At 35.1% G+C, this 57,671-nt stretch carries 60 protein-coding genes (1 of these 60 running past the window's edge); 47 read left to right on the top strand and 13 right to left on the bottom strand.

The features are described 5' to 3' along the window. The 17 genes from RMR19_RS04465 to RMR19_RS04385 form a co-directional block, all read left to right on the top strand. Positions 1–210: the 3' portion of a hypothetical protein gene (locus RMR19_RS04465; RefSeq protein ID WP_310602295.1), read on the top strand. Its footprint begins 870 nt before the window's first position; the window shows 210 of its 1,080 coding nt (coding positions 871–1,080); its start codon lies beyond the left edge, outside the window; its stop codon occupies positions 208–210. 44 nt (positions 211–254) lie between these two features. After that, positions 255–995 carry a LytR/AlgR family response regulator transcription factor gene (locus tag RMR19_RS04460; RefSeq protein ID WP_310602294.1) on the top strand — a complete coding sequence of 247 codons (741 nt, stop codon included), beginning with the start codon at positions 255–257 and terminating at the stop codon, positions 993–995. Next, positions 950–2,557: a GHKL domain-containing protein gene (locus tag RMR19_RS04455; RefSeq protein ID WP_310602293.1), complete on the top strand. Its 1,608-nt coding sequence runs from the start codon at positions 950–952 to the stop codon at positions 2,555–2,557. Before RMR19_RS04460 ends, RMR19_RS04455 begins: the two co-directional genes overlap by 46 nt. A 206-nt stretch (positions 2,558–2,763) precedes the next feature. Further along, positions 2,764–4,317, top strand: a complete 1,554-nt coding sequence (locus RMR19_RS04450) for a VanZ family protein (protein ID WP_310602292.1) — start codon at positions 2,764–2,766, stop codon at positions 4,315–4,317. Positions 4,318–4,614: 297 nt separating this feature from the next. After that, on the top strand, positions 4,615–7,212 hold the full coding sequence (locus tag RMR19_RS04445) for a cation-translocating P-type ATPase (protein WP_310602291.1): 2,598 nt from the start codon (positions 4,615–4,617) through the stop codon (positions 7,210–7,212). A 658-nt stretch (positions 7,213–7,870) separates the two neighbouring features. Further along, on the top strand, positions 7,871–8,062 hold the full coding sequence (locus tag RMR19_RS04440; protein WP_310602290.1) for a spore coat associated protein CotJA: 192 nt from the start codon (positions 7,871–7,873) through the stop codon (positions 8,060–8,062). Further along, positions 8,049–8,306: a spore coat protein CotJB gene (locus RMR19_RS04435; RefSeq protein WP_310602289.1), complete on the top strand. Its 258-nt coding sequence runs from the start codon at positions 8,049–8,051 to the stop codon at positions 8,304–8,306. The genes RMR19_RS04440 and RMR19_RS04435 overlap by 14 nt, the downstream gene beginning before the upstream one ends. A 2-nt stretch (positions 8,307–8,308) precedes the next feature. Then, a complete protein-coding gene (locus RMR19_RS04430; protein WP_310602288.1) occupies positions 8,309–8,539 on the top strand; it encodes a manganese catalase family protein in 231 nt (76 codons plus the stop codon). Between the two features lie 230 nt (positions 8,540–8,769). Continuing rightward, the gene (locus RMR19_RS04425) at positions 8,770–9,912 is read left to right on the top strand and encodes a BMP family lipoprotein (protein ID WP_310602287.1); all 1,143 of its coding nucleotides are present in this window, start codon (positions 8,770–8,772) and stop codon (positions 9,910–9,912) included. 360 nt (positions 9,913–10,272) lie between these two features. After that, positions 10,273–11,811, top strand: coding sequence for a YjjI family glycine radical enzyme (locus RMR19_RS04420; RefSeq protein ID WP_310602286.1), 1,539 nt, complete (start codon positions 10,273–10,275; stop codon positions 11,809–11,811). Positions 11,812–11,820: 9 nt separating this feature from the next. Beyond that, a complete protein-coding gene (locus RMR19_RS04415; RefSeq protein WP_310602285.1) occupies positions 11,821–12,663 on the top strand; it encodes a YjjW family glycine radical enzyme activase in 843 nt (280 codons plus the stop codon). 194 nt (positions 12,664–12,857) lie between these two features. Next, a complete protein-coding gene (locus RMR19_RS04410; protein ID WP_310602304.1) occupies positions 12,858–14,366 on the top strand; it encodes an ABC transporter ATP-binding protein in 1,509 nt (502 codons plus the stop codon). Then, a complete protein-coding gene (locus RMR19_RS04405; RefSeq protein WP_310602284.1) occupies positions 14,353–15,441 on the top strand; it encodes an ABC transporter permease in 1,089 nt (362 codons plus the stop codon). Before RMR19_RS04410 ends, RMR19_RS04405 begins: the two co-directional genes overlap by 14 nt. A gap of 1 nt (position 15,442) precedes the next feature. Next, positions 15,443–16,396: an ABC transporter permease gene (locus tag RMR19_RS04400; protein WP_310602283.1), complete on the top strand. Its 954-nt coding sequence runs from the start codon at positions 15,443–15,445 to the stop codon at positions 16,394–16,396. A gap of 345 nt (positions 16,397–16,741) precedes the next feature. Beyond that, positions 16,742–18,439 carry an aryl-sulfate sulfotransferase gene (locus RMR19_RS04395; RefSeq protein ID WP_310602282.1) on the top strand — a complete coding sequence of 566 codons (1,698 nt, stop codon included), beginning with the start codon at positions 16,742–16,744 and terminating at the stop codon, positions 18,437–18,439. A 281-nt stretch (positions 18,440–18,720) separates the two neighbouring features. Then, positions 18,721–18,915, top strand: a complete 195-nt coding sequence (locus tag RMR19_RS04390) for a hypothetical protein (RefSeq protein WP_310602281.1) — start codon at positions 18,721–18,723, stop codon at positions 18,913–18,915. A gap of 135 nt (positions 18,916–19,050) precedes the next feature. Beyond that, on the top strand, positions 19,051–19,221 hold the full coding sequence (locus tag RMR19_RS04385) for a hypothetical protein (RefSeq protein ID WP_310602280.1): 171 nt from the start codon (positions 19,051–19,053) through the stop codon (positions 19,219–19,221). Between the two features lie 10 nt (positions 19,222–19,231). Here RMR19_RS04385 and RMR19_RS04380 read toward each other — a convergent pair whose 3' ends face one another. The 4 genes from RMR19_RS04380 to RMR19_RS04365 all read right to left on the bottom strand — a co-directional run bounded on the left by RMR19_RS04380 (position 19,232) and on the right by RMR19_RS04365 (position 22,157). Beyond that, the gene (locus tag RMR19_RS04380) at positions 19,232–20,830 is read right to left on the bottom strand and encodes a recombinase family protein (protein WP_310602279.1); all 1,599 of its coding nucleotides are present in this window, start codon (positions 20,828–20,830) and stop codon (positions 19,232–19,234) included. Then, a complete protein-coding gene (locus RMR19_RS04375; RefSeq protein ID WP_310602278.1) occupies positions 20,827–21,048 on the bottom strand; it encodes a hypothetical protein in 222 nt (73 codons plus the stop codon). Before RMR19_RS04375 ends, RMR19_RS04380 begins: the two co-directional genes overlap by 4 nt. Positions 21,049–21,121: 73 nt before the next feature. Next, positions 21,122–21,502: a hypothetical protein gene (locus RMR19_RS04370; RefSeq protein WP_310602303.1), complete on the bottom strand. Its 381-nt coding sequence runs from the start codon at positions 21,500–21,502 to the stop codon at positions 21,122–21,124. Between the two features lie 16 nt (positions 21,503–21,518). Further along, entirely contained in the window at positions 21,519–22,157 is a 639-nt protein-coding gene (locus tag RMR19_RS04365) for a PadR family transcriptional regulator (RefSeq protein WP_310602277.1), read from the bottom strand. 171 nt (positions 22,158–22,328) lie between these two features. Here RMR19_RS04365 and RMR19_RS04360 point away from each other — a divergent pair, with 171 nt between their 5' ends. Beyond that, positions 22,329–22,652 carry a manganese catalase family protein gene (locus RMR19_RS04360; RefSeq protein WP_310602276.1) on the top strand — a complete coding sequence of 108 codons (324 nt, stop codon included), beginning with the start codon at positions 22,329–22,331 and terminating at the stop codon, positions 22,650–22,652. Positions 22,653–22,788: 136 nt separating this feature from the next. Here the strand turns inward: RMR19_RS04360 and RMR19_RS04355 are convergent, their stop codons facing one another. From RMR19_RS04355 to RMR19_RS04340, 4 genes are all read right to left on the bottom strand, one after another. Next, positions 22,789–23,475 carry an FMN-binding protein gene (locus RMR19_RS04355; RefSeq protein ID WP_310602275.1) on the bottom strand — a complete coding sequence of 229 codons (687 nt, stop codon included), beginning with the start codon at positions 23,473–23,475 and terminating at the stop codon, positions 22,789–22,791. 17 nt (positions 23,476–23,492) lie between these two features. Next, on the bottom strand, positions 23,493–24,080 hold the full coding sequence (locus RMR19_RS04350) for a flavodoxin family protein (RefSeq protein ID WP_310602274.1): 588 nt from the start codon (positions 24,078–24,080) through the stop codon (positions 23,493–23,495). Further along, a complete protein-coding gene (locus tag RMR19_RS04345; protein ID WP_310602273.1) occupies positions 24,077–24,721 on the bottom strand; it encodes a TetR/AcrR family transcriptional regulator in 645 nt (214 codons plus the stop codon). The genes RMR19_RS04350 and RMR19_RS04345 overlap by 4 nt, the downstream gene beginning before the upstream one ends. A 191-nt stretch (positions 24,722–24,912) precedes the next feature. Beyond that, positions 24,913–25,062, bottom strand: coding sequence for a hypothetical protein (locus RMR19_RS04340; protein ID WP_310602272.1), 150 nt, complete (start codon positions 25,060–25,062; stop codon positions 24,913–24,915). 364 nt (positions 25,063–25,426) lie between these two features. Between RMR19_RS04340 and guaA the strand changes: the two genes are divergently transcribed. Continuing rightward, positions 25,427–26,968: a glutamine-hydrolyzing GMP synthase gene (gene guaA / locus RMR19_RS04335; RefSeq protein WP_310602271.1), complete on the top strand. Its 1,542-nt coding sequence runs from the start codon at positions 25,427–25,429 to the stop codon at positions 26,966–26,968. 81 nt (positions 26,969–27,049) lie between these two features. On the opposite strand, the gene RMR19_RS22135 is transcribed toward guaA, so the two are convergent. From RMR19_RS22135 to RMR19_RS04320, 4 genes are read right to left on the bottom strand one after another with little or no spacing between them, the layout of a single operon-like run. Further along, a complete protein-coding gene (locus RMR19_RS22135) occupies positions 27,050–27,364 on the bottom strand; it encodes a nucleotidyltransferase domain-containing protein (RefSeq protein ID WP_442871528.1) in 315 nt (104 codons plus the stop codon). Further along, complete coding sequence (locus RMR19_RS04330; RefSeq protein WP_310602270.1) at positions 27,297–27,701, bottom strand: hypothetical protein; 405 nt, start codon at positions 27,699–27,701, stop codon at positions 27,297–27,299. Before RMR19_RS04330 ends, RMR19_RS22135 begins: the two co-directional genes overlap by 68 nt. A 1-nt stretch (position 27,702) precedes the next feature. Beyond that, positions 27,703–28,587, bottom strand: a complete 885-nt coding sequence (locus tag RMR19_RS04325) for a toll/interleukin-1 receptor domain-containing protein (protein ID WP_310602269.1) — start codon at positions 28,585–28,587, stop codon at positions 27,703–27,705. Beyond that, positions 28,574–29,140, bottom strand: coding sequence for a helix-turn-helix domain-containing protein (locus tag RMR19_RS04320; protein WP_310602268.1), 567 nt, complete (start codon positions 29,138–29,140; stop codon positions 28,574–28,576). The genes RMR19_RS04325 and RMR19_RS04320 overlap by 14 nt, the downstream gene beginning before the upstream one ends. Positions 29,141–29,644: 504 nt before the next feature. Between RMR19_RS04320 and RMR19_RS04315 the strand changes: the two genes are divergently transcribed. From RMR19_RS04315 to RMR19_RS04180, 28 genes are all read left to right on the top strand, one after another. Continuing rightward, positions 29,645–29,833 (top strand): DNA-binding protein, encoded by a 189-nt coding sequence (locus RMR19_RS04315; protein WP_310602267.1) that lies wholly within the window; start codon positions 29,645–29,647, stop codon positions 29,831–29,833. A 15-nt stretch (positions 29,834–29,848) separates the two neighbouring features. Further along, positions 29,849–30,943, top strand: a complete 1,095-nt coding sequence (locus RMR19_RS04310; RefSeq protein WP_310602266.1) for a site-specific integrase — start codon at positions 29,849–29,851, stop codon at positions 30,941–30,943. Further along, positions 30,943–31,338, top strand: coding sequence for a plasmid mobilization protein (locus RMR19_RS04305; protein WP_310602265.1), 396 nt, complete (start codon positions 30,943–30,945; stop codon positions 31,336–31,338). Before RMR19_RS04310 ends, RMR19_RS04305 begins: the two co-directional genes overlap by 1 nt. Beyond that, positions 31,319–32,305 (top strand): AAA family ATPase, encoded by a 987-nt coding sequence (locus RMR19_RS04300; RefSeq protein ID WP_310602264.1) that lies wholly within the window; start codon positions 31,319–31,321, stop codon positions 32,303–32,305. The genes RMR19_RS04305 and RMR19_RS04300 overlap by 20 nt, the downstream gene beginning before the upstream one ends. Positions 32,306–32,444: 139 nt before the next feature. Continuing rightward, the gene (locus RMR19_RS04295; RefSeq protein WP_310602263.1) at positions 32,445–32,825 is read left to right on the top strand and encodes a TnpV protein; all 381 of its coding nucleotides are present in this window, start codon (positions 32,445–32,447) and stop codon (positions 32,823–32,825) included. A gap of 32 nt (positions 32,826–32,857) precedes the next feature. Further along, positions 32,858–33,787, top strand: coding sequence for a ParM/StbA family protein (locus RMR19_RS04290; protein ID WP_310602262.1), 930 nt, complete (start codon positions 32,858–32,860; stop codon positions 33,785–33,787). 16 nt (positions 33,788–33,803) lie between these two features. Further along, positions 33,804–34,283, top strand: a complete 480-nt coding sequence (locus RMR19_RS04285; protein ID WP_310602261.1) for a hypothetical protein — start codon at positions 33,804–33,806, stop codon at positions 34,281–34,283. A 412-nt stretch (positions 34,284–34,695) separates the two neighbouring features. Further along, positions 34,696–35,058 (top strand): plasmid mobilization protein, encoded by a 363-nt coding sequence (locus RMR19_RS04280; protein WP_310602260.1) that lies wholly within the window; start codon positions 34,696–34,698, stop codon positions 35,056–35,058. Then, positions 35,037–37,088 carry a relaxase/mobilization nuclease domain-containing protein gene (locus tag RMR19_RS04275; protein ID WP_310602259.1) on the top strand — a complete coding sequence of 684 codons (2,052 nt, stop codon included), beginning with the start codon at positions 35,037–35,039 and terminating at the stop codon, positions 37,086–37,088. Before RMR19_RS04280 ends, RMR19_RS04275 begins: the two co-directional genes overlap by 22 nt. A gap of 183 nt (positions 37,089–37,271) precedes the next feature. Next, positions 37,272–37,535, top strand: coding sequence for a hypothetical protein (locus RMR19_RS04270; RefSeq protein WP_310602258.1), 264 nt, complete (start codon positions 37,272–37,274; stop codon positions 37,533–37,535). Between the two features lie 164 nt (positions 37,536–37,699). Continuing rightward, a complete protein-coding gene (locus tag RMR19_RS04265) occupies positions 37,700–38,293 on the top strand; it encodes an AbiU2 domain-containing protein (protein ID WP_310602257.1) in 594 nt (197 codons plus the stop codon). Positions 38,294–38,385: 92 nt separating this feature from the next. Continuing rightward, positions 38,386–41,274 (top strand): ATP-dependent helicase, encoded by a 2,889-nt coding sequence (locus tag RMR19_RS04260; protein WP_310602256.1) that lies wholly within the window; start codon positions 38,386–38,388, stop codon positions 41,272–41,274. Next, positions 41,274–43,151, top strand: a complete 1,878-nt coding sequence (locus tag RMR19_RS04255) for a site-specific DNA-methyltransferase (RefSeq protein WP_310602255.1) — start codon at positions 41,274–41,276, stop codon at positions 43,149–43,151. Before RMR19_RS04260 ends, RMR19_RS04255 begins: the two co-directional genes overlap by 1 nt. 2 nt (positions 43,152–43,153) lie before the next feature. Further along, entirely contained in the window at positions 43,154–45,748 is a 2,595-nt protein-coding gene (locus RMR19_RS04250) for a TnsA endonuclease N-terminal domain-containing protein (protein WP_310602254.1), read from the top strand. 81 nt (positions 45,749–45,829) lie between these two features. Next, positions 45,830–46,876: a PDDEXK nuclease domain-containing protein gene (locus RMR19_RS04245; RefSeq protein WP_310602253.1), complete on the top strand. Its 1,047-nt coding sequence runs from the start codon at positions 45,830–45,832 to the stop codon at positions 46,874–46,876. Between the two features lie 117 nt (positions 46,877–46,993). Next, entirely contained in the window at positions 46,994–48,199 is a 1,206-nt protein-coding gene (locus RMR19_RS04240) for an ABC-three component system protein (protein ID WP_310602252.1), read from the top strand. Then, entirely contained in the window at positions 48,192–48,680 is a 489-nt protein-coding gene (locus RMR19_RS04235; protein WP_310602251.1) for a three component ABC system middle component, read from the top strand. The genes RMR19_RS04240 and RMR19_RS04235 overlap by 8 nt, the downstream gene beginning before the upstream one ends. Before the next feature lies 1 nt (position 48,681). Next, a complete protein-coding gene (locus RMR19_RS04230; protein WP_310602250.1) occupies positions 48,682–50,646 on the top strand; it encodes a DUF3732 domain-containing protein in 1,965 nt (654 codons plus the stop codon). Positions 50,647–51,118: 472 nt separating this feature from the next. Continuing rightward, positions 51,119–51,961 (top strand): hypothetical protein, encoded by an 843-nt coding sequence (locus RMR19_RS04225; protein ID WP_310602249.1) that lies wholly within the window; start codon positions 51,119–51,121, stop codon positions 51,959–51,961. Between the two features lie 147 nt (positions 51,962–52,108). Beyond that, the gene (locus RMR19_RS04220) at positions 52,109–52,771 is read left to right on the top strand and encodes an AlbA family DNA-binding domain-containing protein (protein ID WP_310602248.1); all 663 of its coding nucleotides are present in this window, start codon (positions 52,109–52,111) and stop codon (positions 52,769–52,771) included. Then, the gene (locus RMR19_RS04215; protein WP_310602247.1) at positions 52,765–53,385 is read left to right on the top strand and encodes an ATP-binding protein; all 621 of its coding nucleotides are present in this window, start codon (positions 52,765–52,767) and stop codon (positions 53,383–53,385) included. The genes RMR19_RS04220 and RMR19_RS04215 overlap by 7 nt, the downstream gene beginning before the upstream one ends. 28 nt (positions 53,386–53,413) lie before the next feature. Then, positions 53,414–53,581 carry a hypothetical protein gene (locus RMR19_RS04210; RefSeq protein WP_310602246.1) on the top strand — a complete coding sequence of 56 codons (168 nt, stop codon included), beginning with the start codon at positions 53,414–53,416 and terminating at the stop codon, positions 53,579–53,581. Between the two features lie 707 nt (positions 53,582–54,288). Beyond that, positions 54,289–54,420 (top strand): hypothetical protein, encoded by a 132-nt coding sequence (locus tag RMR19_RS04205; protein WP_310602245.1) that lies wholly within the window; start codon positions 54,289–54,291, stop codon positions 54,418–54,420. Positions 54,421–54,498: 78 nt separating this feature from the next. Then, positions 54,499–54,678 carry a hypothetical protein gene (locus tag RMR19_RS04200; RefSeq protein WP_310602244.1) on the top strand — a complete coding sequence of 60 codons (180 nt, stop codon included), beginning with the start codon at positions 54,499–54,501 and terminating at the stop codon, positions 54,676–54,678. A 34-nt stretch (positions 54,679–54,712) separates the two neighbouring features. After that, a complete protein-coding gene (locus RMR19_RS04195) occupies positions 54,713–54,919 on the top strand; it encodes a hypothetical protein (protein WP_310602243.1) in 207 nt (68 codons plus the stop codon). 110 nt (positions 54,920–55,029) lie between these two features. Beyond that, the gene (locus RMR19_RS04190) at positions 55,030–55,251 is read left to right on the top strand and encodes a helix-turn-helix domain-containing protein (protein WP_310602242.1); all 222 of its coding nucleotides are present in this window, start codon (positions 55,030–55,032) and stop codon (positions 55,249–55,251) included. Between the two features lie 75 nt (positions 55,252–55,326). Next, the gene (locus tag RMR19_RS04185; RefSeq protein WP_310602241.1) at positions 55,327–56,856 is read left to right on the top strand and encodes a type I restriction-modification system subunit M; all 1,530 of its coding nucleotides are present in this window, start codon (positions 55,327–55,329) and stop codon (positions 56,854–56,856) included. Then, on the top strand, positions 56,846–57,385 hold the full coding sequence (locus tag RMR19_RS04180) for a restriction endonuclease subunit S (RefSeq protein ID WP_310602240.1): 540 nt from the start codon (positions 56,846–56,848) through the stop codon (positions 57,383–57,385). Before RMR19_RS04185 ends, RMR19_RS04180 begins: the two co-directional genes overlap by 11 nt. Here RMR19_RS04180 and RMR19_RS04175 read toward each other — a convergent pair. After that, the coding region (locus RMR19_RS04175; RefSeq protein WP_442871527.1) for a restriction endonuclease subunit S at positions 57,382–57,671 on the bottom strand (290 nt) is incomplete at its 5' end. The two genes, RMR19_RS04180 and RMR19_RS04175, sit on opposite strands and share 4 nt — an antisense overlap.

The raw sequence follows: 57,671 nt of genomic DNA, 5'->3' as shown, positions 1-57,671 counted from the left end.
CCTACGAAATGGTCTGACTTTAATAGTGCTAGACGAATAATTGATGCGATACACAATCATATAGAAGAATTTCGTTATCTATCACCGACGATTCGTGAAGTTATGTTCAAGGATAATATCATTATGTTACTATTTACAGTAATGATTATACTGATTCTCATGCCATTGACAAATAAATTAGACAACTATATAATCAAACCCAAAAGGTAGTAATTACTAAATGTCTAATTTGAGTTAGTTGAGGGAGAGGGACAATGATTTCAATCATACTATGTGATGATGATCGGTTTATATTACAATTAGCAACAGAACGAATTAATGAAGTGATAAGTCGTTATGATTTAACAGCACAAGTTGCCTGTGTATCTACAGATAGTGCAGAAGTTTTGCAGTACATGAAAAACAATAATGGTCCATATCTAGTGTTCTTAGACTTGGATTTAGGTACAGGAAAATTAAATGGAATTGATGTGGCGAAGCGGATTAAGAGCCAAGAATATGCGGCTAAGATTGTATTTGCAACAAATCATCATGAGATGGCAATGAAAGTATTACAAAGTGGAGTAGAGCCGTTTGGATTCTTAGAGAAAACTACAGATTTGGATAAATTGAGTGATGGATATCGAAGATATATTCAGATGGCAATTTCCTCAGTAGGAGAAGTAATAGAGGAAAACGAAAGTGTAGAATTAGCAATCGGAATCGATGAAACATTGGCAATTCAAAAGAATCACATTCTATATATTGAATCCGAAAAGAGTGTATCTCATGGAATATCCTATCATACAGTAGATGGCTCATGTATAACGGTTCGTGATACAATGGAGCATATATTGACAGAGCTAGGAGAAGAATTCGTAAGGGTGCATCGATCTATTATTGCAAATCGTAAACATATGGTAGGGCTAGATGGTATGAACATCTGCTTATCGAATGGGGAGCGTATTCCATGTGCCGTGCGAATGCGAGCAGAGGTGAAACGATGGCTGAATTAGTAAACAGGATAGGACGACCAGTGTTATATCCATTTCGATTTGCATTAATCATGTTAGTAATGGCTAGTATATGGAGCTATGTCTTCTATATGATAGAACATAGTACGAAGCAAGCTGCTAAGATAGAGCGTTTGGAGAGATGTCTGTGTATTGTAATTGCACTTAGCTGCATGCTTTTTTACTATCCAGGGTTTGTCAGATTAAGCTGGGGTGGAAGTGCAGTTGCAGCATCGATGTTAAAGGTTGTTGTTATGGCGGTTACAATTCAAGTAATTGGATATGTGACATTGCATTTTTCTGATATAATATTGTTCACATCGGTCATGGCGATAATGCAATACTATGAAGAATACCAGGTGTTTGGTAAAAGCATTCTCTTTTTTAGTGCATGGTTTCTATTTTGCATATTAATACGAAGAAGATATGGGAAGCTACAGACAGTAGCACTGCAATCCGTAATTTCCTTTCTTTCTGGAATACTGAGCTATTACCTGTTTGGCTTTATCTATCAAAAAGGTATTGGACGCATGTATTATGATTGGTCAAAACAATGGAAACTGAATAATATGCAGAAGATGATATTCTTGTGCTTGCTTGCAATGTCGTTCGTCGTTATATTTGCAGGTGTTTTGCTAGTAATGAAGAAGATCTTATCCATGTATATAGAAAACGTTCGTGCTTTCAGTGAAAAATATAAGGAAATTGGACGATATCTATTTATTATGCCAATATTCTTTGGTTTGATTTTACTTGTGTTGGATTTCTTTGATTATGAAAGTATGCGCACTGGTGGGAGTAAAGAAATCTTGATTCAAGTTGTCTGCTATACGTTCTTTATTGGCGTGCAATTGTTTTACATTCGTTTGCTGATTCAAACAGTACGCCTAAAGGAGCATTTGCAGTTTCAAGAGCTGGAGAAAGAGAGTATTGAACGATATCAGCAGGATATGAATAAGAATATGATGGAAATACGTGAGATGAAGCACGATTTAAAGAATATATTCCTTACGATGGGGGGTTACGTATCACGTAGTAATGATGAAGAAATGAAGGAATATTACTACGAGAATATCGCCCCTTTCGCTGGAAATGAAATTCGCAGGAATGATTTATATGTGTCGTTGCAAGAAATCGCGAATGAATCCTTAAAAGCATTTCTATATTATAAGTATCTGGAAACGCAAAACTATCAGCAAGAACTTCAGGTGATAACGATATCCGATCAGAGCTTTTTGCCTTATCTAACGAATACATCAGATATTATTCGGATTCTGGGTATATTTATCGATAATGCAAGGGAAGAATGTGCCTTTATTGAAGATGGATACATGGAACTTACGATAAAGGAAAAGGATGGACAGATACAGTTTAGCGTGAAAAACCCAATAAGAGAGTCCGTAATGAAGAGTGGAATTCATATAGGAACAACGAGTAAAGGGCTTGGCAGGGGAAATGGTTTGGATATTGTGAATAAGATTATTAAGAAGCATGATGATATATTATGGAATTCTTATTTTAAAGATGATGCATTTGTACAAAGTATAAGTATGTGGCGTAGATAGAAGAAAAGAGCTAGGACGACGCAAGGTATTTTATGCCTGAACGTAGTCTGTATTGCCTAAACGTAATTCCTATAATATATATAGAAGCCGAAACGTTAGAGATGGAGCAAAAATCAACATTGCTCCATCTTTTTGCTATATAGTGAGGAAAAGACGATTGTAGTGTCGCTTAGAATGTTATCACTTATAGAAAGAGGTTGGTTAGAATGTTCGGTTATATATTAGATGCAACAGGTTATTTAGGAAAAGGTGTTTTAGCAATCATTCTGTTTTTTCTTGTATTTGAAGGAATGTTGTTATGGAAAGGGAAAAGAGTTAGTTGGTTTGAGAGAACAATTATGGCTATGTTTGGTATCTATCTGACGGTAATTTTAGCAGTTACCGTATCACCTGTATATGGATTTCATCTTACTGTAGATTTTTCTAGTGCAAACTTTACGCCGTTTCGTGTAATAAGGCATGGTTTGGGGAATCCATTGAATTTGTTTGGAAACGTAGCGATGTTTATACCATTCGGAATCTTGTTTCCACTATTATCAAGAAAGATGCAACGTGGTGCTCATGCAATTTTGGCAGGTGCTATGTTATCCGTTACAATTGAGGGATTGCAGTTATTCTTGGGACGAGAAACGGATATCGATGATGTAATTCTTAATACGATTGGTGTTGTAGTTGGATATGTAGTTGCGAAAATTGTACTGAATATATTTCCAAGTATACGAAGAATGATAGGCATTGAAGTGATGAAGAATGGAAAGAAACTCAGGCGTGATTTTATGCCGACAGTGTTTTTGTCAGCATTGATTTTCGTTAGTGTGATGGTTACCGGGTTTGAGAGAAGATATTCCTATGATAATGCGAAGGCTTATGCGCATGCAGAGGACGAGGACTATTCAAAAGAGATGGCAATGTATTCGGATTTTTCGGACGTTATAGATAATAAGGAGGAAAGTGTAACAAAGGAGTTGCCAGAAGAGGTAACAGCGAGAAATGTTTTCTTTATAAATGTAACGACAGGTAAGGTTATAAGTGCGTTAGATGAGAATGATAAAATAGCACCAGCAAGTACAACGAAGATGCTTACTGCGCTTACTGTTCTTGATTATTGTAGAGCAGAGGAGATTGTTACAGTAGGAGAGGAAGTTTCATTAATTCCTTCGAATGCTTCAAGAGCAGGAATCTATCAAGGAAATGAAGCCACAATAGAGCAGCTATTAGAAGGTTTGCTATTGCCTTCTGGTGGTGATGCTGCGTATGTGTTAGCTGCCTATACAGGAAGGAAGATTGTGGGGGATAACTCTGCTAGTACAGAAACAGCAGTGGATGCATTTATAAAGAAGATGAATGAAAAGGCAAAAAAACTTGGGGCTGCGGATTCACATTTTACAACACCAGATGGATTTGACGATAAAGGTCAATACAGTACAGCAAGAGACTTAGGAGTGATAGCGGAAGCATTTTTATCATGTACGAAGGAAGATGCGATTCTTAGAACAATAGCGGGGAAGGAATCAAGTCGAGTATGTCTTCCGGATGGGACTGATATTACGTGGCAGAATACGAATCTGTTACTGGATTCTTCAAGTGAATTTTTCTATGAGAGAGCAATCGGCTTAAAGACAGGAAGCACGGATCAAGCAGGAAAATGTTTAGTTTCAGCAGCAATTGTTAATAATGAGATGTATATTGCGGTAGTAATGGGAGATACTGATGAAGGAAGATATATAGATTCTATTGCTTTATATGAATCAGTTGAATAAATAAAAGAATTATTCTCAATTGTTAAAATCTCGTTAAGAATCGGAAAAAGAATTGACACTTGGATACGAAAATTGATAGAATAAGAAAATCAAAAGGGAGTAGCTGACATTGAAAAATGTTTGCGGTGTCGTCAGTACGATTTTATAGATGATATAGAATCCGGTATCGTGATAAGGTCAAAGAGTATTTGACTTGAGTAGCAAGACTTTTGTTGTAGGATAATTACAGCAGAAGTCTTGCTTTTTTGCGCTTCTATAGGCTGTATATCTCGGAACATGAAAAAATGGAGGGATTATATGTTAGAATATCAAAAAGAAAAAGAAGAGATTATTCGAGAATTCGGAACATCATGGAAAGGACACTCAGAAGAACAGGCAAAAGAGGCAAGAAAGAAATATGGTACAAACGAATTAGTTGAAGCAAAAAAGAAATCTACATTACAGATTTTTCTTGAACAATTCGCTGATTTTCTTGTTATCATACTTATGATATCTGCAATTATTGCAGCATGCCTTGGTGACTTAGAGAGTTCAATTGTTATCGGTGTAGTTATCACAATGAATGCGATACTTGGAACTGTGCAACAGAAAAAAGCAGAGAAATCGCTTAGTAGCTTGAAACAGTTATCCGCACCAGTTGCGAAAGTAATACGTAATGGAGAGACTGTTTTATTACCTTCGAAAGATGTAGTAGTTGGTGATATTGTAATGCTTGAAGCTGGCGATTATGTCTGCGCAGATGGTAGAATTCTTGAGAACGCAAGTCTACAAGTGAATGAGAGTGCATTAACTGGAGAAAGTACAAGCGTTGAAAAAGAAGATGTTACAGTGGAAGAAGAAGTTCCTTTAGGCGATCAAAAAAATATGGTATTCCAAGGTAGTTACGTTACATATGGACGTGCAACCTTCCTTGTAACACGTGTTGGTATGATGACAGAAGTTGGTAAGATTGCTAATCTCCTTAACAATGCAAGTGAAAAGAAAACACCATTACAAAGAAACCTAGATGACTTTGGTAAGAAGTTATCAATTCTTATCCTAGCAGTTTGTGCTATTGTGTTTGTATTAAGCATATCTCGTGGAGAGAAAGTGGTAGATGCATTCCTATTCGCAGTAGCGTTAGCAGTAGCAGCAATTCCTGAGGCACTAAGTTCGATCGTAACAATTGTACTTGCTTTTGGTACGCAAAAGATGGCAAAAGAACATGCGATTGTTCGTAAGCTACAAGCAGTAGAGGGTCTTGGAAGTGTATCCGTAATCTGTTCTGACAAGACAGGAACATTAACACAAAACAAGATGACCGTTATGCATTATTATGCAAATAATAAAGATTACAATAAAGATGTAGTTGATAATGGACGTTTAGAAGAGAAACTTGATAATAAATTGATTCTATACAGTGTTTTATGTAATGACTCTACAAACAAAGATGGCGTAGAGATTGGAGATCCAACAGAAGTTGCATTATGTAATTTTGCAAAAGCATTTCGTATGGATATTGCAAAGACAAGAGAAACCTATGCAAGAATTGCAGAGATTCCATTTGACTCCGATCGTAAGTTAATGTCAACGGTTCATTCGATTTCTTCAAAGAAGCGTATGATTACCAAAGGTGCTGTTGATGTATTGTTAAATAGAGTGAATTATATTGAAACAGAATCTGGAGTTGCAAAAATTACTTCAGCAGATAAGCAAAGAATACAACTTGCGAATCTAAAATACTCAGAAGAGGGTTTACGTGTATTAGCATTTGCATACCAAACATTAGATGATGCATCTGTTAGTGTAGAAGATGAAAACAATTTAATATTCCTAGGTTTAATTGCAATGATGGATCCACCAAGAGAAGAATCAAAAGAAGCCGTTTACAAATGTGTTGAAGCAGGCATCAGACCAATTATGATTACAGGTGACCATAAGATTACTGCATCAGCAATCGCAAAGGAAATTGGTATCCTTAGAGAAGGAACAATAGCAGTAGAAGGTAGTGCGATTGAAGAGTTATCTGATGAAGAATTACAAGAATTCGTTGAGCAAGTGTCTGTATATGCAAGAGTTTCGCCAGAACATAAGATTCGTATCGTGAAAGCATGGCAAGACAAAGGAAATGTAGTTGCGATGACAGGTGATGGTGTTAATGATGCTCCTGCTCTAAAACAATCCGATGTTGGTGTTGCTATGGGTATTACGGGTACAGAAGTATCGAAAGATGCGGCGGCAATGGTTCTTACAGATGATAATTTTGCAACAATCGTGAAAGCTGTTGAAAACGGAAGAAATGTATATTTAAATATTAAGAAAGCTATTAAGTTTTTACTATCGGGTAATATGGCAGGTATCTTAGCTGTTATGTATGCATCATTTATGGCGTTACCAGTTCCATTTGCACCGGTTCATTTACTATTTATCAATTTACTTACAGATAGTTTACCAGCAATCGCATTAGGACTTGATCCTCATACAAGCGAAGTAATGAAGGACAAACCGCGTAGGGTCAATGAATCTATACTATCAAAGAAATTCCTAATAGATATATTAGAGGAAGGCTTTGTTATTGGCTGTATGACAATGATTGCTTACTATGTAGGTTATAAAGTAGACGCGGCAACGGCTAGTACGATGGCTTTTGCTACATTATGTTTATCGAGATTGGTTCACGGATTCAACTGTAAATCTGACCGCGCGATTTTATTTAGCAAGAGAATCGTTGATAATAAGTTTATATGGGGAGCATTTGCCCTTGGATTTATACTAATTAATGGTGTACTTCTTATCCCAGCTCTTGCACCAGTCTTCAAAGTATCAGCATTAACTGGCGTACAATTTCTTACTATTTATGGATTGTCACTTGTAAATATTTTTGTAATTCAACTAATCAAATGGATTAAAAACTAGGCGAATATTTATTCATTTGGTTGTGTTGAACGTACTTGGGGGTTAGGGTGTTGAGCAAAACTTTTTGGGTTTTCACAGCTTCTTCGCTGGCGTACTATAACACAAAACACGCGTCACACCTAAGAACTTCTAAATGTGTACAGCGAGATATCAAAGTGATACGGAAACGCCCTCGATTCGGCATCCTGCCTCAGCTCAGGCTGGCTCGGCGTCCATGCCTCGCCTTCCTAGGTTATTAAAGTACACATTAAGAAGTTCTATAGGTGTTTTGCTATCGTTTTTTAGTTATAGTACGCCAGCGAAGAAGCAGATTTAAGTTATGAAGTTTTGCATACTACGTTGCTAAGACACAAGTACGGGTGAGGTATTGAATGAATAAATATCTTTTTGGATTCATTATGAATTAATAGGGGATCAAAATAATAAAGGGGAGTTTTTGCGAAGTAGATGATTGAAATTGTCTATGATGCAGAGCTCCTTTTTTTTATGTTTTGAATTTTTGTTAAATTAGGTGGGCGATATTTTAGGGTAAATGAGGAAAACCTAATAGTTCTGAATTCTGTTAGTAGAAAGCGTTATACCTTTAGGAACAACTTGGTTTAAGGAACATACTATATTTTATGAGAATTAACACAGTGTGTTTGAGGGGGTAGTCATCATGAGTGGTGCTCCGTATAGATATAGTTCGTTGGAAGGAATCGAGGGGAATGTAAGTGTAACTGCTTATGTTGCGAGGCAAAAATGGAGTTATGTATATGACGCAGATACGGCACTTCGGGAGGGGAGCATTTTTCCTGAATTGATAGAGGCATATAAGGGGAAAGAGGGAGAGTCGGGTGAGTGTGATTAATAAAGAGAGATTATTCAATAAAATTCAAACAGTTAGTTTTGCAATGGAGGATGTTAGGCTGTATTTGGATACGCATCCAGAAGATATGGCAGCGTATGAATATTATGAAGCGTATAAGAAAATCCGCACGAAGGCAGTGAATCAATACAATCGTTTTTATGATTCGCTTGATGTGTATAGTATTAAGAGGGAAGAGTACTTGTCTTGGAATGACAGGCCTTGGCCTTGGGAGGGAGAAGAGTAGTAATGTGGCTGTATGAAAGAAGGTTGCAGTATCCAGTTTATATTAGACATCCTGATAAGCAATTAGCAGATTATATTATTGAATGTCTTAATTCAGCACCGTATGAAACAAAAGCAAGTTGTCTATACATCTCACAGAGATACCGTGCAAGTTACAGGGAAATAAGTGGGTTACTTACGGATATAGGTACAGAAGCACCAATAAATGCCAATTACGGATATCTAATAATTTGAAACGTTTTATATATTGATACAATTAGAAGGAGATAAAAAGATGAATAAGGGGAATGATAAAAAAGATTTACAATAACAGACTGTATATAAAAGTGATAAAATGTTATAAAAAGTGCGAAGATTTGTCTTGCAAAAATGCGAATATAATAGTATTATAGTAAAATGTAATACAGTGTATAAGTTATTATTATACTATGGCAACCCTTGGGTGCAAAATAAGGAGGAAGACAATGAAAAAAACAAAATTATCCAAACTTGTAGCTCTTATGCTTATCGTTGTTTTAGCTTTCACTGCATGCGGTAAAAGCAATGATAACAAAAAAGAGAACACTACAAAAGAAGACACTACAACAGATAACGCAACAAAGACAGATGACACTACAACAACTGATGACACAACTACTACAGACGATGCTACTGTAACAGATGATACGAAAGTTTTCAAAATCGCAATGGTAACTGATGTAGGTGGTATCAATGACCAATCATTTAACCAAGGTGCTTGGGAAGGTCTTCAAAGAGCACAAAATGAACTTGGCGTTAAAGTTAGTTACCTTGAATCAGCTACAGAAGCAGATTATGTTTCTAACATTGAAACTTTAGTAGATCAAGGAAATGACTTAATCGTTGCTTGTGGTTTCTTAATGGCTGATACAATCAAAGAAGCAGCAGAAGCTTATCCAGATCAAAAATTTGCTATCATTGATGATTCAACAAATGCAGATTTATCAAACGTATCTTGCTTATTATTCAAACAAAATGAAGGTTCATATCTTGTTGGTGCTGTAGCAGCAATGATGTCTGAAACAAACAAAGTTGGTTTCGTACTTGGTATGTCAACTCCAGTAATGAATCAATTTGCTTATGGTTACATGGCAGGTGTACTTGATACAAATCCAGATGCAACTGTTGAACAATACAATGCAAACTCATTTGGAGATGCAGCAGCAGGTAAAGCAGCAGCAGTTCAAATGTACACAAACGGCGCAGACGTTATATTCCAAGCAGCAGGTGGTACAGGTAGTGGTGTTATCGAAGCAGCGAAAGAACAAGGAAAATATGTTATCGGTGTAGACGTTGACCAATCATACTTAGCTCCAGAAAACGTAATTACATCTGTTATGAAGAGATGTGATAACGCAATCTATAACTTAGTTGATAAGATGATAAAAGGTGACGCTATCGGTGGAATCCAAACTTATGGTATGGACAATAATGGTATTGATATTGCACCTACAGTTGATTTACTTCCAGAAGAAGTTCTTGCTAAAGTTGATGAATTAAAAGCAAAAATTGCTTCAGGAGAAATCGTAGTTCCTGAAACAAAAGAAGAATTTGAAGCTAAATATGGTGAAGTATATACTTTAGACTAATCAGTATGGCTAAGTAGTATGTTACTATTATTTAAATAATATGAGTAAAGCAAGGAGGCAGTCCTATGTTGTAATAAATGGACAACCTCCTTGTTTTGATAATAAAAGTGTTATGAATGAGTAAACGGTGTATGTTTTCTTATTTGCTTTAGGGGATTAAAGGAAATGAGAAAGGGTATACGTTGTGTTTTTTAAACAAAAAGGGTGGCTTTTAAAGGCGAAAAATTGTATAATAATAATATAATATAGCGGAATGTGCTCTGAAATACTTATGGTGTCTGTGTGGCTAAAATAAGCGATTTGGGGCAAAATAAAATAGTCGAGAAAAGATAAAGAATATACAGAAAGGGTGTTTAAAGTATGCGTGATATTAGTATGGAGCGAGTAAATGCAACAAGAGGCGAGATGCTAAATACAATTAAGAACAGAACATTGACACATGAACAAAAAGTCACTATTATGGCAAACCATGCGGATTCATTACTAGAAGTGCTTGAATTACCAGAAGGTCTAGAGGAACGCTTAAATTTATGCTCGGCGGATAAGATTATCTGTGATTTGAATGAAGGGCATGCGCCTTTACGTCCAAGATATATTATTCCAGACTACGCTAAGTTTATGAAAAACGGGAGTAAGTTCTTAAAGTTAGACCCACCAAAGGATATATGGGAAGCTGTGAACTCTTTGTTGATTTTTTATAAACATGTGCCTAGTGTAACGAATTTCCCTGTGTATGTAGGAAGCATTGATGAATTGCTTGAACCTTTTGTCGTAGATGAAGCAGAAGCAAAGAAAGCAATTCGCTTATTCTTAACACATATTGATAGAACAATACTAGATTCTTTCTGTCATGCGAATATAGGGCCAAGAGATACGAAAGCAGGAAGATTGATTCTTGAGGTGGAAGCAGAACTTCAGAATGCAGTTCCAAATATAACATTAAAGTATGATAAAGACATTACTCCAGATGATTTTGCATTATTCGCAATTAATACAGCATTAAAGACTGCAAAACCAAGTTTTGCAAATCATAAGATGTTTGTACAGGAGCTATCAGAAAACTATGTAATTGCTAGTTGCTATAATGGTCTTAACTTAGGAGGCGGTTCTTATACACTATGCAGAGTACTACTTGGAAACCTTGCTAAGAAAGCAGATAATATAGAACATTTTAAGAAGGAAGTATTACCGGAAACGTTAGAGATTATGGCAGCATATATGGATGAAAGAATACGTTTCATAGTAGAGGAAAGTGGATTCTTCGAAAGTAACTTCCTAGCAAGAGAAGGATTTATTGAAAAAGAAAAATTCACAGCGATGTTTGGATTAGTTGGAATGGCAGAATGTGTGAATACACTTCTTGAAAAAGAAGGCAAGGAAGGAAGATATGGACATTCTGAAATTGCAGATAATCTAGGTGTTAGCATTATGGATATCATTAATGAGTTTAATAAGAATCATGTAAGCCCATATTGCTATGGTGCAGACGAGAGATTCTTGCTACATGCTCAAGTAGGAATTGATTTAGATGTTGGTTCAAGTCCTGGATGTAGAATCCCAATTGGTGAAGAACCAGAAGAATTAATCGATCACTTAGCACATAGTGCGAAGTTTCATAAGTATTTTCCATCGGGAATCGGTGATATATTCCCAATTGATACAACAGTGCATAAGAATATGGACTATTTGCTTGATATCATTAAAGGAGCTTTTGAGAATAAAGTTCGTTATATGTCTTTCTATGAAAAAGATAGTGATGTCATTCGTGTAACAGGATATCTTGTTAAACGTTCAGAGATGGAGAAATTAAAGAAAGGTGAGAATGTATTACAAGATACTACAGCGCTTGGGCTTGGTGCTTCTAAGAATTCTCATGTACTAGAGCGTAAAGTACGGTAGGTGGTGTAAGTGAATACAGCAATCGTTAATAAAATAATACGTTTTAGTTCTGTAGATGGACCTGGTAACCGTACTGTTGTCTTTCTGCAAGGCTGTAACTTTAATTGTAAGTATTGCCATAACCCAGAAACAATAGGAACTTGTACACAATGTGGAACATGCCTTTCGTATTGTAAGACAGGTGCAATATCGTTTGTTGATGGGGAAATCTTATATGATAGAGATAAATGTGTGAATTGTGATGAATGTTTTCATCATTGCCCTTATGGGAGTTCACCGAAGACGTCAAGGATGACGCCAGAGGAAGTATTTGCACAAGTGAAGAAGAATATACCGTATATTCGGGGAATAACGGTATCAGGAGGCGAGTGTAGCTTGTGGAGAGATTTTCTTGTTGATTTGTTAGCATTAGCAAAGAAAGAGAATCTCTCTACAATGCTAGACAGCAATGGAACATATGATTTCTCGAACGATAAAGAATTGATGGATGTTGTTGATGCAGTTATGTTAGATGTGAAAGCATTTGACAGGAAAGAGCATGAGGCAGTAACCGGTATTCATAACGATATGGTAATAGCAAATTTGCGATATCTAGCAGAATGTGACAAGTTGTTTGAAGTTCGTACTGTAGCTGTACCAGAGCTATATGATGTAAAGAATACCGTCTATGAGACAAGTAAACTGTTAAAAGAACTTGGAAAACAAGAAGGCATTCGTTACAAGTTAATTAAGTACAGACCAATCGGAGTAAGAGAAGAGTATCGTTCTTATGAAACACCGACACAGGAATATATGAATCAATTATATGATATTGCTTACAATAATGGAATGAGAGATATTGTTATAATCTAAAAGCAATCTTACTGTGTTCTGCTTGTGACTATGGGGACAAGAGTCTTATGTGGTTACATAAAAAGGAGATATAAGGAGAGCTACGTGAATTATGATGAAAATACGTACTCACCTAAATATAAATATGTGGAAGAAGGGGGCGTTTTCGCGTGCAAAAAAATTCAAATGTAGACTTAAATACTAAAACAATTGAAATGAAAAATATAGTTAAGATGTTTGGTAAATTTAAGGCTAATGACGGCGTGAATCTAACAGTACACAAAGGGGAGATTCATGCAATTTTAGGTGAAAATGGTGCTGGTAAAAGTACACTTATGAACATCCTATACGGATTGTATACACCTACATCAGGCGAGATTTTCGTTAATGAAAAACCAGTTTCAATCGATGGACCAAACAAGGCTATTGAGCTAGGTATTGGTATGGTGCATCAGCATTTTATGTTAATCCCACCATTTACAGTAACAGAGAACATTATTCTTGGTATGGAACCGCTTAAAGGTGCAGGCGTTGTTGATATCAGAACAGCAAGAAATAAAGTTATTGAAATTTCTGAGCGATATGGTCTTAAAGTAGATCCAGATGCAAAGATTGAGGATATCTCCGTTGGTATGCAGCAAAGAGCAGAAATCCTAAAAGTGCTTTATCGTGGAGCAGAGATTTTGATACTAGATGAGCCAACAGCTTCTTTAACACCACAAGAAATTGTTGAATTAGTAGAGATTATGCATAATCTTACGAAGGAAGGCAAGTCCATTATCTTGATTACGCATAAGTTAAAAGAAATCAAGGAATCTGCGGATTATTGTACAATTATTCGTCAAGGTAAATACATTAATACAGTAAATGTAGATGAAGTAAATGAGAATGATCTTGCTTCTATGATGGTTGGTAGAAACGTAGAATTCAAAGTTGATAAAAAAGACATGGAGCCAGGTGAAGTTGTACTTAATGTTGAAGATATAAGAGCGAAAGATTATCGTGGGGTAGAGATTCTTAAAGGTCTTAATATCAATGTAAAACGTGGTGAAATTGTTGGTATAGCAGGTATTGATGGTAATGGACAGTCTGAATTAGTAGAGATACTTACTGGACTTAGAAAAGCTGATAGTGGACGAGTTACCTTACTTGGAGAGAATACATTTAATAAATCACCAAGAGAATGTTTCACAAAGGGAATCTCTAGTATTCCAGAAGATAGACAAAAACATGGTCTAGTGCTTGACTTTACTGTTGCAGAGAATATGGTATTACAAAACTATGCAGAAAAAGAATTCTCAAACATGGGATTTATGAATAAAACAGCGATTACTGAACATGCGAAAGAATTAGTCGAGAAGTTCGATGTTCGTCCAGATGATTCAGCAGAGAAACCGGCAGGTCAATTATCAGGTGGTAATCAACAAAAGGTTATTATTGCAAGAGAAGTGACAAATGATAAGGATTTATTAATTGCAGTTAATCCAACAAGAGGTCTTGATGTAGGTGCAATTGAATATGTGCATCGTTATATTGTAGAGCAAAGAAACAAGAACAAAGCAGTATTACTCGTTTCTTTTGAATTAGATGAGATTATGAGTTTATCAGATCGTATTGAAGTAATCTTTGATGGCCAGATTGTAGGTGGTGTTTTAGGTAAAGATGCTGACGAGAATACATTAGGTCTAATGATGGCGGGAGGTGACGTGAATGGAGCAGAATAATTCAAAACCTGCAATTAGAAAGCAGAAGACAGCAAAAGATAATAAGGCATTATATACAGTAATCTCAATCTTAGTAGGTTTTGCGATTGGTGCGATTATGCTTATTCTTGTTAAAGTAAGCCCATTTGAGGCATATCAATTATTGTTTAAGAGTGTTTTTGGTTCACCTAAGAATATTGCACAGTCGATTGTATATGCAACACCATTAATACTAACAGGTTTATCCGTTGCGTTCTCGTTCCGTACAGGTATCTTTAACATTGGAGCAGAAGGTCAGTTCGTTATGGGGTCTGTAGGGGCAATGGTAGTAGGTGTTTCCGTGAAAGCACCTGCATTCATTCATATTCCATTATGTCTACTTGCTGCAGCATTAGCAGGTGCATTATGGGGAGCACTTGTTGGATACTTAAAGGCAAAATTAGGAGCAAATGAAGTTCTTTGTATGATTATGTTTAACTGGATTGCTTATTACTTCTCAAACTATGTTGTAAAGAGTAAGTTATTTAATGATACAGGGAAACAAGTTAGTAAGAAAGTAGAAGAAACAGCAAGGCTATCACTAAGCAGTCTGAAAGCTTCTTTAGGTCAAAAAGTTAACTGGGGTATCATTGTTGCAGTAATTGCAGTAATTGTTATCTATTTGATTATTAATAAAACAACACTTGGTTATCGTTTACGTGCAGTTGGTTTTAACCGTAATGCGGCAGAATATGCAGGTATTAATGTTAAAGTTGCTATTGTTACAGCAATCGCGATCTCTGGTGCTCTTGCAGGTTTAGCTGGAGCAACGCAAGTACTTGGTTATAACTATAGTATTAGTGAGTTTGCAGGGCAAGAAGGATACGGATTTGAAGGTATCACTGTTGCGATGATTGGTGCAACACATCCAATTGGTGTATTGTTTGCAGGTCTATTCTATGGAGCTATGAAATTTGGTGGAAAGAGTATGAACCTTGTTGGAGCACCTACAGAAGTTATCGATATCATCATGGGATCTATTATCTTCTTTATTGCAATTTCAAGTATATTAAAAAAATTGAAAATAGGATTTAATAAAAAAGGAGGTACAAAGTAATATGAATGAAATAATCAAAAATCTTGGTCTTATCTTAAATACTACACTTATGTACACTCCACCACTATTATTCGCAGCACTTGGTTCTGTATTCTCAGAGCGAAGCGGTGTTGTTAATATCGGTATTGAAGGTATGATGACAATTGGTGCTTTTGCTGGTGTTGTTGGAACATTATTCACAAGCAATCCTTGGTTAGGATTTTTAATTGCAGGTTTAGCAGGTGGATTATTCGGTTTACTTCATGCATTTGCAACCATTACTTGTAAAGCAGACCAAACAATCTCTGGTACAGCAATTAACTTCTTAGCACCTGGTTTTGCAATATTCTTATGTCGTGTATTATACAGCTCAACAGAGACAGAAAGTGTTGATTTAGCACATAAGATGCCACGTTTCTTAAAAGGGCTATTCCAAAGTTCGGAAGGATTGTTCCGTAAGGGTGGATTCCTTGACAATGTATTTAACACATATGCAACAGCATATTTAGCATTTATTTTAGTAGCCGTTGTTTGGTTTATATTCTATAAGACAAAATTCGGTTTACGAATCCGTGCAGTAGGAGAACATCCAAAAGCAGCGGATACACTTGGTATCAATGTTATTAAGATTCGTTATATTTGCGTAATTCTATCTGGTGTATTAGCTGGTTTCGGTGGTGCATCTGTTACATTAGCAACCGTATCACAATATCGTCCATCCGTTATTACTGGTCAAGGTTTTATCGCAATTGCAGCCGTTATATTTGGTAAATTCAAGCCACAAGGTGCAATGCTTGCATGTATCTTATTCGGTTTCTGTAATGGAGTTAAGATATTCGTAGGTTCAGGAAGTGTAGTATCACCTCACTTAATCTCTATGATACCTTATGTAGTAACAATTGTAGTATTAATTCTATTTGTTGGTAAGTCACATGTACCTGCAGCAAATGGTAAACCATATGAAAAATCAAGATAGTCATATATAGGCGAAAAGAGCTTCCCAATCATATAGATGCGGAAGCTCTTTTTTTGTCGTTTTATAGTTGGAGAATTAGTTGCTGTGAACAATTTGGGTGAAACAGTGATAGGAATTGAACATAATTACGACAAATCATACAATTGAGTGTCAATATGAGGCAAAAGTCTCATATAATTATTGAAAGGATTCTTTGACAGATAGAGAAAATACGTATAAAATAGAAATGTATGTATGTCGAATAGAAGAAGATAGAAAGCGAGAGTTTGCTAAGCGAGAAATTGCAAAGCAATAATTTGCTAAGCAAACGCTTGCTTTGTTATAAGATAGAGGAGGATTAACAACATGGATGAGAAGAAAAAATCAAATAAGGGATTGTTTCTTGCTTTGCTCTTTAGTGTAGCAGCACTTGGTGTCGCATTAGTGTTATGTGCGACAATCGGTAAAGGGTTTGGGGCTTCGAACAATTCAAGTAGCAAAGAAAATTATATATCGGCAGAAAAGGTGCAGAGACAGGTTAAGAAGATATTGAACCTAGATGAAGTAAAGACGGTATACGATGCACAATATCAATCAACAGTAAAAACAAGACTTGAAGCAATGAAGAAGGATTATGTTTGCACATTTGAAGAGCCTTTGTTTGTTATGAATCCATTCGGAACAAACGTAACAGGAATGTATGTATATTTTAAAACAAGCGAGGCTGTTAATGTAGAATATACTGTATCGGTAGCAGATATATCAATACCAGAATATACGAAGACATTATATACAGATGAAGACGGGAATGTAGTAAAGAAACATGAAGGTCAGATTATAGGTCTTATTCAAGGAAAGATAAATACAGTTACTATGCGTCTATATAGTGATGATGGAAAATTTGTCGGTGAGAATACATTTAAATTCGATGTTCCTGACTATGGAACGATTAAAGAGACAGAGTTAAAGGTTACAAATAAACAGGATAGCAAGAAGCTAAGCGATGGTTTGTTTGTAATATATGGATATGATAGAAGAAATACAAACGAACCAAAACATATGTTATTCTATGATAATGATGGAGTTATCCGTGCTGAGATTCCACTTGCTGTAACGAATGGTGATGTTAATATGGAATTTATCGATGGAAAGATGTTTTATGCTTGTACAGACTCTAGTTATGCTTTAGTGAATCAATTAGGACAAGTGGAGAGTATCTATAATACAGAGGGATATACAACACATCATGATTTTGATTATGATAAGGAAAACAAGAGAGTGCTTATCTTAGCAACAAAGAAGAAGAGCAAATCCAAACAAGACATTATACTATCATTAAATATGTCAACAGGTGGTATTGAAGAAGTAATTGATTTTGGTAATCTAATGCCCGATATTAAAAAAGGTGCAGTGATAACTGCGGACGCACCAGATCGAGAGAAAATAGATTGGGTACATTTTAACTCGATTCAAGTTATTAATGGAAAGCATTTAATTCTAAGTTCTCGTGAATTGAGTTCGATTATTCGAATTAATAATTACTATACGATGCCTAAGATTGGCTATATTATCTCAGATTCAAAAATCTGGGAGGGAACAAAGTATAGCAGTTTAGTTCTTAAAAAGAAAGGTACATTTACATCGCAAGCAGGGCAACATTCTGTAAACTACGTTACAGATGCTTCACTAAAAAATGGCCAATATTATTTGACATTCTTTAATAATAACTATGCACAGAGATTATCCTACCCTGATTTTGATTGGTCTTTTATTAAAGGTGCTGGAACACAAAACAAAGATGTAGATAATTCATATTATTATAAATATCTTGTGGATGAGAAAAAAGGTACATACAAGCTAGTAGAAAAAGTTAAAGTACCATATTCAAGCATTGTTAGTAATGTGCAAGAATACAACGGAAACCGAGTGATCTGTTCAGGAACAGCCGGAGTATTCGGTGAGTATGATAAAGATGGAAAATTAATTAGCAAATTTAAGACAAAGGTTACATCACTAATATATCGCGTACAGAAAGAAACAATGGACGGATATTGGTTTAACTAGGTGTTTTTATAAGCAGTGTTAGTCAATTGAATATGTTAAATACAGAGAACGGCGACACTAATTTGAAGAGAATTCAGATTAGTGTCGTCGTTTTAGTCTATGTATTGAAAAAAATGCAATTAAAAATAAAGTTTTAACATACCTTATTGTAGTACGCTCATATTATATAAGTATAGGTATAATAACCGTAACTTGAAGGACGAAGTCCTGAATAGTTATCTGGAAGGACATAATCCAGAATAATTACTATATAAGTAAATATATATTAAGGGGCGTGATATATGCATAGAAGTATGAATGTGATTAGACATGACACATTGGTGAAGAAATATCCTGATATTACAAGAGAGGACCTTTTACATAAACATCATTTTATATCAAGTTATCAAATGGCTAATCTTTTTTCAATGGTTGAGCAGAATAAGATTACGAAAGTGCAGTATGAAAAGTGTTTAGAAAAATTGCGGGAAAAATAAAAAAGATAATCCTAACGATATGCGATGAATGTGTAACGTCGGGATTATCTTTTTGTTACTCCTGAATACAGGACAAAGGAGAAGACATATATTGAAGTGTAATTTGTTTTGTGTGGAAAAGGAGTGAGTAAGGCAATGGAAAAGAAAGAGGAAATAATGAACGCAGAAGGTGGAAAGAAAAGTACCAAGAAACAGAATGCTGATTTTGTTGAAGTGTACGAAAGTGCCTTACTGTTAGCACTTTTAAAAAATGATTTGATTACAAAGGAAGAGTATGAATGGTGTTTGGAGGAGTTGAAGAAGTAAGGGATTATCTTTAGCTTCTTACAAGCGTGTAGCTCAATTTATATGGAAGTAGATTTAAATATACATCTATATGATCTTTATCATTGATTACCATCTTATCAAGTATCTGGGTATAGAATTCATCTTCATACTCGATGCCTTTGACAAGTTCTTCAACGGCTGATTTAATGTCTTTTATCAACTCGTGCTGTTTCTGTATCATGGCTTGCTGCGATTCTGTATTTTCTAGTATTGCTTGTAAGCCATTGATTTCGATATCGTACTTTGCTCTTAACGCAGTAAATTCCTCTTTGTCAATATCTTCGCTTGTGTAGAGTTCTATCAAGTGAGTACGCTTTTTCTTTGTTGTATCTATTTTCTCAATTAGAGCGTTTGAATCTGTCCCCTTCATATCCATTGAAATGATAGATTCTATTGTTCTGATTAAATTGTCCATTATCTTTTTGTGGTTTAAGTTCAGGTCCTTGCAAACAAGGCACATGATATGAATTATATCCTCATTACGAATACTTTCTCCTGAGCAACCAACTTGATTTCCTATCTTATCAATATGAGGACTGCCATTTTTTGCCCCCTGAAAGCAACGCCACGCTTTGTACTGGCTACCATCCTTTCGGGTTCTATATCTTGCTACATAGCTAGAACCACATCTTCCGCATTTGAGTTTGCCGGAGAAGGGATAGCGGTTGCTATATTTTGATTTGCTTTCTTGAGAGAGCGATTTAGCATCTAAGATGCGGTTCGCTTTATCAAACAATTCACGGGATATAATTGGCTCGTGGTGGTCTTTAAGGATAACAAATTCTTCCTGCCCCTTATTATACTTCTTTTCATGCGAGAGGAAATCTGGTGTATAGGTTTTTTTCTGCACTAAGTCACCACAGTATTTTTCATTTCGGATAACACGAAGAATAACGGTATTATGCCATTCCTTGACACGCATTGGCGAAATGCCTTCCTCACGAAGTTCACGGGCAATAACATGTGTGCCTTTGCCTTCGTTTACAAACTTGTGGAAGATAAGGCGAACAATTTTTGCTCCATTGTCATTAATATACATTTTGCCGTCAACCACATCATAGCCGAGCATACTTCTGCCGAATACAACACCTTGCTCCATTTGACGTTTTTGTCCCCATTTTACCCGTTCGGAAGTCTTACGGCTTTCTTCCTGTGCGATAGAGGACATAATGGCAAGACGAAGCTCTGCATCTTCGTCCAATGTATTGATGTTGTCATTCATAAAAACAACACCGACACCATGCTTTTTCAGGTCGCGGGTATAATATATACTATCAAGGGTATTTCTCGCAAAACGGGAAATTTCTTTTGTAATAATCAAATCAAAATCACCGTTTTTAGCACATGCTATCATACGATTGAATTGTTTACGTTTCTTTGTATTTGTACCGGAAATACCTTCGTCGGCATAGACCTCAAACAGCTCCCAATCAGGATTACGTTCTATATATTGTTTGAAATAACGTTGTTGATTTTCAAAAGAATTAGTTTGGTCTTCATTATCTGTTGATACACGACAATACACAGCCACGCGTTTTTTACAATTAATCAACTGCCGTTCTTGATTTAAGCGTTCATATCTGTTCAAGAAAAGTCTCCTTTCCTAGGGCGTGTTTGATTCTGAATGGTTACATATTGTTTTTTGAGTTCCTCTACACAACGTTCATATTGTGAATCACTCAATAGCTTTCTCTTTTTCAAAGAGACAAGAATTGAGTTTTGATAATGTAGTAAGAATGCTTCATCTTCTTTTTCTGTAAGTTGTGGAATATGCTCTCCAACAAAAATAAATTCACGATATTTCAAGTTGTCACCCCCCTCGTTACAATGTATTCATGTAGACTTGTACGATATAACAAGAGGGGGAGTTCTTTTTAACCTATATTTTAGTGGAAAATGCTGTTATCCAAAAACAAATGGCTGCAACAATAGACAGTGGTGTTATAATTAGCTTTTCTTTTCTACTATACGAAAAAAGATTCATTATTGAATTGAGAGAAAGATAACCAGCAAATACAAAACATATTATTTTCGTTACTTTTACTGAAAATAATAGTGGCACAATACCGCTTGTTTGTAAAATTATTAAGAGTGCCATTATTTGTATAGCAACCATAATCCATACGATAATTCTCATTTTGGGCGGTATTATTTTATATTTCCCACCCATAGACAATTCACCCAATGGTAATCCAAGAGCGAGGAGGATTGCCAATACAATTATAATTCCTAAAAGTATTGCCCCAACTATAGACGCTATTTCTACATATAACATTTCATTTTTCTCCTTTACTTTTGGACTTAGTAGTTAAAGCCAATCTTTTTTTGAAATCTTCAAACCATTTTATTTCAAAATCTACTTTGGCAATAGATAGCTCTAAAGCGGCATATTGAAACATTGCTATATCCCCAACGCTTTCAGTTAATGAGTTAGTGTCAAACATTTCTTGAAAATTTTCTGAGGTGTTTGTAACTTCTAATTGTTTTATATAGTTAGAAATTGCTGTTTCATTATCGGGGGTTGACAGGTGAACTTGTTTCAACTTTTCTTTTGAGTTTTCTAATTCTTTAATGTACGATTCAATCAAATCTATTCTTTTGTTCTTTTGCACAAATCCCATAAAAAGCAACTTTCCAAGTTCCATATTCTTTTCTTTATAGAGCATAGGTTTTGAAACACTGTCAATAAAATATGCTTTTCCCTTGTCAGTTATCTCATACACTTTTTTATTTACGCTATTTTCCACATATTCGTTGCATCCGATCATGTTGCCTGCAAGAAGTTTTTTAATTGTAGCCTGTATACTTCCCATGCTATTACTGCTTATGGATGTAAAATGCGTTTCAATACGCTTTCTCATTTCGTAGATAGTGCTTTTCTGCAGTATTAAAAGACCAAGAATAATTATTTCCATAGATAACGACCTCCTTTGCATTACTAATAGTAACACATCTAATAGTTTTGGTCAATCTTGTTTTCTATTTCCGATGCTTCTGTAGGACATGACGAGCTTGTACACTTCGAGGAAAAAGAGGGGTCCAGGAGCATTACTGAGCCCTCTCTAGGTACAGAAGAACTAGCCCACATGGAAGTCATTAGTGCGATACTGTATCAATTAACAAGAGGACTACCCGCAGAGGAATCAAGCAATATACTATCGAAGATAGATTGCTGTACACCTGAATTTGAATTTTCAAGCTATAACATGAAAGAGAAAGTCCTTATGTTTCTACATGAAAATATGGTAGCAGAGCAAAAAGCAAAATTGCTTTATGATACAATTTTGACCAATGTACATGATACAGCAGTAAGTGACCCGATTCGATTCTTGCGTGCAAGGGAGATTGTGCATTATCAGAGGTTTGGGGAAGCAATTCAGTTGGTACAGGAGAAGATAGAGAAGGAGTAGGGGAGGAGGAGTTAAGACAAAAAGCAAGGTGCACTTTGAGTGAGAGTGCACCTTGCTTTTTGTGGTAGATTATGGAGTGATTTAATTTACTTCAAATATTCTTTTTTTGAGAGCGAGAAATAAGGTTCTCTAGCTTTTATTGAATAGTAGTACTTGCATTTTCAAGAGCATTTTCTACAGCTTTTTCAATAACCATACTTGAGTTTGTAGCACCAGATACAGTATCTACGTTTATTTGTTGCTTTATGATTATCTCATCAATGATTTTTTCTGCGGGAGTACCGCGTTCATTATGATGTTCTAGAAGATTAATATTGTCTATCTGACCGTCTTTAATAGATACCTCGACTTTGGCGTAGATATATCCTGCATCATATTCGCCAATATAGTTGCCATCTTTTATGTTTGATGTGTTGATTTCACTGATTTGTATGTCTTTGATTTTGGTTTGATAATTCATAAAATCAACATAATAGATAACGATATGACCAATTATGCAAAGTAACATTACGGCAGATAAGATGCGGTGCCAGCGAATCTTAAGGGATCTGTCTTGCTTTATGATATGGCATAGAACAATAAGCAGAATCATTACAACAACCGTTGCTATACCTGTAAGAAAAACGTACATATGACGTGTCTTTAATACAGGAAGTACAAATATAATGTGCAAAATACATATTATGATAAATGTAGCACAAACTGGTTTATGTGCTTTCATTAAAAACTTATCTAACTTTTTTAAATGAAGTTTACGTGTTAATGCTTTCGTTATTAGTAAACAGAAGCAAAAAAGGCATAAGAAGCCTAAAATAATTCCCATATATGAAACCTCCCTATCTATTCTTGTAATGTTCTTATCAAACATTTCTTTAGCTTTCTTTTTAAATGTTCAGGTAGCTCTGTTCTTTTCTTTGTATTTGTCCAAGTGAATTTACCACTTGATTTCATACCAGCAGTTTTGAAGAATTCATTCATAGAATGGATTGCTCCGCTGCTTTGTCTGAATAGTGTTGAAAAAGGGAAAGGAGTATTACAGGCTGTTAGAAGGATATATGTTTGCTTCTTTGATAAGCGTGCCTTTGGAAATGTATCCGTTTCTTTCAGTGCGACTCCCAACAAACGATCAAACATATTTTTGACGGCTGCAGGAACATTTGCCCAGTAGGTTGGAGCTGCAAGTATGACAACATCGCAATGCTTCAATAGCATAGCGATTTCTGAAATATCATCGTTCTGAACGCAACGACCTGTGCGAATGCAAGTGCGACAACCGTTGCAAAGTGCAATCTGCCTTTCGTAAAGATTTATTCGATCTACCTTCCAACCATTTTTGACAGCGTCTTTTAAAGTATAATCAAGCATAGTAGCAGTTGCACCTGTTAGATGCGGGCTACCTAAGATGGCGAGTATTCTTTTTGAACTCATTGGCGATCCTCCTTGTTTGCAATAGAGTTGTAGAGTGTATCAAAACCGTATGTTAGAAAGTCTTGCTTGGAAAGCTGTAATTCTTGTTTGATATACATTTCTTTTTTTGTTCCTACTTGTATAAGACCTGAGAGCATTCCCCAAAATGCCATAATAGTAGGTAGAACTTTAATATCAGCTCTTATTTCTCCTGCAAGAATACCTTCCTGTAAAAATTGATGTAGTTTTTGGTTTATTTCTTCACCAATGCGAAATGTTTCTTTTTCCTCTGGTAGATAGTCCACCTGTTCAAAATCAATATTAATTTCATCAAGTGCTAGTTCAAAGTAAAAGGGAAATTCCTCTTGATATCTTAGCAATGCTTGACAAATCAATTCATATCGTTTCTTTGAACTTGAGTATTCGGATAGTGCAGAGAAGATGTAGTCATTTAGTTTCTTCATACTTTCAAGAACAAGCAAACCAACGATTTCTTCTTTGCTTTGAAAATAAACATATATAGTAGCTTTACTGTAGCCAGCCTCTTTCGCAATATCGTTCATTGAGGTAGCTTCAATCCCTTTTGTCATAAATAGATTCTGTGCAGCAGAAGCAATACTTTCACGGTGAACATTCCTAGGCTCTTTTTTTCTTCGTCCCATAGTTAAATTCCTCTCTTTGAATTAATTGAACCGACGGTTTAATTATAAAGGAGAAAAAATGTATTGTCAATACGGAAGATACAATATATGGGATAAATATAAAAAAAGCAAGATACACGTTAGGATAGGGTGCATCTTGCTTTGGTAATAGATTATGATGTTTGATATAATTGTAACTAGAGATGATATCCCTAGATTAAATTAAATTCTTTCAATAGCTTGTCACGTTCCGCGGGGTCTTTTGCAGCTTTTTGTAAATCTTCCATACGATTTTCTGCAATTAATTTATCAATAAGTGTAGCTACTAATTCTTCTAATTGTTTTGGATTTATTTCGTTCATAGTAAGTCTCCCTTTGTTTGAATTTTATTACTCTGAGTATACCACTTCTACATTCCATTTGTCACCAAAATTTCAGCTTTATAAGTAAACAGAATAAGTAACATAAGTATTTATTACCCCCTAATGATAAGTGGTTGTAACAAAAGTACAATCATTTATGATAAAATTAGATTAGATGTGACATATTATGAAAAAATGCATTTGACTCTAGTTAAAACAACGATATTGTTGTATGATATAAGTATTGTGTGACGATTAGGAGTTTCGGTAATAATAAAGATTGTGGCATTATGCTATGAGTCAGATTACCATAATAGTTACTGTAATTAACACGAATCAGATGAAAGAAATAGGAGGAATTCACGTGAATAAGGAAATGGTTATTGTACTTGATTTTGGTGGGCAATACAATCAATTAATTGCAAGACGTGTCAGAGAGTGTAATGTATATTGTGAAGTATTACCTTATAATACAAGTATTGAACGTATTAAAGAAATCAATCCTAAGGGTATAATCTTAACAGGAGGTCCAGCTAGTGTATATCTTGAGGAATCTCCACGTTGTGGTAAGGAATTGTTTGAGTTAGGTATTCCCGTACTTGGAATTTGCTATGGTGCTCAATTAATGACATATTTACTTGGTGGTGAAGTAAGTTCTGCTCCAGTTAGAGAGTATGGTAAAACATTAGTAACAGTGGATTCTTCTTCAAAATTATTTGCAAATGTTTCAAAGGAAACAGTTTGTTGGATGAGCCATACAGATTATATTTCTAAATTACCAGAAGGTTTCCGTGTAACTGCAACGACAGATTCTTGTCCTGCAGCAGGATTAGAATGCGCAGAAAAGAACCTTTATGCAGTTCAATTCCACCCAGAAGTTGTTCATACAGTAGAGGGAACACAAATGTTCCATGATTTTGTATATGATGTATGTCATTGTTCTGGCGATTGGGTTATGAGTTCTTTCGCAGAAGAATCTATCAAAGCGATTCGTGAAAAAGTTGGTGACGGTAAAGTATTATGTGCGCTTTCAGGTGGTGTAGACTCTTCTGTTGCAGCAGTAATGCTTTCAAAGGCAGTAGGAAAGCAATTAACTTGTATCTTCGTAGACCATGGTTTATTACGTAAGAACGAAGGCGATGAGGTAGAAGCTGTATTTGGTCCAAACGGACAATTCGACTTAAACTTCATTCGTGTTGATGCAAAAGATCGTTTTTATGGCAAGTTAGCTGGTGTATCTGAACCAGAAGAAAAACGTAAAATTATTGGTGAAGAATTCATTCGTGTATTTGAAGAAGAAGCAAAGAAAATCGGTACAGTTGATTTCTTAGTTCAAGGAACTATTTATCCAGACGTTATCGAAAGTGGTCTTGGTAAATCGGCAGTAATCAAGTCTCACCACAATGTTGGAGGACTTCCTGACTATGTAGATTTCAAAGAAATCATCGAACCTCTTCGCCTTTTATTCAAGGATGAAGTTCGTAAAACTGGTCTTGAACTTGGTATTCCTGAATACCTTGTATTCAGACAACCATTCCCAGGTCCAGGTCTTGCAATCCGTATCATTGGCGAAGTAACAGCAGAAAAAGTTCGTATCGTTCAAGATGCTGACTTCATCTACCGTGAAGAAATTGCAAAAGCTGGAATCGACAAAGAAATCGGTCAATACTTCGCAGCATTAACTAACATGCGTTCTGTTGGTTGTATGGGAGACGAAAGAACATACGATTATGCAGTTGCACTACGTGCTGTAACTACTTCTGATTTCATGACAGCAGAATTTGCTGAGTTGCCTTGGGAAGTGATTGGAAAGGTATCAAGCAGAATTGTAAATGAAGTGAAAGGGGTTAATCGAGTACTGTATGATTGTACTGGGAAACCACCGGCTACGATAGAGTTTGAATAGAAAACAAAGCCTCAAGAATGGCGTATTTACGCGGTTCTTGGGGCTTTTCTTTTGGGTGTGATACCTTTTTGATACCTGTAATTAGTATAGTTGTGTGTATTCGCATGTTTTGAAAGATGTACATTCTTGAAGTTCGTTATAAGATAAGGTGGTAAAATGTACTGGTAATCCATATTGTAGTTCTAAGATAGTACCAATCATGCGCTTGATGGAAAGTATCAATTGATAATTTGTGTCAAGGTTAAGTAAATCGTATGTTATTAATATATCTATATCATTTGCTTGATCTTTATTAATAAATGATCCAAACAGGTAAATGGATATATTATTATCTATACTTTCCAAAGAAGATAGGCTTTCCTTTATCGTCTTTTTTAATGTATTTATATGGTTCATTCCAGGTTAACGCTCCTAATAATTCGTTCATTATAAATATTCCGACTTGTTGTTGTTTTGCAGCTGTCTTAGCTTGATTAGTATAGCCATTCCAATTTGATATTGTAACAATGCCCTGAATATCTGGATATTCATCGATAATCTCATAGTAGTCAGAAAGACCTATAGTATAATGATTCGTTACAACGACTTCAAATGATGGCATATCATAACGGTGTATTATATAATGGTAATCCTCAATTTTTTCTAACCTTTTAGTTTCTGAATGGTTTGAAATGGCTGTCTCAAAAAATCTAATACTTTCTGGGCGTGGATATCGAGAGTAATCAACATACATATTAATCAGCCTCCTTATAGATCATTTTTTCAAATTCTAACGGAAAACATGGAACAGCTTCAGAATCTTGTCGTTCAATTTGATTTCTTTCAAATGCGTTTGCGTGTATTTTGAATTTATAGTAAATATTAGATTCATCTTGTGATAAAATATCCAAATTATCCTCTAAAATCGAGATTATTTGCTGATTATTAGGGATTATGGTGTTTCTCTTGATTGATGTCCAAACATCAGCAGAAGTAGAGAGGGGATTATTTAGTGCAATCAAAGAGTTCGGACCGTACTGCATAAGTAATTGCTTGTTTTCTGTTAAATAATTCTTTATACAGGAAAAAATTTCATTTTTATCCTTCGTTTGATTTAACGCAAAAGGTTTTATTAATTTGGTTGTAGTCTTTGTTTTATTACTATTTACAGGAGAAAACGTATAAATAGGAGTATCTGATAGTTTAGAAAAAAGTAATTCATATCCATTTTTTGAATCTTCATTGAGATCTATTATTTCTCGTCCTTCCAATCCATGAGGTAAAAGTGTAGAAACGTGTGTAGTGGACAGCGAAAGAAATGTGACAAGTAAATATTTGTTGTCATTTCTTAAAATCTCATCGTTAATTATTCGGTATTCTTTTCCTACGCCACCTTTAAAATTATCGGCTTTTTCTTTATAATTGGGGGTTAATATAACGATAACTTTTTTTGCCTTAGGAATAAGTTGTAACATCATTTCATTAAAATCTATAGAAGTGTCGATTTGCTTTAGTAACATGTCCATATAACAATCATATCCATTATCGCGTAAAAAGTTAGCAAAAGAAATGACTTTTTCAATATAAACTTGGCTATCTTGAGAATAGCTTATAGCAACTTCAGGTTCAATGTTTTGCATTGTCGCACCATCCTTTCTTCACTTTACTCTTCCCACAATCATCACAAGTATCTGGCCAATTCAATTTCCATTCCAAATACTCATTTTCTGTTATCTCTTTATTCGCTAGCTCCTGTTTACGAATCATCCATTCCCTCATGAATTCATCAACCAACCCATAATTAAACCACATACCAACTGGCGGTTCATCCGGCCAGTAATCATCATTGTCATCATATTGGGCTACCGCCTTTGTGGTGGCTTTTTCTTTTTTATTACTACGAATAAGAGAGAAGAGATTGATTGCGCCACGGTTGTCTTCGTCCAGCCAGAAGAAAGTCTGCATAATATCTTCTGCGCTTCCTGGAACTTCGCTGACAAAGTTCAGGGGATTAATATCCATAGCCTTTGCCATATCTATAAGCATGTCTTTTTGAGGGACTCTGTAATCGCATTCGTATTGTGCAATACGATTTGCAGCTCCCTTTTCTTCTAAACCAACAGCAACTCCAAGTTCCTGCTGAGTCATTTTTCTGAGTTTTCGTACAAATTTTATTTTTTTACCAATGGTCATAGTCTGTCTCCTTTACTGGAATTCAAATAAAAATGAAGCCTTATAAGAATTATTATATCTGATAAATGAGATACAGTAAATAAAAATATTCGCCTAGAGGCGAAAATAATATTGACATTCGCCATGAGGCGAATTATAATGGGTATCACAATAGGACATTCGCTATGAAGCGAACACTAATACAACTGAATGAGCGGTACCATATGTTAACAGACATTCGCCAAGACCTTCTGATAAGGAAGCGAGCGATGATGACACTCCCAGAACTGGCGAGAATATCTCACACAAGAGCAGGCCCGGGGCGCATAGCCGAGGTTGATTGAAACATCAACAACATATGAATACACAGAACGCCAACGATTTTCCAAACAGGAAAACCGTAGCTATAACGTGAGTTATAGCACCTGATCTTGCTGCAATAGTCCAAACAATAGTTGAGTGGCCGGGGTGGTTCCCCAGGTCCCTAGTTAGATTTTTAAATTTTTATACAAAGGAGGTGGACGGATGGAAGGAGCAATTTATATTACAGCAGCTGAGATGGCAGAAATGCTTGGCATTTCAAAACCATATGCGTATAAGCTCATCAAACAGATGAATGAAGAGCTTGACGCAAAAGGGTTTATTACCATTCCTGGCAAAGTAGCAACTAAGTATTTTGAAGAGAAGTTTTACGGAGTAAGAGTAACAGCGTAACGAAAGGAGAAATTGATGGCAGCATATAAAGACGAGGAGCGAGGCACATGGTATGTCTCGTTCCATTATTATGACTGGACTGGCAAGAATAAGCGCAAGTTGAAGCGTGGTTTCAAGACCAGAAGAGAAGCATTAGAGTGGGAACAGCATTTTCGTATGAAGGAAGAAGCTAATTTGGAAATGACTTTTGATGACTTTGTTGAAGCCTATACAAGAGATATGAAACCCAAATTAAAGGAAAATACTTGGAACACGAAAGAAGCGGTTATTAACAGCAAGATACTCCCTTATTTTAAGGATAAGAAAATGAAGGATATCAAACCGACAGATATTATTCAGTGGCAGAATCAGATGATTAAGCTTAAGAATCCGCAAGGAGCATTGTTTAAACCAACTTATCTAAAAACCATTCAATCGGAGCTGAGTGCATTGTTTAATCATGCAGTACGATTTTATGAATTGAAAGAGAATCCTGTGGTGAAGGCGGGACCATTGGGAAAAGGGAAAGCAGACGAAATGCTCTTTTGGACAAAGGAAGAGTATTTGAAATTTATCGAGCAGGTAAAGGACAAGCCAGTTTCCTATTATGCATTTCAGATTCTCTATTGGTGCGGTCTTCGAATGGGAGAATTACTGGCACTAACACCAGCGGATATTGATATTCCAAAGAGCATGATTCATATCACAAAATCTTATCAGCGAATCAGGGGTAAGGATGTTATTACAGATCCTAAGACTCCCAAGAGTAAACGTGATGTAGTGATTCCTGATTTCTTGCGTGATGAATTGCAGGATTATATGAATCGGTTATATGGAATTACCAAGAAAGATAGGTTATTTCATATAACAAAAACATATTTGCATCATGAAATGGATCGTGGAGCTAAGAAAGCAGGAGTGCAGAGAATCAGAATTCATGACCTGCGCCACAGCCACGTATCCCTTTTAATCAACATGGGATTTACAGCGGTAGCCATTGGTTCCAGAGTTGGTCATGAAAGTTCGGATATAACTTTCCGCTATGCACACATGTTTCCAAGTGAGCAGAAGCAGATGGCAACCATGTTAAATGATGCATTTGTGATTTCAGATAAGGAAGGTGAGGAATAATGCCGGGAGTTCATAAGAATCCAACGATTAGTTTTCGTATTTCTGATTATGAGAGAAGAGAAATTGAAGCAAAGATTAAGGCAAGTGGAATGTTGAAAAAAGATTATTTTGTTCGTTCCTGTATTTATAACCATGTGTGTGTTGTTGGTAAGAAGGAGACGGTATATGTGCTGGTTAAGGAGTTGCAGAAAATGCAACAAATTCTTCATCAGTTGCATGAACAGATTTTATCAGAAGATATTCAGATAACCAGCGAAGAAATACAGGAATTGCAGCTGGACTACGAATATATGTTAAAAGCTATTTTATGGATGCTTGAAGGTGCAAGATATTTGTGGGAAGGAAAAAGTACAGCAGGGAAGGAGAGTGATAATTGTGGAGGAAGCAAAAGTTGAACTAAAGATGATTAATATGGCAGACGTTCAAGCGAGTTCCATCGATTGGCTTTGGTATCCGTTTATTCCATATGGAAAACTTACCATTATTCAGGGTGATCCTGGAGATGGTAAAAGTACTTTGGTATTGAACATAGCAGCAAGGCTATCAAAAGGAGAAGGTCTTGATGATGAAATGAAGCCTACGGAGCCAATAAATGTAATTTACCAAACGGCAGAGGATGGTTTAGCTGACACAGTGAAGCCTAGACTGGAACTTGCAGGAGCTGATTGTAGTAGGATTTCTATTATAGATGAAAGCGAAAAATCAGTATCTATGGTAGATGAGCGGTTAGAGGAAGCAATCATGAAGCAACAAGCAAAACTTTTAATCTTAGATCCAATTCAGGCATATCTTGGTTGTGGTACTGATATGAATCGTGCCAATGAAGCTCGTGATATGACAAAAAAGCTTGGAGCATTAGCTGAGAAAACGGGGTGCGCCATTGTTCTTATCGGTCATATGAATAAAGGTGGTGGAGCAAAAGCGGCGTATCGTGGTATGGGTTCTATAGATTTCTTTGCAGTTGCACGAAGCGTGATTCTAGTTGGGCGAATCGAAGGGCAGGAACAAATGAGGGCAGTGATTCAGATTAAGAATAACTTAGCTGCCTTTGGACATGCCAAAGCATTTGCCCTTGAAGAAGATGGTTTTTGCTGGATAGGTGATTATGACATTACTGCGGATGAAGTGCTTGGTGGTATTGTTCCAAAAGCAAATAAATTGGAGCAGGCAAAGCTGTTATTGAAAGATTTGAGCGCAGACAAAATCATGATGCCAAGTAGTGAGATTATGGATATTGCTTCGGGTGAAGGAATTTCCAAGAGGACTTTGGAAAGTGCCAAGAAGGAATTAGGAATTAAAGCAAAGCGGGTCAACAATATCTGGTATTGGGATTTGAAGCAAGATGATATGAATGAGATTTGATAGTAAGACCGCAACATTGCAAAGTATCAGATTTTACGGTCTTAAATTTGCGGTGTTACACATGATTGCAAGGTTGCAAACACCATAGTCTTTGCGGTGTTGCGGTCTTGCAGATTAAAAAAGAAAGGACGTATGTGTCATGAAGGAAGAAACAATATTTGAGAAGTTGGGGATAGAGTATCAGGAGGTTGACGGAATTTTTTATCCGATTTTATCTGTTCCATCGGAGGATAATCAGTGCCTTAATGTTGGGAAATATGGTCGTATGTGGATTGAGCATATTAAGATCACTTACCCACAGCGATATCGCAGTCTGGTGCGCTTTGGAGAATTAAAGGAACGAGCTGAAATGGTAAATGAAACAGCATACGAGCTGTTAGAAGATATTGAAGTCGGATGGCTGAATAAACATAGACCAAAGAATTCGAATTCCTTTATTGAACAGTTACAACTTCGCAACCAGGCACGAATGATGGCAGAGGAAGTTGTGCTTCATGATGTAGTCAGACAGTTTCACTAAAATTAGCAAACACAAGAAAGAGAGGATTTTTTATGAATCAATATAGAGTAGATGGGAGCCTGATTATTGCTGTAGATCACGGTTTCGGAAATATGAAAACAGCAAATATTGTATTTAGTAATGGAATGGCGGTATATGACACAGAGCCGATTATGAGCAGAGATTATTTATTCTTTGAGGGAAAGTATTATGTGTTGAATCAGGGGCATAAGCCATATGCTTCTGAAAAAATTAACGATGATGATTTTTATATTCTAACCATTGCAGCAATTGCAAAGGAACTTCGATTAAGAGGAATTACCAGAGAGCGTGTTCACCTTGCAGTAGGGTTACCACTGAAATGGAGGGATGTACAGCAGGAAGAATTCAAAAAGTATTTGCTACGAAATAAGCATGTGGAATTTACCTATTGTGGAAGCAAATATTTTGTAGACATCACCGGATGCAGTGTAATGCCACAATGTTATGCTGCTGTGGCAGAAAAGTTAGGCTCTTATCAAGGACTTAACATGTTGGCTGACATTGGAAATGGAACCATGAATGTTATGTATCTTCAGGATGGTAGAACCATTGAGAAAAAGATGTGGACGGAAATCCTTGGAGTGAAACAATGTGCTTTGCTAATTCACGATGCAGTGCTCAATAAGTTTCAGGTGGAACTGGATGAAAACCTGTTGAATTCCTATCTCATGAAAGGAAGGGCTGATGTAGACGAAGAATATTTGAAGTTTATGGAAGAGACAGCGAAGACCTATGTGCAAAGCATTTTCCTGAAATTGAAGGAGCTTGGCTATAATTCCAAACTGATGAAACTGCACTTCATGGGTGGTGGAGCAAAACTGGTAGAGCTATTTGGTGAGTATGAACCGGCAAGAGTATCTTTTAATCATGACATTTGTGCCAATGCCAAAGGCTTCGAGTATTTCTGCTATCTCGCAATGCGTAAACGCAGACGTGCTTAAGAAGGGAGCTGGGCAAATGAAGGATACAGAGCAAAAGACAGTTCGCTTCTATGCCAATAATCCTAAGCATAAGGAGGCATGGGAGTATCTTCACCAACTGGATAAGGAGATTTGTTCATCACAGCAGGATTTCATAGTCGATGCAATTAACAGCTATTATCACAAGATGGCAGAGTTGAAAGATGATCCATATCTGGAGACACGAGAGCGTGAAGAAGAATTTATCAAGCGGATTACACATGGCGTGATGGAGCAATTAACAGCAGACCTTCCCAAGGTGGTTGGTGGATTTTTGATTGGTCTATTGGCTGGAGAAACAGATGGGGTGTCTTCCATTGGAAGAACACTTGCAGAGAAATATAGAAGTATTGTGGCTGATGAGAGGGATGTTGGTATTTCATCAAATGTTGAGGTAAAAGAAGCTGAAATCAAAGCTGATATCAGTGAAACAGAAGTTGCTGACAATGAGTACTTGGATTTAGACAACATTTTCTAAAAGAAATCAGAAATGAAATCACTTGTGAAAAGATGAAATCAAGAATATGCCAGTCTGACATCAGAAATTGCTAACGAAATGACTTGTGTCAGATGTCTTGCTTTTTGCAATCAGAAGAGGCTGATAGATTTCATTTCTGATATTTTTATGCTTTTGGTAAATATCATAAGTGTAAATTTATTGTATAGTATATCGCCCACTGTGGTGGGTTAAATATCGGGTGCAGGTGCTCCTGCCAAGACGTCCGCAGTTGCGGATGGGAAAAGTGCTACCTTTTCCGTATCTTGCAAACCCTGTGAACCGTACTAAGAGAATTACTTTGGCATTAGCCAGGGAAGAAAGGAGATAGAGACAATGGCACAGATAAGAGAGATTTGTACCAAAACACAACGGAAGATTGGAGGATTTTTATATGACAAATGGAAAACGAAAATACCTATCCTGTAAGAAGGATTGTCACGTTTCTTTGAAATTATCGGAGGAAGATTTTATGAAACTGGAATCAGATGCGAAATCAGCAGGAATGGATCGAAGCAAATATTTGCGAGCCTTGATTCAGAATGCAAAAGGGATTGATCCAACATTTGTGGCAGATAGAGCACAGTTGATCAGAAATGTTTCTGGAGTATCGAACAATGTAAACCAGATGGCTCATCTGGCAAATGCACAAGGTCAGATATATTTTTCAGCAATTGAAGAGGTACGTCAGGAAGTGGTAAAGCTTCAGGATATTTTGAAGGAGGTACTAGACGTATGGCAATTACGAAAATCATGAACATGAATTCGGAGAAAAACCGTAATCCAGCACAACATCTTCAAAATGCACTGGAGTATATTCAAAATCCAGACAAGACTGAGAAATTATTTTTGGTGGGCAGTGTAAACTGTCTGCCAGAAACAGCCTTTGATCAGATGATGGATACAAAGAAGTTATTTCAGAAAACGAATAAGAGGCAGGGATATCATATTGTTTTGTCATTGAAACCAGGAGAGGGAACACCAGAAATTGCATTTGATATGGCACGAAGGTTCACGGAGGAATTTCTTGGTGACAGATATGAAGCTGTTTATGCCGTTCATATTGATAAGGATCATATTCATAGTCACATCGTTTGGAATAGTGTGAGTCTTCTTGATGGTAGAAAGTATGATTATAAGAAGGGTGACTGGAAGCACATAATTCAACCCATTACCAACAAGCTATGCAAGGAATATGGATTATCCATTATCGAAGCAGAGTATGTGAAGAATTCGCAGAATCTTTCCAGAAAAGAATGGCAATATGAACAGACATTTAAAGAAATGATTCATCGAGACGCAATGTTTTGTGCTTCCTACGCTGGGAGTATGGAACATTTTTTGTTTTTAATGCAGCGATTAGGCTATGAATTCAAGCCGAAGGAATATCTTACCGTGAAGATGCCAGGACGTAAGTTATATCATCGTTTGGATAAAATGGATGAGTATTTTGCAGAGGACAGATTTAAATATTGCTTCGAATACACCAGTATGAATATACCTTACTTTCATGCTACAAATCCAACTTGGGTAAAGCGGGGTAATATGTCACATTATCAAAAGAGGTTTTATGGAAAAATGTATCGTTTGCGTATGATTGAGCAGAAACGCTTTTATGTAAAATCAGCCAAGTATGCAAAGGATTTGATGTTGTTTCATAAGTTACAGGAAGAGTATCTGTTTCTTGCAAATAATAATATCCGTACCATAGAGGATCTGCTTGATATTAGAGAAAGTAAGCTGGAGCGTATTGATGAAATTACAAAGATTCAGGACTCAATTTACAAGCAAAATTCCAGTAAGAAAAGAGCTTGTAATTCTGATGGGGATTGGAGGGCTTATCAGCAATGGCGAATAGATGAGTACAGCAAGCTGGATCAGATGAAGGTCGAGAAAAAAGAAGCCAAGAATATGGTTGCAATGGCAGAGCGATGTTTAACTGAAAAGTTAGATACTGCAATGGATGTGATATCAGAGTTTGAAGAAATTAATTCTACGAATAAGATTGAAATCCCTGAATTTGTTGAGGAGAGAGTATCGGAGTCGAAAACAGAAGTTGTAAAGGAAAATTCTTATTTTGAAGATGAGAAATTATTTGAGGTTCAGAAACCAATAGAGAAGCCGATGGCATTTTATGAGGTGAACCCTAAACGGGATGAAGCGTTGCAAGATCATCAGGAGGCAGCGACACATATAGAGCTGCCGCAATATAAGGATGTTTCGTTCCGAGAGGAAGAATTGTCTAGTGAGGGGGATATGCAAAGCATTGTATCAGAGCAAGTGGAATCAAAATCGGAATTAGTGGCTGATATAGAGTTTCTTCCTGATAGTTTTTCGGAGTATTCTCTTTTATCTGTAGAAGAAAAAGTGAAGCTTTATAAGATGACAGGTAAGGAAGATACCTATGCTATGGTGGAAGCTTATTTTAAGTGCATTGGTCATCCGATTTATTTTGGAGAAGTGTATGATGAGGCTCAGGAATTAGAAAAAGCTTATAAATCCAGTTTGCTAGACCAGAAATCTGAGTTGATAGCTGTTGAGATGCTTGTGGATGGAATTACTCCTGAATCATATTTTCTTTTATCCGTGGATTCTAAAGAAAAGTATTTTGAATTCGATATGGCAGATAATAATTACAATTTGAGCTTGTATAAAGAAGTTATGCGAAGGATGAGCCAAAAGATGTCCAGCGCTGAATTGTTTGAAGGGTATCAGGAGATTTACGAGGCGAAGATGATGAAACGGGCAGATGGAATGCAGGAAAAGAAATGGGATAGAAGTAGGTAGTTTGAGGGCGTGTTGCTATTGGGTATGTATTACCAGTAGCAACACATTTTTTTTGTTAAAATAATTGGTATCATGAAATGGCATAAAACTTCAAAAATCGTTTGTTTTGCAAAAGTAGTTATGGTAAAATGGTTTTAAAATAAAACCATTAAAAAATGATTTTTAGATAATGAGGATTAGAATATGAATGAAATACTTGGCTTTGTAAATGAAAAAACAAAGGTATTAGTAATTCTAAAGGAAAACCAATTACAAATTGATGGGAAGAGCATATGCCCATTGAACCAACAAGAAATAGCTAATCTGGTACCCTGTGGGAAACTTAAGGTGAATCAGATATTGAAAGAATTAATTGAGGATGGTTATGTTGAAATGCTTCATACGAAGGGGCGGTATATTGTTACGACTAAGGCGTATGAAGTGTTGAAAAAATTGTCATTACGTTAGTGTTTTGTATCAAACCACAGTCAGCAATAGAAAGATATGTGTTGAATATTTAGTAGAAAAAGGTATTTTCCTGAATTCCACATATGAGATTTCTTTGTAAGGAAGTTAAAATTGTGTTGTTATGTAATTGAGTTGTGATATAAAAAAAGAATGAAGGTATGATAATGAATCAAAAAGAAGAGATGAGAGTTAAGCTTGTAGAAGAAATCGATGGATACTTTATGCAGCTAGTTTATTTAAAAGATGTTATGAGCGTTGAAGAGGATATTTCTGACAATAAAGAAAAATTGAAACTTGCTCCTAATTTTACTTTGATTGTAGAATGTGCATTAGTAGATAGTTATATGCTTACCTTTATGAAATTATATGATAAGTCAAAAAAGACTAAAACGATTCCTAATTTAATAAAAAAATGCATTGCTAATATTCATTTGTTCCCATCTCAAGATGATATATTATTAAAATTGAGAGAATTTGAAGCTAAGATTAATGAAGATGAATATATTGCACATGCTATAAAAACACTTACATATAGACGTGATTCAGTTTATGTACATAATGACAATAAATATTTTGGTAACAAGATACAAAATGATAATTCTTATTTAAAAATGTATCATTTATGGATTTTAGCGATTTTTACAGAAGAGGTATTGATATATCTTTTTTCACAGCTTACTTCTGATAAAAGTCGACAAACAAAGTATAATAATGATTTGGGAAAATTATTTGAAAATTCTTCAATCAGATCAAATTAGTGAGTCCTGAAAAAGGGACAGGTAGATGTGGTAGACAGAGGGAAAAAATTTTAGGTTACTTGTAAAATATTCAAATTAATAGGGAGACGACTATGAGTTTTGATTATGGAGAGGCAAACGAAGAACAAAGGTTTGCAATATCTACAACTGAAGGCCCACTTTTAATTATTGCGGGACCAGGAACTGGAAAAACATATACGCTAGTAAAACGAATCGTTTACTTGATTACAGAATGCAATGTAAGCCCAGAAGAGATAATGATAGCTACATTTACTGAGAAGGCAGCAAAGGAATTAATTACGCGTATAACCAATGAATTATTGAATATTGGAATATCTATAAATATAAATGAAATGTATATAGGTACGTTTCATTCTATTTGCTTAAGAATACTAAAGGAGCATTTGGAATATACGCGAATTAAAAAGAACTATCGAATGCTGGATAATTTTGACCAGCAATATATGGTTTTCCAGAAGATAAATGAATTTCGTAAAGTAGAATATTTCGATACTTTATTTCCCAATGCTACGGGAGCATGGAGACAAGCAGGAACGATTGTAAAATATGTAAATAATTTATCGGAAGAGTTAGTAGATATTGAAGCAATGCAAATGGATTCTGATGAAAGTATTGTTGCAATAGCAAATATAATGGATACATACTATTTTATTCTGGAGCAAGATAACCTAATTGATTTTGCAAGCATTCAGACGGAAACATATAGACTGTTGTTAAACCATCCAGAAATACTTGTAGAGATTAGGGAAAAAATTAAGTATGTAATGGTTGATGAATATCAAGATACAAACTATATACAGGAGTTATTAGTATTCTTGATTGCTGGAGACAACGAAAATATTTGTGTTGTTGGTGACGATGATCAAGGCCTTTATCGTTTCAGAGGAGCAACCATTAGAAATATTCTGGAATTTCCTAGACATTTTGAAGAAGGAATATGTAAACAGGTAAAACTTGTTACAAATTATCGTTCAGAGAAGCAAATTATTGATTTTTATAATGATTGGATGAAAACGACAGATGGTAGAGCATATGATTTCTTATGGAAAAATTTTCGATTTGATAAGAAAATTGTTCCAGGCAAAAAGAATTACAGTGAAAAGACAGCTGCTTTGAAATGTTCTGGAAAAGAAATTCCAGAAGATTGGTATGAACAAGTATTAAATTTTGTTTTGAGTTTAAAGAAAAAAGGCATTCTTACAGACTATAACCAGATTGCTTTTTTATGTCGTTCAGTTAAAAACGATAAAATCATAGATTTAATAGAGTATTTGGAAGACCATGATATTAAAGTATATTCTCCACGTTCTGAAATGTTCTTCAAACGAAAAGAAATTAAAGAAGCATTGGGTTGCTTATTGTTGTGTTTTCCAGAATACATATCTAAACTTAGAGATCGTGATTTCAAATTTGACTTTAGGGAACTATACGATTATTACGGGAATGAATGCATAAAAGCTGCGAAGGAACTAATTCAAAACAATAAGGATACAATAGGAAAATGGATTACTGAAAAAATGAAAAAGCACAGTAATCTAAGTAGAGATAATGCAGATTATGCTTTTACAGGTTTGCTATACCAATTATTTCAATTTGAACCATTCAGTGATTATCTTGGTGTAGAAATGAAAACTGGCGTAGTGGATGAGAGACCTGCCAGAAACTTGTCGATTCTAACATCTATTCTTGGAAAGTATGAATATTTACATCGGATTGATGTATTTACAGAATCTAACATTGAGCAAGCTGTAGAACGATTCTTTAACATGTATCTGAGATTTTTAATTGATGGTGGAATCACAGAATATGAAGATGATACGGAGTATGCACCGAGTGGATGTATTTCGTTTATGACGATTCACCAATCGAAAGGAATGGAATTTCCGATAGTAATGGTTGATTCGTTGAATGCAACACCTAGAATTAACGCTACTGCAGTTATTGAAGATATAGAGAATAAATATTTTCATCGAAGTGTATTTGAAAGTCGGGATGATATTAAGTACTTTGATTTTTGGAGACTATATTATACGGCATTTTCAAGGGCACAGAATCTGTTGGTGTTATCTTGCTGTGAAAAGAACGGCAGAGGAGCAACACCCAGTAAATATTTTGAAGAATTTTATAATAAGCTACCAGATTATGAAGATGTGAATTTGGAAGACATAGTTTTAGAAAAAGTAAAACCTGTTAATATAAAAGATACATTTTCTTTTACTTCTCATATAGCACTATTCGAAAATTGTGCTCTGCAATATAAGTTTTTCAAAGAATTAGGCTTTACGCAAGTGAGAGTTGGAGCAACTTTATTTGGAACATTGGTACATGAGACAATTGAAGATGTTCATAGAGCTGCTATGCGAAAAGAAGAAAATACGATTATTCCTGAAAATATAAGGGATTGGTTTGACACAAATTACACAACTCTTTCTAAGAGTGAGCATTCCTATTTAGGGCAAGCGCAGATTGAAGCCGCCTACAAGCAGGTAATGAGATATGTAGAGCGCACTAAGAAAGATTGGAGCATAATTCAAGATGCAGAAGTTGAAGTAAGTCTTGTTAAATCAGACTATATTTTAATGGGAAAAGTTGATTTGATACGGGGAGAAGGAGATACTGTTGAAATTGTTGATTTTAAGTCCGAGAAGAAACCAAATATATTAATTGAAACAGAAGAAATGAAACGATATCGAAGACAACTAGAGGCTTATGCACACTTAATCGAAGAAAAAACAGGTAAGTCAGTAAGTAAAATGCATCTCTATTATACGGGGGAAGAAAATGGTGTTCCAACAATAAGTTTTGACAAATCAAATACTTCAATAGGTGCTACCATACAAGAGTTTGATAAAGTTGTAGAGAAAATTCAGAAAAAAGATTTTTCAGGTAGGGCAAAAGATAAAAATCTATGCGCCAACTGTGATATGAGACACTATTGTAAACGAAAGGAAGCAAAATAATGAACGACCAGATATCATTTGAATTTGAACAAAGAAAACCAATAAAGGGATATCCAGAATTACACTGGACGGGAAAGAGACCATATTCATCAACACAGTATTATCCAGCACAGCTGAAGGAATCTTATGGAGAACCTATAGATGGTTGGATGAATAAAATTTTCTGGGGCGATAATTTGCAGGTCATGAGCCATCTGTTGAAGGAATATCGTGGAATGGTTGACTTGATTTATATAGATCCTCCATTTGACAGTAAGGCAGATTACAAAAAGAGCATTGATATAAGGAAGAAAAAAGTGATCGGAGACATGTCATCATTTGAAGAAAAGCAATATTCTGATATTTGGACAAATGATGAATATTTACAGTTTATGTATGAACGACTAATCATTATGCGAGATTTGTTGAGTGATCAAGGAACTATTTATTTACATTGTGATTATCATAGAAATCATTATTTAAGGTGCTTGCTTGATGAGGTATTTGGAACCGATAATTATATAAATGAGATAGTATGGAAAAGAAGGGGTGGAGCTTTAAATAACTCAAAATCATTTGGACAATTGACAGATACTATTTTAATGTATAGTAAAACAAGTGCGTATAAATTTAATATGATTCGTACAAAGGATTCGCCAGAAGCACAAGAATATATTAAACAGCGTTTTGTTTACAATGATGGTGATGGAAGGTTATACAGTAGAGATCCTGTTACAAATCCATCTTCTACACCAAGTCCATCTTTAATTTATGAGTATAAAGGTTATCAACCACCTGAAAAAGGATGGGCTTTTTCTTATGAAACCATGCAAGAGTGGGATAAAAATGGTAGACTATATTTCCCACCAGATAAAAGCCAACGAATAAGAAGAAAAACCTTTTTAGATGAATATCAAGGACAACCTGTTCAAAATTTTTGGGGAGATATTTATGTGATAAACTCTCAAGCAAAAGAATCATTGAACTATCCGACACAAAAACCGGAAGCTTTGCTGGAGAGGATAATTAATACTTCTTCACAACCAGGAGATATTGTTTTTGATTGTTTTATGGGTTCTGGAACAACTCAAGCAGTAGCGATGAAACTTGGTCGTAGGTTTATTGGCGCAGATATTAATCTTGGATCTATTCAAACAACAACAAAACGCTTGATAAATGTTGCAAACGAATTAGAGGATGATTCATATAAAGGATTTGAAGTATACAATGTAAATAACTATGATTTCTTCCGTAACCCAGTAGAAGCAAAGGAATTAATTATTGATGCACTTGGAATTCAGAAATATGATTCATCATCAATTTATGACGGAGAATTAGATGGTTATATGGTTAAAATTATGCCTACAAACCGTATTGCAACTAAGGCAGATCTTGAAGAATTAAAGGCTAATCTACCATATAAGACATTTGAAAAAAGGAAAGAAGAAAATCCAGGAACTGTTGTAGAGAGAATAAAAATCATTTGTATGGGTCATGAAGCTGATTTAAAAGCATCACTAGAACAGGAATTATCGGCTTATAAACTAGATATAGAAATCGTTGATATTCTTAGGGATAAATCAGATTTACAATTTAAAAGGGAAGCGGATGCAAATATTTTAAAAGAAAATGGTAAGTTGATAGTAAAGGAATTTTATCCTATGAATCTTTTGCAGAAATTAAGCATGCAAAAAGAATCCGTCGAAGATTGGAGACAGTTAGTTGAATCAATCTTTATTGATTGGAACTATGATGGAGAGACCATGAGACCAGAAGTGTGTGATATTCCAGGAAAAGATGAATTAGTAGTTGGCGTATATGGAATAACAGATAGTGCAGGACGAATAAAAATAAAAATTACGGATTTACTTTCGGAATCGCTTGAAATGGAGGTATAAAGATGGCAAAAGAAGCAGGAATGGAATTTGCCTTTTTTGAGTTTCTTCATTCTTTTTACAAGGAAAGCAAAGGTAGAATTCGTAATAATTATAAAGCGGTGACAAAAAAGTATTTGGATTATAACGACAAAGAAAAGAATCCGGATGCTTTTTTGAGAAAACCGCAGTTTGAAGCACTTGAAATGTATATTTTTATTAAAGAGTTTATGGACAATGCTCAAATGTATCAGATTTTTGATGATTGGTCTAAACGGAATGGAATCTTTGCAAATAGATACTATTATGATGAACAAGGACAGCAGACATTATTTGATGTTTATTCACCAAAACAGTATCATGATTATTTTTTACAGATAAAAAAATATGCCGAAAATTATCCGAATTACATTTATGCTTTAACGATGGGATTGGGAAAAACAATTTTAATGGCGACATGTATTTTTTATGAATTTCTACTATCATCGAAATTTCCAGCAGACGATAGATATTGTCATAACGCCCTTGTATTTGCTCCAGATAAAACAGTATTACAGTCGTTGAAAGAAATAGTGACATTTGATAAGAGTAAAGTGGTTCCACCAGAATATATTGGGGTTTTAGATGCAAATATTAAAGTTCATTTCCTGGAAGATACAGGAACTACTTTGAATACACTGGACGGATCAAAGTACAATATTATTGTATCAAATACTCAAAAAATTATTTTAAAAAGACAGCGTAAAGAAAAAACAGCAGTTGATAAACTTTTTAGTGGTGATATTCCGGGACAATCAGTACTAGATGATGTTTTAGGAATGCTTCAGGAAATTAGTGACGATGCTAGTCTTATGTCAAATCAGAGATTTGAGAAGTTGATAAGATTAAAACAGATGGGTATTTTTGTAGATGAAGCACATCATATGTTTGGTGCAGACTTAGAGAAAGCGCTTCATAAGGGTGGTACAGCCACTAGTTTAAGAACAACAATCAATGAATTAGCCACGGAATTGGAAAGTCAAGGAAGTAGAGTTGTAGCGTGTTACAATTTTACAGGAACACCATACGTTGATAATAAAATTCTACCAGAAGTAGTTTATGCATATGGTCTTCAAGCTGCAATTCAAAATCATTATCTAAAAGAGACCAGCGTTATCGGATATAGTAATGTCAAGAGCAAAGAATTTTTGAAGGTAATTATTAAGGACTTCTGGGAAAAATATGGAGACAAGGAATATGAAGGTTTAGTTCCAAAGATGGCTATTTTTGGAGCCGAGATTGCTGAGGTCGAAAAAGATATCCGTCCAGTTATAGAGGAAGTGCTATCTGAATTAGGAATTTCATTAGATAGGATTCTTGTTAATGTTGGAGATGATAAACTTACCAAATCAGAAGATATCAGAGATTTCAATAATCTTGATGTTGTTGGGACACAAGGTAGTAAGAAACAGTTTATATTACTTGTCAATAAAGGGCGTGAGGGATGGAATTGTCGTTCATTATTTAGTGTTGCATTATTTAGGAGCCCTAAATCTAAGGTGTTTGTTCTTCAGGCTACAATGAGATGCTTGAGAAAGATTACAGAAGAACAACAGACAGCAACCGTGTATTTATCTAAAGAAAATATGGATATTCTTGATGATGAATTAAGAAAGAATTTCCGTACAAGTATTGAAGAACTTAAAAATAAGAGTAATACAAACAGAAAGAAAGTTCCGGTTAGAGTCGTAGAACCACCAAAGACAATTAAAATGCACAGACTTCATTATGAGTATTCAATCGCTGATAAAAATGTATCTGATCAACTCGAATTTGGATTACTTGATTTGGAAATAGAAACATATGATGCCACCATGTATGTAAAGGAAGGAATCTCGACGGCCTCTGTAGTGCGTGAAAGCACGGTAAATTACATGGTTGACAAGATGGAATATTCTGAAATTACTCTTGTTGCTGAAATCGCTAGATATTTTCCAAATATCCGTTGTACTGAGATTGCACGTATGCTTCTGAATTCCAAAGAAGGAATGCCAACAATTCTTGCTATGGTGAATGAACATAATGAAATAATACATGATAAATTGGTACCTGGTATCTTTGACTCTCTATACGAGGTCAAAAAAGATATTATTAAAGAAAATGTCGATGTTCAATTACTAAAAAAACCAAAGCAGGGTGGGTATTATGAGTTTAGCGGAAATGAAGAATTGATTGTTTCAAAAGACTCTAAGGATTCGGTTGTCGTAAATAATAAAGGTAAGAGCTTCCATGCGGATACCTATGTATTTGATTCAAAACCAGAACTTCAATTGTTCCTGCAATTACTATCTGACAAACGGGTAAAAGAAACGTATTTTACTGGAATGTTCACTAGCGAACAGACGGATTTCTACGTTCCATATGTTGATCCTGAATCAAATAGATTGAGAAAGTATTATCCTGATTTTCTTGTAGAAATGAATGATGGAACCTACATGATTCTTGAAGTAAAGGGTGATAATATGCTAGACGATCCAATTGTAAAGGCAAAGAAAGAGGCGGCAGAAGAAGTGGCAGTTGAGAGTGCTATGAAATATGAAATTCTTGCTGGTAGTGAGATTATGAAAGGGCATGGAATCTAAGATTTTTAAAAGAAGAAAATAGATTTAAATAATAAACGAAAAGTCGCTACATTGTCGCGATTTTTGGAAAGGGAATAATATATGCCAAATGAAATTATTTTACCAGAGAAATTTAATAGTGTATATCAAGAAATAAATACATTAATTGAAGATAAAAAAAATGATGTTAAAAAAGTTGTCAATAGTGCAATGCTAAACCTATATTGGGGTATTGGAAAATGTTTGACAGAAGAGATTCTGGGGGAACAAAAGCCGGAATATGGAAAAAATCTTGTGGCAGAAATAAGCAATCGCCTTACTTCTGAATATGGCAAAGGATTCAATCGTGCTTCATTATTTCGAATGATACAATTCTATCAAGAGTTTAGTGATTATGAGAAAGTCGCGACACTGTCGCAACAATTGACCTGGTCACATTTTGTTGAACTTTTACCAATAGACGATGAATTAAAGAGAGATTTTTACGCAACGATGTGTAAAAATGAAAATTGGTCAGTACGTACATTGAGGGAACGTAAAAAATCAATGTTATATGAGCGTACTGCAATCTCAAAAAAACCAGAAGATACGATTGCAAATGAAATAGCAGAATTACGAGATGATAGAAAAATGTCTCTGGATATGTTTTATCGTGATCCCTACATGTTAGATTTTTTGGGATTAAAAGACACGTATAGCGAAAAAGATTTAGAAAATGCAATTCTTGCAGAATTAGAAAAATTTATTTTGGAAATGGGATCTGATTTTGCATTTTTAGCAAGACAAAAGCATTTTGTTCTAGATGGGAAAGACTACTACATGGATTTACTTTTTTATCATCGTACGCTCAGAAGATTAGTTTTAATTGAATTGAAACTTGGAGAATTTGAGCCGCAGGACAAAGGTCAGGTAGAACTATATCTTCGCTGGCTAAATAAGAATGAAAAAGCAGAAGGAGAAGAAAATCCAGTAGCATTGATATTATGTGCTGAAAAATCACAGGAAACAATAGAACTGCTAGAACTTGATGGTGGAGACATTCACGTTGGACAGTATCTGACGAAGATGCCACCAAAGGAATTATTGGAACAGAAATTGTCATTGGCTATTGCAAATGCAAGGGAACAGTTAAGTCAACGTGATCATTAAGAGTATTTTATTGTTCGTGTACTTACAAAAACGTGAAAGCTAAAGTTGGATTTGTATTTTTTGGAGTTCATGGATAAGAGATAGGATAAAACTTTAGGGTGAGAAGAGGTGAATGTTTTGGAGGATAAAAAGGATATCGAAATATCTAACACACATGTACCAGACAAATTATATGGATATGGTTTACAAGTTCGTCAAATGTTATATGAGTTGCTAAATTGTGAACTGGAAAGTACAGTAAGTGTAGAGAAATTTGATGATGTTGGCATAGAAAATCCAAATGGAAAAGAAGCTATTCAAACTAAAAGTGCATTATCTGCACGTAATCCTGTATCAGATAAAGCTACGGATTTATGGAAAACCTTATATAATTGGTTAATTGCGCTCAAAGTCGGTGAACTATCAATGGACAATACCTTATTTACACTTGTGATAAACGTTGATAAAAGTGGAGGCATCGTGTCATCGATAAATATGGCACGAAATAGTGAGGAATCGTTGACTGCGTATGAAAATATAAAAAATGCATTTTTAGATAATGAAGAAAATTATATACAGCAAAGTGATTCAATTAATCAGTATGTTGAGACTTTTATTTCAGACGAGAACAAACGATATGCACTCTGTATTATTGAAAAATTTAAATTAGTGGTAATGGATGAGGGACATACAAATAAAATATATCAGGAATTCAAAGCGAAGACATATCTACCAGCAGATATTCAAGAACTGGTATTTGATAAAATCTTAGGTTGGATTGATAAAAAAACTGCATTGCAAATAGAAAATAGTCAACCTATGCAAATTTCGAAAGAAGAATTTCAAAATGAAATGATTTTAACTCAAAAATGGGTTAATCAAAATAAATGTTTGGTTGAGTTGGCGCCAAATCCAACTAACACTGAAATTGAACTACAACAAAGAGAATATAAAACATACATAAGGCAACTGCAATTAATTGAATTAGATTATGACGATCAACTTGAGGCTATAAATGATTACTTAAAAGCAGCTGCAAATAGAACTGTTTGGGCAGTGAAAGGTGATGTAAATGAGGAGATTATTACTCAGTATTTTGAAGATTTAAAAAGTCGGTGGAAAACGAAAAGAAATATTGTTGAATTAGATAAAGATACTTGGGAAGAACCCAAAAGAGGAAAATATTTATATAATATGTGCGTGGATGAAGATGTGAATATGGGAATTTTAGTGACACCAAGATTTTTTAAAAATGGTTGTTATCATGAGTTGGCGGATATGGAGGAGATTGGTTGGCATCCAATTTACAAGAAAAAATTAAAAGAGGATGAAAAAAATGATTAATGAATATGATAATGTCCGGAATCCTATGCTAGGAGCATATATTCTCTGGAACTTTATATTGGGATACTATTCTGAAAGTAATGACTTAGTTCATATTGAACTATTGTTCATTGTTTTGCCAATGATTTTGAAAGAAGATATTGCACAGCAGATACAATCTACAAATAAGTCATCAGGAATGAGGATCATGTCAGATAAATTTATGAAGACAGAAGTATTGAAAAATGATTTGGTAAGTAGTATCCATAAAGATATAGAACGAATGAAGGAAAGTACTGTTGAGTCTATTGGTGAAGCTATAAAGGCAGGGTTAGTTTCTTTAGATTTGGATACAAATAAGTTTTTTCCAATTGAACTAAAAAAGAGAAACAAAGAAGCTGTGTCGGTTTTGAAATTGGGAAAAAATGCAGAGAAACTGGGACAATGGTGCTCTGGACTAACTTTGACAGAAATTGAAGAAATTTTGAAAGTGAGGTTTTAACATGCAGTTTCAAATAGAAAAACTGATATTATGGCCTAAAAATGAAAAATTTGAATATAAGGTTATAGATTTTAATACCAATACAGTTAATGTGATTACTGGTGATTCTAGAACAGGAAAGTCAGCAATTATACCTATAATTGATTATTGTTTGGCAAGTGGTGATTGTTATATACCCACTCAAACAATAAGAAAAGCATGCAGTTGGTTTGGTGTAGTTGTCAAGCTTGAAAAGGGCAGGGCTCTATTTGCGAGAAAAGAACCTGGATTACAAAAATCTACTAGCGAGATGATGTTGATTCAGGATGAAAACATTGAGATTCCGAATACACCGGAAAAGAACGCAACCTGTCAGAGTGTTAAGCGGTTTTTAGACGAATATTCCAAATTAAGTTTTATAGACACAGATGAGGGGTATTATGGAAGTCGTCCTGCTTTTAGAGACTTAATGTCATTTTGTTTCCAACCGCAAAATGTTGTTGCTAATGCAAATATTTTGTTTTATAAAACTGACAAGACAGAACATAGAAATAAATTGATTAATATCTTTCCTTATGTTTTGGGTGCGATAACACCTGAAGTGCTATCTGCACGTCAAGAATTATCGGATTTACAAAGGCAGTTAAAGAAAAAAGAGAGCGATTATGAGAAGTTGTGTCAGTTGACAACTCGATGGGAAGATGAGATAAAGGGCTGGATGTCGGTGGCCATTGAGCTGGGGCTGATAGAAGAATCTAGTAGAAATATTAGTTTTGAAAGTCAGTTAAAAGAGATGGAAGAGCTAGTAAGAACCAATACAGAAGGAAAAATAATAAAGAGCGACAGTATTTTCAATAGTTCACAAGAAATAGTAAAACTAAGAGAATCTGAGAATTCAATTGCTTTGGAACTTACAAAATATAAGAATCGTTATATAGAAATGTCACAATTGACAAAAAGTATAAATGAGTATAGAGATGCTTTAACTATTCAAATTGAAAGATTAAATATTACTTCTTGGCTTGATGAAAGAGCGAAAAAGGGGCATATTTGCCCTGTTTGTCAACAAAAATGTGATGATGACAACCATCAAAGAAATTTGTATTTTACTAGATTGAAAGAAGCAAAAAATAAAAAGAAGCAATTGGAAGATGTTCCAGCTGCTTTTGAAAGAGAATATGATTTTGTAAAAGGGGAGATTCAGAGATTAACTGAAGAACTAGTATCCATTCAAAAAAGGATTAAAATCGAAGAATCTAGAAAAAAGCAAGAGGCTGATGCAGAGAATATAAATCCTAATAGATATACATTGGATGGAATATCAAGATTCTTAGGGAAAATAGAGTATGCAAGTGAGACAATTGCTTCTCTTGAGGTAGACGGTGAACTATCTGAAGAAATAAATAAATTAAAAATCAGAATTAATGAGTTGAAAAAAGTAGTAGATGAGTCAGTTATAAAAAGAAAAATTGACAGTGCAATTACAAGAGTATCAGTAAAACAAATGGAATTAATAAAATCACTTGATTCAGAACGTCCAAATGATCCGTTTAAACTCGACTATAAAAATTTGACGGTTGAAGTGGACAGTCAAGATGGAAGAAAAGATTACCTATGGGAAATAGGAAGTGGTTCAAACTGGTTGGCATATCATATTTCGACAATTTTGGGATTGCAATCTTTCTTTTCAACTTTTCAAGCATCAGTACCAAACTTTGTTGTGTTTGATCAGCCAAGCCAGGTTTATTTTCCACATCTTTCAGATGTCGATGAAATAGAGGTTAAAAATTTAAAAGATGTTGATAAAGAAGCGGTGAAGAGTATTTTTTCTACTATGGCAAAGTGTATATCTAATACGAAGGGTAATATGCAGATAATTGTTTTAGAACATGCTGATTCATCAATTTACGGAGAACTTGAGGAAATACATGAAGTATGTGTATGGCAAAATGGAGACAAACTAATTCCTTTAGAGTGGATAGAATAACTGGGTATATATTTTGGATAAAATCTGTATTTGAATTAAAGAATATCTGTGATACACGATGATACCTCTATGATACCCAAAGCTTAATATACTCAAAATAATACATAGAATTCCTGAACTAAAAGCAATTAGATGATAGTAAATATATCAAATAAATTCGCATTAAAGCGAATGGCTAGGGAGTTTGAGTAATATCAATTTAATACAGGTTATTTTATGTGACAGGTCGTCTTTGAGATTGCCTGTCATATTCATATTATCTTAATTATGCTCAAAAGTAAGGAATTTTTGTTGCCATTGTTATATTAAAACTGGTAATGCTATTTCTTGCACCGTTGGTGCGAGTTTTCTTGAAATAAGAAAAAGCACACAGTATGCACCTAATTGATTTTTAGGGTAAAAATGCTTATAATGTAATAGAGGCAAAGAAAAATATGGTAGATAATCCAATTAGATAAGAGGAGGATATTTATTGGAAATTCTGAAAAATATTATAGAGTGGTTTATTGATTGTTTTAAGAGTATACCGGAGGGAATTGTTAGTGGCGTGTTTACGGGACTACTTTTTTGGGGCCTGCGCCTTATTCTTAATAAGATAAGTAATCAAAGTGGAAAGCTAAGACTAGCTTTAAATAAATTTTCAGCTGTCTGGAAGGCGCAGCCCGAAATAGGCTCGGAGTATAGAGTTATTCCCACTCCCAATTATAAATTTCCTAGGAGGAACAAAAAGAGCAACGCCTCTTCAGCTGATATGGGAGGTACACTATTTATTGTGATATTGATTTCAAGCTGGGGAAGTTTATGGCTACAAGAACATCAAATTGAAGTACAAACTATATTCTATTTTACAAGTGCCATTTTTATATGTTTAGGGGCTTTTTTTATTTTCATCTCGGCCTTTACTAATAGAATTCAAAGCAGTACGATGAAATATAGTATTTTTTCTATTATAGTGTCTATGTATATATATTATAGTGGATTGATTTTGCCAAATTTGATTGAAAAAATGCCAGACGATATAAACATGAGTAAACTTTTATTAGCTCCAAAAGAATATTGGCCAAGTATTTATGTTTTCTTTGGATTGCTAGTCGTGGTTATTGAAATTATCATTATATTAATTATGCTACTTAGAGTTATGGTGATTAAAATTGATTCTAAAATAGAGATCGTTTTTATTAGAAAAATAATTTATTTAACTAGGTGGTTAGAAAGTATAGTAGGTTTAATTATTATGTTTGGATTACTAACAATTTTTTCGTACATGTTAACATCTGGTTTGTTTATCGAGACAATCTTTAAAATGCAAGCATGATTATTGCATAAATATAAGTTACATGCATGATGGCACAGGGAACAGCTAAGGATATATATTACAGAGGATGGAATCAAGAAAGCAAAAGAGTTGCTTTTGGAATATGGTATTGCTGATTTAGAAGAATAAGTGTGGGAGGTGAATTGATTGGAAAAACTATTCGACATAACAAAATTTGATTCATACAAAGAGGATAATCGTCGAGAGGTTAAGAAAGCCAATGGTGGTCTGCCAAACGATATGTGGGAAACATATTCAGCATATGCGAACACGTATGGTGGAGTTATCATACTTGGTGTAAGAGAACAAAGTGATAAACATTGGAAAACTACTGGGTTAAAGGTGGCAGATAAAGAAAAACTATTGGATAATCTATGGAACATGCTTCATAATCCTCAAAAGGTAAACATTAATCTACTGTCAGAGGCTAATGTTGAAACATATGAAGTAGATGCGGATATTATCATTGTTATTGAAGTTCCAATGGCAAAACGTAGTCAGAAGCCAGTATATATTAACAATGATATGTTTAATGGAACATACCGTAGAACAAATTCTGGTGATTACAAATGTACCAGACTCCAAGTAAAGGCAATGTTGCGTGATCAGACGGAAAATACAGTAGATATGGATGTATTGGATGATGCCGAGATGTCAGACCTTAATAGCGAGACGATACAGGGATACAGAAATCGACACAGAATACTGAAGACAGGTCATCCTTTTGAAAGACTAGATGATGCAGAATATTTACGCAGTATTGGAGCTGCCGCTATTTCTAAAGAAGATAAGCAGCTGCAGGCATGTTGATGTTTGGAGATGAGTTCAATATTATAAGACATTTTCCGGAGTATTTCTTGGATTATAGAGAAACACTTGATCCAACAATAAGGTGGACGGATCGTTTACAGTCTAGTTCGGGAGAGTGGTCTGGTAACATATGTGATTTCTATTTTAGAGTATATAACAAAATCACAAAAGACATCAAGATTCCCTTCAAAACAAAAGGAGGAGATCGTATTGATGATACACCAGTGCATGAGGCATTAAGAGAGGCGCTTGCAAATTGCTTGATTAACACTGATTTTTATGGCGTTAGAGGTGTAGTTATTCTAAAAGAACCTGATAAATTAATTTTCCAAAATCCAGGATATATTCGTACCGGAAAAGCACAGATGAGAATGGGTGGTGAATCGGATCCAAGAAATAAGGCATTAATGAAAATGTTCAATCTTATTAATATTGGCGAACGTGCTGGCAGTGGTGTGCCGAATATCTTTAATGTATGGAAAGATGAAGGTTGGATAGAACCTGTGATTGAAGAACGGTTTGATCCAGATCGTACGATTTTGTCACTTGAATTTAAGAAAAAGCAAGCGATAAAAACAAGCGATAAAAAACAAGCGATAAAAAACAAGCGATAAAAAGCAAGCGAAGAAAACTGCAGAGAACATGGATAAAATCAGAGAATATTTGCTGGAAAATGGAAAATCAAAAACAAGCGACATTGCTAAATCTATTGGACTAAGTTCTGCTAGAACGAGGGTGATTATAGCTAAAATGGATGATGTTATTGGTGCTGGTGAAAATAGGAACAGGACATATATATTAAAGGAATAGCCAAACGGATAAGACTTGCAGGCTAAAATAGTTGATTTTCTAATAGCCATCCACTATAATAAAAACATGGCAACACTTTGGCAACAGAAAATCAGTAAGCCAGAATAAAATATGTAATTGAGATAAAATAAAGGCAGTTCCTGAACGAAACTTAAACAAAGATGTTTAAGAAGAGCGGTGGACTTGCTGAGTTTGAATAAATGTAAAAAATATACAGGCGATTTCGTTTCAATTAAAAAAGGTATTCAAGCCTTCCAGCGGAAATGTTGAAAATTGTCTTTGAAATAAGAAGAAAATAATGAATTTTTATAGACCTTGTATAGAGGAGAGATTCTCTGTATGAGGTCTTTTTGTATGTAGATAACCTTGAAACAATTTACAACTGCTAGAAAGCCATTTGTAAATTATTTGATGAGAGAGAAGAAACTAGTTCATTTTCGATTCGAGGAGAATCTATACGAATTTTATATTGATGATATAATGGCATTCACGTAGTGCTATGCAGCAGAAACGTTAGTAAATGATGGGCAAGAGGCAGAAATAATTGCTTGTGCGATTTTTTTCAGGAAAAGGTCCGACCTTTTCCGTAGCTTGCAAAAACTGTCAACAGAAGATTTATCAGTAACAGAGTAATTGAGAAAGTGAGGAATCAATCATGGGATTGAACAGAAATACTTGCACAAATAAAAGAGAGGGAGGGCGTATTTATGCCAGATGGAAGAAGATATCGTTCCGACTTGAAGGAACATAAAATTTCAGTGAAGTTGTCGTTAGCGGAATTTCGTGATTTTCAGAAATGGCATATGGAAACGCAGGAGAAACTGGATATCCTAAAGTGAGATAAGAGGGAATTGAAGCCGTAGATAAATGTTGGAATAAATTATCTCGAGGAAAATCTGGAAGCGGCTATGCATGTGGTGGATCAAACAGAAAAATTAGAATATGAAGCATTTGATGGTGTTCCAATGTTGGATAATTTGAATAAAACAGATTTGCAAAGTGAATTTATACAATTGGATAACGACGAGAAGAAAGAAATATCTGATGAAGATAGGTTGGGAGAATATGAGCTGGCATTAGAAGAAAGGGCAGAGTAAATAAGAGATTATATTGTAAATAATTATAGGGCGTATGATTATTTGTCAGAAAAAGAAAAAATGGGATTGTTTTGGTTTTTGGATTGATGATATTAAATATAATTTGGAACTTCATAAAATTGTTTTGCATAAGCTCGGGATTCAGTATGCGGGGGCTGAGTTGTTTGAGGAGAGTGAATGGAAAAATGAGGTGATGTATGGATGCGGAGTTTATCGGCTGAATATCATATGTGAATTATAATAAAAAGCATTCGAGAAATCGAAAGGGTTTGGTGGAAAAAATTCATTAGTAGTAGTATAATTAAAACTGAACATTATTAGTATTTTGATGAAAGTATCAGAGGTGAAATGATGGAAATCAGCTATAAGAAATTATTTGTTATGATTGTTGAGAAAGATATGACAAATGCAGATGTGCGAAAGGCGGCAAAGCTTAGTACAAGCACATTTGATAAACTAAAGAAAAATAAGTTGGTTGCTTTAGATGTTTTGATTAGAATATGTGCTGTGTTACAATGTCAAGTTGGAGAATTGATGGAGATTATTAAGTATCCAGAACTGAATGAGTCCTGATAATAGGATAGTTGAATATGGTAAACTGAGAATGAGATACTATAAGTTTGTATATGGAAATGAAGGAGATAACAAATGGCAGATAAAAACAATATAAATATTGGATTTGAATCGCAAATATGGGATGCGGCATGTGAACTATGGGGACATATTCCAGCGGCAGAATACCGTAAGGTAATTGTGGGTCTTATTTTCCTTCGATATATTTCAAGTGCTTTTGAAAAGAAATATCAGGCACTGGTTGATGAAGGTGATGGATTTGAGGACGATAGAGATGCATATGTAGAGGACAATATATTTTTTGTTCCAGTAGAAGCAAGATGGAGTACAATTGTTTCAGCAGCACATACCCCAGAGATAGGAACTGTGATTGATGATGCAATGAGAGCAATAGAATCGGAGAATAAAACTCTAAAGAATGTTCTTCCAAAGAATTATGCAAGTCCTGATTTAGAAAAAAGAGTTTTAGGAAATGTGGTTGATCTCTTCACAAACATGGATATGGGTAATGCAGAAGAGGGTAAAGATTTATTAGGACGAACATATGAGTATTGTATTGCGCAGTTTGCAGCCTACGAAGGTGTTAAAGGTGGAGAATTTTATACCCCATCTAGTATAGTAAAAACGATTGTTGCTATTTTGCGACCATTTGATAATTGTCGTGTATACGATCCTTGCTGTGGATCAGGTGGAATGTTTGTACAGTCGGTAAAATTTCTACAAGCACATAGTGGCAATCGTGAACGAATCTCAGTATATGGGCAAGAATCTAATGCAGATACATGGAAGATGGCTAAAATGAATATGGCAATTCGGGGAATAGATGCAGACTTCGGACCATATCAGGCAGATACATTTTTTAATGACCTACATAAATCACTAAAAGCAGATTTTATTATGGCAAATCCGCCATTTAACCTTTCGAACTGGGGAGCAGACAAGCTTAAGGAAGATCTTAGATGGAAATATGGTGCACCACCAGCGGGGAATGCCAACTATGCATGGATTCAGCATATGATTCATCATCTTGCACCGAATGGAAAGATTGGCCTTGTTCTTGCAAATGGAGCACTTTCTTCCCAGACGAGTGGTGAAGGAGAGATTAGAAAGAAAATAATAGAGGCTGATTTGATAGAAGGAATTATTGCAATGCCGACACAGCTATTCTATAGCGTAACAATACCGGTAACTATTTGGTTTATTAGTAAGAATAAAAGACAAAAGGGAAAAACATTGTTTATTGATGCTCGCAAAATTGGATATATGGTGGATCGTAAGCATCGTGATTTTACTGAAGGAGTGCAGGAAGATGGTAGTTTAGGTGATATCGATAGATTAGCTAAAACTTTTTCGGATTTTCAGGATGGTACACTGGAAGATGTCAAAGGATTCTGTGCAATTGCATCATTGGAAGATATTAAAAAGCAGGACTATATATTAACACCAGGGCGATATGTTGGAATAGAGGAGCAGGAGGATGACGGGGAACCATTTGAAGAGAAAATGACACGATTGACTTCTGAACTTTCGGATATGTTTGAGAAATCGCATGAGCTTGAAGATGAAATAAGAAAGAAGTTGGGGGCGATTGGGTATGAAATTTGATAAGAAAAAAATGATTCTATCAGATATAGCTGATTTTAATCCGAGAGAAAGTATTCCAAAGGGACAACTAGCCAAAAAGATAGGTATGGATAAACTTCAACCATTTTGTCGAGATATATCAGCTTATGAAGAGGAAATGTTCTCGGGAGGTACAAAATTCCGAAATAAAGATACAATTATGGCACGAATCACACCATGTTTAGAAAATGGTAAGACAGCAATGGTTAATGTGCTAAATGACGAGGAAGTAGGCTTTGGTTCAACTGAATATATTGTTTTCAGAGCAAAAGAGGGTATTTCTGATCCGTATTATATTTACTATTTGGTTTGTAGCCCTTTTGTACGAGAATCAGCAATTAAATCAATGGTTGGATCATCGGGCAGACAGAGAGTTCAAGTTGATGTGATTCAAAAACTAGAAGTATTTGTTCCACCGTTAGGAGAACAAAGAAGAATTGGGAATATATTAAAGATAATTGATGATAAGATTGCTATTAATACAGCGATAAACGATAATTTAGCGGCTTAAATATCGATTTCGGATACATCCAGCTCACCGGACATGAGTCGTGGCAGTAATGTGTCTCTTAGATTTAATAAGTCTTTATTTTCAATGACATTTGCCTCGTATTGAGCCATTAGAACACCAGCAATAGATTCAAATTCAACAAGCCTGTTATTGTCTGGAATTAAAACAACGACTTTGTTCAAATCGCCTTGAGTTATAAGTGGCTGCGTAGAACCTCGATTCATCGATGAGTAATCTATCCTCTGTAGAATTTGATTTGTAAACTCATAATAGTTACTTGTAATGA

Source organism: Anaerosporobacter sp., from assembly GCF_031551385.1.
Taxonomy (GTDB): Bacteria; Bacillota; Clostridia; order Lachnospirales; family Lachnospiraceae; genus Anaerosporobacter.
This window is presented reverse-complemented; position numbering and strand designations above follow the sequence as displayed.

What these genes read in the sequence shown, in the direction of transcription:
- RMR19_RS04245 (WP_310602253.1), top strand. Translation starts at nt 45,830, where the DNA reads ATGCCAAATGAAATTATTTTACCAGAGAAATTTAATAGTGTATATCAA.
- RMR19_RS04305 (WP_310602265.1), top strand. Translation starts at nt 30,943, where the DNA reads ATGCCGGGAGTTCATAAGAATCCAACGATTAGTTTTCGTATTTCTGAT.
- RMR19_RS04205 (WP_310602245.1), top strand. Translation starts at nt 54,289, where the DNA reads ATGCCAGATGGAAGAAGATATCGTTCCGACTTGAAGGAACATAAAATT.
- RMR19_RS04295 (WP_310602263.1), top strand. Translation starts at nt 32,445, where the DNA reads ATGAAGGAAGAAACAATATTTGAGAAGTTGGGGATAGAGTATCAGGAG.
- RMR19_RS04365 (WP_310602277.1), bottom strand. Translation starts at nt 22,157, where the DNA reads ATGGAAATAATTATTCTTGGTCTTTTAATACTGCAGAAAAGCACTATC.
- RMR19_RS04250 (WP_310602254.1), top strand. Translation starts at nt 43,154, where the DNA reads ATGGCAAAAGAAGCAGGAATGGAATTTGCCTTTTTTGAGTTTCTTCAT.
- RMR19_RS04350 (WP_310602274.1), bottom strand. Translation starts at nt 24,080, where the DNA reads ATGAGTTCAAAAAGAATACTCGCCATCTTAGGTAGCCCGCATCTAACA.
- RMR19_RS04190 (WP_310602242.1), top strand. Translation starts at nt 55,030, where the DNA reads ATGGAAATCAGCTATAAGAAATTATTTGTTATGATTGTTGAGAAAGAT.
- RMR19_RS04410 (WP_310602304.1), top strand. Translation starts at nt 12,858, where the DNA reads ATGAAAAATATAGTTAAGATGTTTGGTAAATTTAAGGCTAATGACGGC.
- RMR19_RS04330 (WP_310602270.1), bottom strand. Translation starts at nt 27,701, where the DNA reads ATGTATGTTGATTACTCTCGATATCCACGCCCAGAAAGTATTAGATTT.
- RMR19_RS22135 (WP_442871528.1), bottom strand. Translation starts at nt 27,364, where the DNA reads ATGAACCATATAAATACATTAAAAAAGACGATAAAGGAAAGCCTATCT.
- RMR19_RS04285 (WP_310602261.1), top strand. Translation starts at nt 33,804, where the DNA reads ATGAAGGATACAGAGCAAAAGACAGTTCGCTTCTATGCCAATAATCCT.
- RMR19_RS04270 (WP_310602258.1), top strand. Translation starts at nt 37,272, where the DNA reads ATGAATGAAATACTTGGCTTTGTAAATGAAAAAACAAAGGTATTAGTA.
- RMR19_RS04400 (WP_310602283.1), top strand. Translation starts at nt 15,443, where the DNA reads ATGAATGAAATAATCAAAAATCTTGGTCTTATCTTAAATACTACACTT.
- RMR19_RS04390 (WP_310602281.1), top strand. Translation starts at nt 18,721, where the DNA reads ATGCATAGAAGTATGAATGTGATTAGACATGACACATTGGTGAAGAAA.
- RMR19_RS04355 (WP_310602275.1), bottom strand. Translation starts at nt 23,475, where the DNA reads ATGGGAATTATTTTAGGCTTCTTATGCCTTTTTTGCTTCTGTTTACTA.
- RMR19_RS04405 (WP_310602284.1), top strand. Translation starts at nt 14,353, where the DNA reads ATGGAGCAGAATAATTCAAAACCTGCAATTAGAAAGCAGAAGACAGCA.
- RMR19_RS04275 (WP_310602259.1), top strand. Translation starts at nt 35,037, where the DNA reads ATGGCAATTACGAAAATCATGAACATGAATTCGGAGAAAAACCGTAAT.
- RMR19_RS04345 (WP_310602273.1), bottom strand. Translation starts at nt 24,721, where the DNA reads ATGGGACGAAGAAAAAAAGAGCCTAGGAATGTTCACCGTGAAAGTATT.
- RMR19_RS04260 (WP_310602256.1), top strand. Translation starts at nt 38,386, where the DNA reads ATGAGTTTTGATTATGGAGAGGCAAACGAAGAACAAAGGTTTGCAATA.
- RMR19_RS04215 (WP_310602247.1), top strand. Translation starts at nt 52,765, where the DNA reads ATGTTGATGTTTGGAGATGAGTTCAATATTATAAGACATTTTCCGGAG.
- RMR19_RS04265 (WP_310602257.1), top strand. Translation starts at nt 37,700, where the DNA reads ATGAATCAAAAAGAAGAGATGAGAGTTAAGCTTGTAGAAGAAATCGAT.
- RMR19_RS04255 (WP_310602255.1), top strand. Translation starts at nt 41,274, where the DNA reads ATGAACGACCAGATATCATTTGAATTTGAACAAAGAAAACCAATAAAG.
- RMR19_RS04195 (WP_310602243.1), top strand. Translation starts at nt 54,713, where the DNA reads ATGATTATTTGTCAGAAAAAGAAAAAATGGGATTGTTTTGGTTTTTGG.
- RMR19_RS04320 (WP_310602268.1), bottom strand. Translation starts at nt 29,140, where the DNA reads ATGACCATTGGTAAAAAAATAAAATTTGTACGAAAACTCAGAAAAATG.
- RMR19_RS04420 (WP_310602286.1), top strand. Translation starts at nt 10,273, where the DNA reads ATGCGTGATATTAGTATGGAGCGAGTAAATGCAACAAGAGGCGAGATG.
- RMR19_RS04460 (WP_310602294.1), top strand. Translation starts at nt 255, where the DNA reads ATGATTTCAATCATACTATGTGATGATGATCGGTTTATATTACAATTA.
- RMR19_RS04315 (WP_310602267.1), top strand. Translation starts at nt 29,645, where the DNA reads ATGGAAGGAGCAATTTATATTACAGCAGCTGAGATGGCAGAAATGCTT.
- RMR19_RS04360 (WP_310602276.1), top strand. Translation starts at nt 22,329, where the DNA reads ATGGAAGTCATTAGTGCGATACTGTATCAATTAACAAGAGGACTACCC.
- RMR19_RS04445 (WP_310602291.1), top strand. Translation starts at nt 4,615, where the DNA reads ATGTTAGAATATCAAAAAGAAAAAGAAGAGATTATTCGAGAATTCGGA.
- RMR19_RS04230 (WP_310602250.1), top strand. Translation starts at nt 48,682, where the DNA reads ATGCAGTTTCAAATAGAAAAACTGATATTATGGCCTAAAAATGAAAAA.
- RMR19_RS04340 (WP_310602272.1), bottom strand. Translation starts at nt 25,062, where the DNA reads ATGAACGAAATAAATCCAAAACAATTAGAAGAATTAGTAGCTACACTT.
- RMR19_RS04430 (WP_310602288.1), top strand. Translation starts at nt 8,309, where the DNA reads ATGTGGCTGTATGAAAGAAGGTTGCAGTATCCAGTTTATATTAGACAT.
- RMR19_RS04385 (WP_310602280.1), top strand. Translation starts at nt 19,051, where the DNA reads ATGGAAAAGAAAGAGGAAATAATGAACGCAGAAGGTGGAAAGAAAAGT.
- RMR19_RS04440 (WP_310602290.1), top strand. Translation starts at nt 7,871, where the DNA reads ATGAGTGGTGCTCCGTATAGATATAGTTCGTTGGAAGGAATCGAGGGG.
- RMR19_RS04185 (WP_310602241.1), top strand. Translation starts at nt 55,327, where the DNA reads ATGGCAGATAAAAACAATATAAATATTGGATTTGAATCGCAAATATGG.
- RMR19_RS04310 (WP_310602266.1), top strand. Translation starts at nt 29,849, where the DNA reads ATGGCAGCATATAAAGACGAGGAGCGAGGCACATGGTATGTCTCGTTC.
- RMR19_RS04280 (WP_310602260.1), top strand. Translation starts at nt 34,696, where the DNA reads ATGACAAATGGAAAACGAAAATACCTATCCTGTAAGAAGGATTGTCAC.
- RMR19_RS04235 (WP_310602251.1), top strand. Translation starts at nt 48,192, where the DNA reads ATGATTAATGAATATGATAATGTCCGGAATCCTATGCTAGGAGCATAT.
- RMR19_RS04450 (WP_310602292.1), top strand. Translation starts at nt 2,764, where the DNA reads ATGTTCGGTTATATATTAGATGCAACAGGTTATTTAGGAAAAGGTGTT.
- RMR19_RS04425 (WP_310602287.1), top strand. Translation starts at nt 8,770, where the DNA reads ATGAAAAAAACAAAATTATCCAAACTTGTAGCTCTTATGCTTATCGTT.
- RMR19_RS04180 (WP_310602240.1), top strand. Translation starts at nt 56,846, where the DNA reads ATGAAATTTGATAAGAAAAAAATGATTCTATCAGATATAGCTGATTTT.
- RMR19_RS04210 (WP_310602246.1), top strand. Translation starts at nt 53,414, where the DNA reads ATGGATAAAATCAGAGAATATTTGCTGGAAAATGGAAAATCAAAAACA.
- RMR19_RS04290 (WP_310602262.1), top strand. Translation starts at nt 32,858, where the DNA reads ATGAATCAATATAGAGTAGATGGGAGCCTGATTATTGCTGTAGATCAC.
- RMR19_RS04395 (WP_310602282.1), top strand. Translation starts at nt 16,742, where the DNA reads ATGGATGAGAAGAAAAAATCAAATAAGGGATTGTTTCTTGCTTTGCTC.
- RMR19_RS04455 (WP_310602293.1), top strand. Translation starts at nt 950, where the DNA reads ATGTGCCGTGCGAATGCGAGCAGAGGTGAAACGATGGCTGAATTAGTA.
- RMR19_RS04325 (WP_310602269.1), bottom strand. Translation starts at nt 28,587, where the DNA reads ATGCAAAACATTGAACCTGAAGTTGCTATAAGCTATTCTCAAGATAGC.